The organism is Streptomyces sp. NPDC001513 (assembly GCF_042894695.1).
Taxonomy (GTDB): Bacteria; Actinomycetota; Actinomycetes; order Streptomycetales; family Streptomycetaceae; genus Streptomyces.
Map to the genome: position 1 here is coordinate 54,258 of NZ_JBIAVU010000005.1, position 54,067 is coordinate 108,324.

At 71.8% G+C, this 54,067-nt stretch carries 55 protein-coding genes, 1 tRNA gene and 1 pseudogene (2 of these 57 only partly in view); 27 read left to right on the forward strand and 30 right to left on the reverse strand.

The annotated features are described in order from the left end of the window. From ACFYZ4_RS12180 to ACFYZ4_RS12190, 3 genes are all read right to left on the reverse strand, one after another. On the reverse strand, window positions 1-823 hold the 5' portion of the coding sequence (locus ACFYZ4_RS12180; protein WP_384347534.1) for a PP2C family protein-serine/threonine phosphatase. The gene continues 587 nt to the left of window position 1, outside the view; only the first 823 of its 1,410 coding nucleotides appear in the window; it begins with the start codon at window positions 821-823; the stop codon falls past the left edge of the window. A gap of 333 nt (window positions 824-1,156) precedes the next feature. Beyond that, window positions 1,157-2,287 carry an NlpC/P60 family protein gene (locus tag ACFYZ4_RS12185; RefSeq protein WP_390783847.1) on the reverse strand — a complete coding sequence of 377 codons (1,131 nt, stop codon included), beginning with the start codon at window positions 2,285-2,287 and terminating at the stop codon, window positions 1,157-1,159. A 251-nt stretch (window positions 2,288-2,538) separates the two neighbouring features. Continuing rightward, window positions 2,539-3,372: a class I SAM-dependent methyltransferase gene (locus tag ACFYZ4_RS12190; protein WP_384347540.1), complete on the reverse strand. Its 834-nt coding sequence runs from the start codon at window positions 3,370-3,372 to the stop codon at window positions 2,539-2,541. Between the two features lie 337 nt (window positions 3,373-3,709). Here ACFYZ4_RS12190 and mshA point away from each other — a divergent pair, with 337 nt between their 5' ends. Both mshA and ACFYZ4_RS12200 read left to right on the forward strand, forming a co-directional pair. Beyond that, window positions 3,710-5,092: a D-inositol-3-phosphate glycosyltransferase gene (gene mshA / locus ACFYZ4_RS12195; protein ID WP_384347542.1), complete on the forward strand. Its 1,383-nt coding sequence runs from the start codon at window positions 3,710-3,712 to the stop codon at window positions 5,090-5,092. Then, entirely contained in the window at window positions 5,085-5,576 is a 492-nt protein-coding gene (locus tag ACFYZ4_RS12200) for a YbjN domain-containing protein (RefSeq protein ID WP_351296735.1), read from the forward strand. The genes mshA and ACFYZ4_RS12200 overlap by 8 nt, the downstream gene beginning before the upstream one ends. Before the next feature lie 82 nt (window positions 5,577-5,658). Here the strand turns inward: ACFYZ4_RS12200 and ACFYZ4_RS12205 are convergent, their stop codons facing one another. After that, window positions 5,659-6,975, reverse strand: coding sequence for an MDR family MFS transporter (locus ACFYZ4_RS12205; protein WP_384347545.1), 1,317 nt, complete (start codon window positions 6,973-6,975; stop codon window positions 5,659-5,661). Between the two features lie 152 nt (window positions 6,976-7,127). Between ACFYZ4_RS12205 and ACFYZ4_RS12210 the strand changes: the two genes are divergently transcribed. Next, the gene (locus ACFYZ4_RS12210; RefSeq protein WP_351300049.1) at window positions 7,128-7,886 is read left to right on the forward strand and encodes a phosphoglyceromutase; all 759 of its coding nucleotides are present in this window, start codon (window positions 7,128-7,130) and stop codon (window positions 7,884-7,886) included. 579 nt (window positions 7,887-8,465) lie between these two features. Here ACFYZ4_RS12210 and ACFYZ4_RS12215 read toward each other — a convergent pair. After that, a complete protein-coding gene (locus ACFYZ4_RS12215; RefSeq protein ID WP_390783848.1) occupies window positions 8,466-10,004 on the reverse strand; it encodes a PKD domain-containing protein in 1,539 nt (512 codons plus the stop codon). A 204-nt stretch (window positions 10,005-10,208) separates the two neighbouring features. Between ACFYZ4_RS12215 and ACFYZ4_RS12220 the strand changes: the two genes are divergently transcribed. Next, window positions 10,209-11,015, forward strand: coding sequence for an arylamine N-acetyltransferase (locus tag ACFYZ4_RS12220; RefSeq protein ID WP_351300040.1), 807 nt, complete (start codon window positions 10,209-10,211; stop codon window positions 11,013-11,015). Between the two features lie 79 nt (window positions 11,016-11,094). Here the strand turns inward: ACFYZ4_RS12220 and ACFYZ4_RS12225 are convergent, their stop codons facing one another. The 3 genes from ACFYZ4_RS12225 to phoU all read right to left on the reverse strand — a co-directional run bounded on the left by ACFYZ4_RS12225 (window position 11,095) and on the right by phoU (window position 12,702). Continuing rightward, window positions 11,095-11,577, reverse strand: a complete 483-nt coding sequence (locus ACFYZ4_RS12225) for a hypothetical protein (RefSeq protein WP_351300037.1) — start codon at window positions 11,575-11,577, stop codon at window positions 11,095-11,097. Between the two features lie 156 nt (window positions 11,578-11,733). Next, window positions 11,734-11,883 carry a hypothetical protein gene (locus ACFYZ4_RS12230; protein ID WP_167344738.1) on the reverse strand — a complete coding sequence of 50 codons (150 nt, stop codon included), beginning with the start codon at window positions 11,881-11,883 and terminating at the stop codon, window positions 11,734-11,736. Window positions 11,884-12,024: 141 nt separating this feature from the next. After that, window positions 12,025-12,702: a phosphate signaling complex protein PhoU gene (gene phoU / locus ACFYZ4_RS12235; RefSeq protein ID WP_351300034.1), complete on the reverse strand. Its 678-nt coding sequence runs from the start codon at window positions 12,700-12,702 to the stop codon at window positions 12,025-12,027. A 216-nt stretch (window positions 12,703-12,918) separates the two neighbouring features. Between phoU and ACFYZ4_RS12240 the strand changes: the two genes are divergently transcribed. After that, complete coding sequence (locus ACFYZ4_RS12240; protein WP_351300031.1) at window positions 12,919-14,118, forward strand: ATP-binding protein; 1,200 nt, start codon at window positions 12,919-12,921, stop codon at window positions 14,116-14,118. Between the two features lie 41 nt (window positions 14,119-14,159). After that, on the forward strand, window positions 14,160-14,840 hold the full coding sequence (locus ACFYZ4_RS12245; RefSeq protein WP_030387286.1) for a response regulator transcription factor: 681 nt from the start codon (window positions 14,160-14,162) through the stop codon (window positions 14,838-14,840). Window positions 14,841-14,955: 115 nt separating this feature from the next. On the opposite strand, the gene ACFYZ4_RS12250 is transcribed toward ACFYZ4_RS12245, so the two are convergent. Next, entirely contained in the window at window positions 14,956-15,636 is a 681-nt protein-coding gene (locus tag ACFYZ4_RS12250) for a DUF461 domain-containing protein (protein WP_351300028.1), read from the reverse strand. Window positions 15,637-16,250: 614 nt separating this feature from the next. Between ACFYZ4_RS12250 and ACFYZ4_RS12255 the strand changes: the two genes are divergently transcribed. The 6 genes from ACFYZ4_RS12255 (at window position 16,251) to ACFYZ4_RS12280 (ending at window position 22,511) form a co-directional block, all read left to right on the forward strand. Continuing rightward, window positions 16,251-16,733 carry a CarD family transcriptional regulator gene (locus tag ACFYZ4_RS12255; RefSeq protein ID WP_003953493.1) on the forward strand — a complete coding sequence of 161 codons (483 nt, stop codon included), beginning with the start codon at window positions 16,251-16,253 and terminating at the stop codon, window positions 16,731-16,733. Window positions 16,734-17,013: 280 nt separating this feature from the next. Then, on the forward strand, window positions 17,014-17,760 hold the full coding sequence (ispD, locus tag ACFYZ4_RS12260) for a 2-C-methyl-D-erythritol 4-phosphate cytidylyltransferase (RefSeq protein ID WP_351300025.1): 747 nt from the start codon (window positions 17,014-17,016) through the stop codon (window positions 17,758-17,760). Further along, on the forward strand, window positions 17,750-18,271 hold the full coding sequence (ispF, locus tag ACFYZ4_RS12265; RefSeq protein WP_365482709.1) for a 2-C-methyl-D-erythritol 2,4-cyclodiphosphate synthase: 522 nt from the start codon (window positions 17,750-17,752) through the stop codon (window positions 18,269-18,271). Before ispD ends, ispF begins: the two co-directional genes overlap by 11 nt. A gap of 93 nt (window positions 18,272-18,364) precedes the next feature. After that, window positions 18,365-19,765, forward strand: coding sequence for a cysteine--tRNA ligase (gene cysS, locus ACFYZ4_RS12270; protein WP_351300019.1), 1,401 nt, complete (start codon window positions 18,365-18,367; stop codon window positions 19,763-19,765). Window positions 19,766-19,860: 95 nt separating this feature from the next. Beyond that, window positions 19,861-20,832, forward strand: coding sequence for a 23S rRNA (guanosine(2251)-2'-O)-methyltransferase RlmB (gene rlmB / locus ACFYZ4_RS12275; RefSeq protein WP_351300016.1), 972 nt, complete (start codon window positions 19,861-19,863; stop codon window positions 20,830-20,832). 149 nt (window positions 20,833-20,981) lie between these two features. Continuing rightward, entirely contained in the window at window positions 20,982-22,511 is a 1,530-nt protein-coding gene (locus tag ACFYZ4_RS12280; protein ID WP_351300013.1) for a DoxX family membrane protein, read from the forward strand. 146 nt (window positions 22,512-22,657) lie between these two features. On the opposite strand, the gene ACFYZ4_RS12285 is transcribed toward ACFYZ4_RS12280, so the two are convergent. The 4 genes from ACFYZ4_RS12285 to ACFYZ4_RS12300 form a co-directional block, all read right to left on the reverse strand. Further along, the gene (locus ACFYZ4_RS12285; protein ID WP_351300010.1) at window positions 22,658-23,461 is read right to left on the reverse strand and encodes a nucleotidyltransferase family protein; all 804 of its coding nucleotides are present in this window, start codon (window positions 23,459-23,461) and stop codon (window positions 22,658-22,660) included. Between the two features lie 28 nt (window positions 23,462-23,489). After that, the gene (locus tag ACFYZ4_RS12290; protein ID WP_351300007.1) at window positions 23,490-23,903 is read right to left on the reverse strand and encodes a hypothetical protein; all 414 of its coding nucleotides are present in this window, start codon (window positions 23,901-23,903) and stop codon (window positions 23,490-23,492) included. A gap of 227 nt (window positions 23,904-24,130) precedes the next feature. After that, entirely contained in the window at window positions 24,131-25,219 is a 1,089-nt protein-coding gene (locus ACFYZ4_RS12295) for a sn-glycerol-3-phosphate ABC transporter ATP-binding protein UgpC (RefSeq protein ID WP_351300004.1), read from the reverse strand. A gap of 184 nt (window positions 25,220-25,403) precedes the next feature. Further along, window positions 25,404-26,138, reverse strand: a complete 735-nt coding sequence (locus ACFYZ4_RS12300) for a helix-turn-helix domain-containing protein (protein ID WP_351300001.1) — start codon at window positions 26,136-26,138, stop codon at window positions 25,404-25,406. 244 nt (window positions 26,139-26,382) lie between these two features. Between ACFYZ4_RS12300 and ACFYZ4_RS12305 the strand changes: the two genes are divergently transcribed. The 4 genes from ACFYZ4_RS12305 to ACFYZ4_RS12320 all read left to right on the forward strand — a co-directional run bounded on the left by ACFYZ4_RS12305 (window position 26,383) and on the right by ACFYZ4_RS12320 (window position 29,009). Further along, window positions 26,383-27,054 carry a DUF4097 family beta strand repeat-containing protein gene (locus tag ACFYZ4_RS12305; protein ID WP_390783849.1) on the forward strand — a complete coding sequence of 224 codons (672 nt, stop codon included), beginning with the start codon at window positions 26,383-26,385 and terminating at the stop codon, window positions 27,052-27,054. A 26-nt stretch (window positions 27,055-27,080) separates the two neighbouring features. After that, complete coding sequence (locus tag ACFYZ4_RS12310; RefSeq protein ID WP_390783850.1) at window positions 27,081-28,079, forward strand: ATP-binding cassette domain-containing protein; 999 nt, start codon at window positions 27,081-27,083, stop codon at window positions 28,077-28,079. Further along, window positions 28,076-28,861: an ABC transporter permease gene (locus tag ACFYZ4_RS12315; RefSeq protein ID WP_351292838.1), complete on the forward strand. Its 786-nt coding sequence runs from the start codon at window positions 28,076-28,078 to the stop codon at window positions 28,859-28,861. The genes ACFYZ4_RS12310 and ACFYZ4_RS12315 overlap by 4 nt, the downstream gene beginning before the upstream one ends. Before the next feature lie 74 nt (window positions 28,862-28,935). Next, window positions 28,936-29,009 (forward strand) — tRNA-Thr (locus ACFYZ4_RS12320). Between the two features lie 101 nt (window positions 29,010-29,110). Here ACFYZ4_RS12320 and ACFYZ4_RS12325 read toward each other — a convergent pair. Further along, window positions 29,111-30,493, reverse strand: a complete 1,383-nt coding sequence (locus ACFYZ4_RS12325; protein ID WP_390783851.1) for an NAD(P)/FAD-dependent oxidoreductase — start codon at window positions 30,491-30,493, stop codon at window positions 29,111-29,113. Between the two features lie 353 nt (window positions 30,494-30,846). Here ACFYZ4_RS12325 and ACFYZ4_RS12330 point away from each other — a divergent pair, with 353 nt between their 5' ends. Beyond that, window positions 30,847-31,746 (forward strand): aminoglycoside phosphotransferase family protein, encoded by a 900-nt coding sequence (locus tag ACFYZ4_RS12330; protein ID WP_390783852.1) that lies wholly within the window; start codon window positions 30,847-30,849, stop codon window positions 31,744-31,746. 41 nt (window positions 31,747-31,787) lie between these two features. Then, window positions 31,788-32,273: a GNAT family N-acetyltransferase gene (locus ACFYZ4_RS12335; RefSeq protein WP_390783853.1), complete on the forward strand. Its 486-nt coding sequence runs from the start codon at window positions 31,788-31,790 to the stop codon at window positions 32,271-32,273. A 43-nt stretch (window positions 32,274-32,316) separates the two neighbouring features. On the opposite strand, the gene ACFYZ4_RS12340 is transcribed toward ACFYZ4_RS12335, so the two are convergent. The 6 genes from ACFYZ4_RS12340 to ACFYZ4_RS12365 form a co-directional block, all read right to left on the reverse strand. Further along, a complete protein-coding gene (locus tag ACFYZ4_RS12340) occupies window positions 32,317-33,498 on the reverse strand; it encodes a methyltransferase domain-containing protein (RefSeq protein ID WP_390783854.1) in 1,182 nt (393 codons plus the stop codon). Beyond that, on the reverse strand, window positions 33,495-33,641 hold the full coding sequence (locus ACFYZ4_RS12345; RefSeq protein ID WP_390783855.1) for a hypothetical protein: 147 nt from the start codon (window positions 33,639-33,641) through the stop codon (window positions 33,495-33,497). Before ACFYZ4_RS12345 ends, ACFYZ4_RS12340 begins: the two co-directional genes overlap by 4 nt. A gap of 525 nt (window positions 33,642-34,166) precedes the next feature. Continuing rightward, window positions 34,167-34,370, reverse strand: a complete 204-nt coding sequence (locus tag ACFYZ4_RS12350) for a hypothetical protein (protein ID WP_390783856.1) — start codon at window positions 34,368-34,370, stop codon at window positions 34,167-34,169. Window positions 34,371-34,457: 87 nt separating this feature from the next. Beyond that, window positions 34,458-35,300 carry a helix-turn-helix domain-containing protein gene (locus tag ACFYZ4_RS12355; RefSeq protein WP_390783857.1) on the reverse strand — a complete coding sequence of 281 codons (843 nt, stop codon included), beginning with the start codon at window positions 35,298-35,300 and terminating at the stop codon, window positions 34,458-34,460. Next, the gene (locus ACFYZ4_RS12360; RefSeq protein ID WP_390783858.1) at window positions 35,297-36,049 is read right to left on the reverse strand and encodes a DUF6879 family protein; all 753 of its coding nucleotides are present in this window, start codon (window positions 36,047-36,049) and stop codon (window positions 35,297-35,299) included. The genes ACFYZ4_RS12355 and ACFYZ4_RS12360 overlap by 4 nt, the downstream gene beginning before the upstream one ends. A gap of 182 nt (window positions 36,050-36,231) precedes the next feature. Then, a complete protein-coding gene (locus tag ACFYZ4_RS12365; protein WP_390783859.1) occupies window positions 36,232-36,717 on the reverse strand; it encodes a hypothetical protein in 486 nt (161 codons plus the stop codon). 113 nt (window positions 36,718-36,830) lie between these two features. On the opposite strand from ACFYZ4_RS12365, the gene ACFYZ4_RS12370 reads away from it, so the two are divergent. Both ACFYZ4_RS12370 and ACFYZ4_RS12375 read left to right on the forward strand, forming a co-directional pair. Continuing rightward, a complete protein-coding gene (locus ACFYZ4_RS12370; protein WP_390783860.1) occupies window positions 36,831-37,295 on the forward strand; it encodes a hypothetical protein in 465 nt (154 codons plus the stop codon). Window positions 37,296-37,320: 25 nt separating this feature from the next. Beyond that, window positions 37,321-37,440 (forward strand): annotated as a pseudogene (locus ACFYZ4_RS12375) (GNAT family N-acetyltransferase); the annotation flags it as partial. Window positions 37,441-37,947: 507 nt separating this feature from the next. Here the strand turns inward: ACFYZ4_RS12375 and ACFYZ4_RS12380 are convergent. Continuing rightward, the gene (locus ACFYZ4_RS12380) at window positions 37,948-38,940 is read right to left on the reverse strand and encodes a zinc-binding dehydrogenase (RefSeq protein ID WP_390784012.1); all 993 of its coding nucleotides are present in this window, start codon (window positions 38,938-38,940) and stop codon (window positions 37,948-37,950) included. 95 nt (window positions 38,941-39,035) lie between these two features. Between ACFYZ4_RS12380 and ACFYZ4_RS12385 the strand changes: the two genes are divergently transcribed. Beyond that, the gene (locus ACFYZ4_RS12385; protein WP_390783861.1) at window positions 39,036-39,737 is read left to right on the forward strand and encodes a pentapeptide repeat-containing protein; all 702 of its coding nucleotides are present in this window, start codon (window positions 39,036-39,038) and stop codon (window positions 39,735-39,737) included. A 210-nt stretch (window positions 39,738-39,947) separates the two neighbouring features. Here ACFYZ4_RS12385 and ACFYZ4_RS12390 read toward each other — a convergent pair whose 3' ends face one another. Genes ACFYZ4_RS12390 through ACFYZ4_RS12400 form a run of 3 tightly spaced genes read right to left on the reverse strand, consistent with a single transcriptional unit; the run spans window position 39,948 to window position 42,276 of the window. After that, window positions 39,948-40,451, reverse strand: coding sequence for a hypothetical protein (locus tag ACFYZ4_RS12390; protein WP_351292842.1), 504 nt, complete (start codon window positions 40,449-40,451; stop codon window positions 39,948-39,950). 44 nt (window positions 40,452-40,495) lie between these two features. Further along, complete coding sequence (locus ACFYZ4_RS12395) at window positions 40,496-41,116, reverse strand: response regulator transcription factor (RefSeq protein ID WP_351292826.1); 621 nt, start codon at window positions 41,114-41,116, stop codon at window positions 40,496-40,498. After that, window positions 41,113-42,276: a sensor histidine kinase gene (locus tag ACFYZ4_RS12400; RefSeq protein WP_390783862.1), complete on the reverse strand. Its 1,164-nt coding sequence runs from the start codon at window positions 42,274-42,276 to the stop codon at window positions 41,113-41,115. The genes ACFYZ4_RS12395 and ACFYZ4_RS12400 overlap by 4 nt, the downstream gene beginning before the upstream one ends. Before the next feature lie 363 nt (window positions 42,277-42,639). Between ACFYZ4_RS12400 and ACFYZ4_RS12405 the strand changes: the two genes are divergently transcribed. Further along, window positions 42,640-43,209, forward strand: a complete 570-nt coding sequence (locus ACFYZ4_RS12405; protein ID WP_351292822.1) for a heme-binding protein — start codon at window positions 42,640-42,642, stop codon at window positions 43,207-43,209. A 32-nt stretch (window positions 43,210-43,241) separates the two neighbouring features. Beyond that, a complete protein-coding gene (locus tag ACFYZ4_RS12410) occupies window positions 43,242-44,690 on the forward strand; it encodes a M1 family metallopeptidase (protein ID WP_390783863.1) in 1,449 nt (482 codons plus the stop codon). 14 nt (window positions 44,691-44,704) lie between these two features. Here the strand turns inward: ACFYZ4_RS12410 and ACFYZ4_RS12415 are convergent, their stop codons facing one another. Next, window positions 44,705-45,229, reverse strand: a complete 525-nt coding sequence (locus tag ACFYZ4_RS12415; protein WP_351292818.1) for a GNAT family N-acetyltransferase — start codon at window positions 45,227-45,229, stop codon at window positions 44,705-44,707. A gap of 100 nt (window positions 45,230-45,329) precedes the next feature. Next, complete coding sequence (locus ACFYZ4_RS12420) at window positions 45,330-45,905, reverse strand: TerD family protein (RefSeq protein ID WP_351292816.1); 576 nt, start codon at window positions 45,903-45,905, stop codon at window positions 45,330-45,332. Window positions 45,906-46,047: 142 nt separating this feature from the next. Between ACFYZ4_RS12420 and arfB the strand changes: the two genes are divergently transcribed. Next, the gene (arfB, locus tag ACFYZ4_RS12425; protein WP_351292814.1) at window positions 46,048-46,473 is read left to right on the forward strand and encodes an alternative ribosome rescue aminoacyl-tRNA hydrolase ArfB; all 426 of its coding nucleotides are present in this window, start codon (window positions 46,048-46,050) and stop codon (window positions 46,471-46,473) included. A gap of 115 nt (window positions 46,474-46,588) precedes the next feature. Here the strand turns inward: arfB and ACFYZ4_RS12430 are convergent, their stop codons facing one another. Further along, window positions 46,589-47,161: a flavin reductase family protein gene (locus tag ACFYZ4_RS12430; RefSeq protein WP_384351727.1), complete on the reverse strand. Its 573-nt coding sequence runs from the start codon at window positions 47,159-47,161 to the stop codon at window positions 46,589-46,591. A 302-nt stretch (window positions 47,162-47,463) separates the two neighbouring features. On the opposite strand from ACFYZ4_RS12430, the gene cdgB reads away from it, so the two are divergent. Continuing rightward, on the forward strand, window positions 47,464-49,209 hold the full coding sequence (gene cdgB, locus ACFYZ4_RS12435; protein WP_351292810.1) for a diguanylate cyclase CdgB: 1,746 nt from the start codon (window positions 47,464-47,466) through the stop codon (window positions 49,207-49,209). 68 nt (window positions 49,210-49,277) lie between these two features. Next, on the forward strand, window positions 49,278-50,300 hold the full coding sequence (locus tag ACFYZ4_RS12440) for a CBM35 domain-containing protein (protein ID WP_384351730.1): 1,023 nt from the start codon (window positions 49,278-49,280) through the stop codon (window positions 50,298-50,300). Window positions 50,301-50,315: 15 nt separating this feature from the next. On the opposite strand, the gene ACFYZ4_RS12445 is transcribed toward ACFYZ4_RS12440, so the two are convergent. The 3 genes from ACFYZ4_RS12445 to ACFYZ4_RS12455 form a co-directional block, all read right to left on the reverse strand. Further along, the gene (locus ACFYZ4_RS12445) at window positions 50,316-51,236 is read right to left on the reverse strand and encodes a 1-phosphofructokinase family hexose kinase (RefSeq protein WP_351595741.1); all 921 of its coding nucleotides are present in this window, start codon (window positions 51,234-51,236) and stop codon (window positions 50,316-50,318) included. 99 nt (window positions 51,237-51,335) lie between these two features. Continuing rightward, complete coding sequence (gene nagA, locus ACFYZ4_RS12450; RefSeq protein WP_390783864.1) at window positions 51,336-52,499, reverse strand: N-acetylglucosamine-6-phosphate deacetylase; 1,164 nt, start codon at window positions 52,497-52,499, stop codon at window positions 51,336-51,338. Next, window positions 52,499-53,431 (reverse strand): ROK family protein, encoded by a 933-nt coding sequence (locus tag ACFYZ4_RS12455; RefSeq protein ID WP_351292840.1) that lies wholly within the window; start codon window positions 53,429-53,431, stop codon window positions 52,499-52,501. Before ACFYZ4_RS12455 ends, nagA begins: the two co-directional genes overlap by 1 nt. 176 nt (window positions 53,432-53,607) lie before the next feature. Here ACFYZ4_RS12455 and ACFYZ4_RS12460 point away from each other — a divergent pair, with 176 nt between their 5' ends. Further along, window positions 53,608-54,067, forward strand: the 5' end (the start) of a protein-coding gene (locus ACFYZ4_RS12460) for an extracellular solute-binding protein (RefSeq protein ID WP_351292800.1). It continues 842 nt past the right edge of the window; only the first 460 of its 1,302 coding nucleotides appear in the window; it begins with the start codon at window positions 53,608-53,610; the stop codon falls past the right edge of the window.

Here is a 54,067-nt window from a genome sequence, read left to right on the forward strand (position 1 = left end):
CGGTGCCGTCGGGGGTGCGGACGGTGTCGTAGAAGTCGCCGCCGAGGAGGGCCCGGCTGCGGCCGGGGCGGTAGCGGGCGGCGAAGCGGAGGTCGGAGCCCTCCAGAAGCGGCGTGGGGAGCAGTCCGCGTTCCAGGCGGGCGTTCTCCTGGGCGCGCAGTTTCGATTCTGCAAGTTTGTACTGGGCGATGTCGGCCCGTTTTCTCTCCACGGCGTAGCGGATGGCGCGGCTCAGCAGCCGGCCGTCCAGCTCGTCCCGGAAGAGGAAGTCCTGGGCACCGACGCGGACGGCCTCGGCGGCGCGCTCGGCGTCGTCCTCGCCGGTGAGGACGAGGACGGCGTGCCGGGGCGCGATGCGCAGCACCTGGCGCAGGGCGGCGAGCTGGTCCACGGCGGTGGCCGTGCCGGCGCCGGCGGCCGCGGCTCCCGGTACGGCCGGTACGGCCGCTACAGCCGGTACTCCGGCCATGCGGGCGCTGGCGTCCGGGAGGGACAGGTCGAGGAGGATGCAGTGCACGTCGGGGGTGAGCAGCCGCTCGGCCTCGGTGAGGTTGCGGGCGGTGCGGAGCCGGATGCGGTGGCCGTCGGCGTCGAGGATCTCGGGGACGGTGAGACCGCCGGCCGGGTCGTCCTCGATGACCAGGAGGGTCAGCGGGATCGTGTGAGGGGTCGCCTGCGGAGTTGCTTGCGGGGTCGCCTGCGGAGTCGCTTGCGCGACGGCGGTGGCAGTGCCAGTGGCGGCGGGCGGTGCGGCAGTGTGCAGAACGGCCTGACCGCCCTCCGTGGCCGGGGTGTCCCTCTGCCGCGGTACGGGTACGGACATCGTCTCCGGTTCCTTCCCTCCCCCCGAGGGTGCGCTCGTCCGCAGACCCTAGCGGTCCCGGCCCGGCGAGCGGAATGCCGTTCTGCGTCGGGGCCTCCGGCATATGCCGTTATCGCGGGGGAAAAACGGCCTCACTGATGACAAAGGTCACGGTGGGGCCGCTGTCCGTCCCGTCTAGCGAGACGTCTTCCCCGCCTCCGTGGTTGCCTCGGCGCGCATATCCAGCCCGTCCGGCGTTTGAGGACCGGGGTCCGGGGCGGAGCCCCGGTCTCCCGGCCCGGCCGCACGAGCGTCGCCGGGGCCGGCGAGAACAGTCCGGCTCCCCGCCAGGGGCTACGCGTCGGGGCGGACCACTGCCTTGATCGGCATGGAGCCCGCGCCCGCCATCGTCACGTTGCGGCCGGGGCGCGGGGCGTGGACCATCGCGCCGTCGCCGACGTACATGCCGACGTGGGTCGCGTCGTCGAAGTAGATGATCAGGTCGCCCGGGCGCATGTCCTTGAGCGCGACCTTCGGCAGCAGCCGCAGCTGCTCCTGCGAGGTGCGCGGGATGCCCCGGCCCGCCGCCAGCCAGGCCTGCGAGGTCAGCCCGGAGCAGTCGAACGAGCTCGGGCCCTCGGCGCCCCACTCGTACGGCTTGCCCATCTGCGCGGTGGCGAACTGCACGGCCCGCTTGCCGGCGTCCGTCGCCTTGCCGTTGACGTCCTTCATCGCGCCCGTCGACAGCCACGCCGTCTGCGCCTTGTACTGGGCTTCCTGCTCCAGCTGGATCAGCCGGGCCTTCTCCTCGGCCTCCAGCTTGCTCTCCAGCTCCTCCGCCGCCTTGATCTTCTCCTGGATCTGCTTCTTCGAGTCCTCCTGCTTGATCCGGTTGGCCTCCAGCGTCTTCCAGCGGTCACTCGCCTCCTGGGCGTACCGCTGCAACTCGCTCTGGGTCCGGCTCAGTTCGGAGAGGAGATCCGAGGCGGCCTTTTCGCCCTGGCGCAGCCGGCCCGCCCCGTCGAGGAACTGGCCCGGGCTGTCGCTCAGGGCCAGCTGCGCGCCCGGCGGCAGGCCGCCCGAACGGTACTGGGCGCGGGCGGCCGCGCCCGCACGGCTCTTGAGGGTGGTGATCCGCTCCTGGCCGGCGACGACCAGGTTGGCGATCTCGACGATCTTTTCCGACTGGGCCTTGGTCTCGGCCTCGGCGAGGTTGTAGGCGTCCGTGGCGGTGCCCGCCTGCCGGTACAGCTCGTCGATTTCCTTGCGGACCTGTTCGAGGGACTTGCCGCCCGGTCCGGGCAGCGGAGCGGCGGGATCCCGGGGCGAGGCCGGTGGGGTGGGTGCGGTGGGCGCGCCAGGCGTGGCGGGAGCGCTCGGCGCCGCGTACGCCATGCCCGTCGCGAGACCGGGCGCCGTCAGTATCGCCATCGCGCACAACAGCACGAGCGAGCTTGCGCCTCGTCGTCGCTTTACGGTCCCCATGGTCCCCCCAGGCACCCGTGTCAGACCTCGTATCAGATCTGACTATTCATCAGTAACTTCCCACTGCCATCGGGATGGTGCCACGAGTCGATGAATTCCGACACCCTTGTGGATGTCTTTCCGATCTTGTCCGCCCCAACGGACGCCGTGCCCCTGCCCCTCACGGATCAACGCCCCACCCGCACCCCCGGTTCCCCACCCGTATCCCCGGTTCCTCACCCCGTGCCCCCGGCTCCCCACCGGCACCGCTGTCACCCCACCGGGCGCAACGCCTCCCAGCGCACCGTCAGTTCCCCCTGCCGCCACCGCCCCGGCCCGTCCGCGAGCGGCCAGTCGACGGCCAGCGCCCGCGCCGTGCGGATCCAGCGCTGCCGCGCCCCGTACGAGGCGTACGGGGCCGCCGCCGCCCACGCCCGGTCGAAGTCGCGCAGGAACGCGTGCACCGGCTCGCCCGGCACGTTCCGGTGGATCAGCGCCTTCGGCAGCCGCTCCGCCAGGTCCGAGGGGCGCTCCAGGGAGCCCAGCCGGGTCGCGAACGTCACCGTGCGCGCCCCCTCCGGACCGAGTGCGACCCACACGTGCCGCCGCCCGATCTCGTCGCAGGTCCCCTCCACCAGCAGCCCGTCCGGCGCCAGCCGCGCGCACAGCCGCGCCCACACCTCCGCGACCTGCTCCTCGTCGTACTGGCGCAGCACGTTCGCCGCGCGAATCAGCGCGGGACGCGCCCCGCCGTCCAGCGGCACCTCGAAGCCGCCGTGCCGGAAGCTCAGCCCCTCCCGCTCGTACGGCTTCGCCCCCGCCACCCGCGCCGGCTCGATCTCGATGCCGACCACCCGCACCCGCGGCGCCGCCTCCCGCAGCCGCGCCAGCAGCTCCACCGCCGTCCACGGCGCGGCCCCGTAGCCGAGGTCGACCGCGACCGGGGCCTCCGCGCGGCGCAGCGCGGCCCCGTGCGTGGCAGCGATCCAGCGGTCCATCCGGCGCAACCGGTTGGGATTCGTCGTCCCGCGCGTCACCGAGCCCACGGGGCGGCCAGGGGCACGACCGGGCGCGCGGCTGGTGGGCGGGGTGGTGCGGGAGGCCATGAGCCGAGGGTAAGCGGAGCGCCCGCGTCGCATGAAAATCCGGCGGTGCCCCGAGAAAAACGGGGAAACCGCAAGGAAAACCGGAGACCCCGGAATGCGGGGGACGGCCATCCGGGTTGCACTCCTTGCAGGGCGCCTCCCGCGCCCTCGCAGGCATGCCATCCAGTCATGCCGCCACAGGCACCGCCGGGCTGCCCCACCAGGCCGTCCGGCTGCCCCGCCAGGCTGCCCCACCGGGCCGTCAGGCTGCCCCACCAGGCCGTCAGGCCGCCCGTCATGCCGTCCGAGCGTTTCGCGCATCCCGTCCGAGCCGTCCGAGCCGAGAGGAACTGCTCCCTTGAGCCAGTACGTGTCCCGCCTCGGCGGCAGCCTCAGCGGCCGCCTCGCCGCCGCCCGTGCCACCCGCCACGAGCCGCCGCGACTGCGCCTGCCCGCCGTGGGCCACCACCGCAAGCCGCGCCGCGTGGCCATGCTCAGCGTGCACACCTCACCGTTGCACCAGCCCGGCACGGGCGACGCCGGCGGCATGAACGTCTACATCGTCGAGCTGGCCAAGCGCCTCGCCGCGATCAACATCGAGGTCGAGATCTTCACCCGGGCCACCACCGGCGGGCTGCCGCCCGTGGTCGAGCTGGCCCCCGGGGTCCTCGTACGGCACGTGGACGCGGGCCCGTACGAAGGCCTCGCCAAGGAGGAGCTCCCGGCCCAGCTGTGCGCCTTCACCCACGGCGTGATGCAGGCCTGGGCCGGCCACCGACCCGGCTACTACGACCTGGTCCACTCCCACTACTGGCTCTCCGGCCACGTGGGCTGGCTCGCCGCCGAACGCTGGGGCGTGCCCCTCGTCCACGCCATGCACACCATGGCCAAGGTCAAGAACGCGGCGCTGGCCGAGGGCGACACCCCCGAACCCGCCGCCCGCGTCATCGGCGAGACCCAGATCGTGGCCGCCGCCGACCGCCTCATCGCGAACACCGCCGAGGAGGCCGACGAACTCGTCCGGCACTACGAGGCCGACCCCGGCAAGGTCGCCGTCGTCCACCCCGGCGTGAACCTCGACCGCTTCACGGTCGGCGACGGCCGGGCCGCCGCCCGCGCCCGCCTCGGTCTGCCGCAGGACGCCGTCATCCCGCTCTTCGCCGGGCGGATCCAGCCGCTGAAGGCCCCCGACATCCTGCTGCGCGCCGTCGCCGTCATGGTCGACCAGGACCCCTCGCTGCGCCGCCGCCTCTTCGTCCCCGTCGTCGGCGGCCCCAGCGGCAGCGGCCTCGCCAAGCCGGAGGGCCTGCAGAAGCTCGCCGCGAAGCTCGGCATCGCCGACCTCGTGCACTTCCACCCGCCGGTGGCGCAGGACGGCCTCGCCGACTGGTTCCGGGCGGCGTCCGTGCTGGTCATGCCCTCGTACAGCGAATCGTTCGGGCTCGTCGCGATCGAGGCCCAGGCCGCCGGTACGCCGGTGCTCGCGGCCGCGGTCGGCGGCCTGCCCGTCGCCGTCAACGACGGGGTCACCGGCATCCTCGTACCCGGTCACGACCCGGCGGACTACGCGCGGCAGCTGCGGCGCTTCGTGGACGAGCCCGGGCTCGCGGACCGGATGGGCGCCGAGGCGGCGCGGCACGCGCAGTTCTTCGGCTGGGACACCGCGGCGAGCGGTACGGCCGACGTCTACACGGCGGCCATGCATGATCACCGCCGTCGCGTACGCTCCCACCATGGCTGACGCTGACACCGCCGGGATCATCGAAGCGACCCTGACCGGCGCGGAACTGAGCTGGGAGAGCCCCTCCCCGGGCACGTACGTCGTCCAGCTCCCCGGCACCCGCAAGCTGAGCACCACCTGCTCGCTCCGGGTCGGAAAGCACTCCCTCTCGGTGAACGCCTTCGTGATTCGCCACCCCGACGAGAACGAGGCGGGCGTCCACCGCTGGCTGCTGGAGCGCAACCTCAAGCTGTTCGGGATGGCGTACGCGGTGGACCGCCTCGGCGACGTCTACCTGACGGCCCGGCTCCCGCTGTCGGTCGTCACCGCCGAGGAACTGGACCGCCTCCTCGGCACGGTCCTGGAGGCGGCGGACGGCTCCTTCAACACCCTGCTGGAGCTGGGCTTCGCGAGCGCGATCCGCCGCGAGTACGAGTGGCGCGTCTCCCGCGGCGAACCGACCTTCAACCTCGACGCCTTCAAACACCTGACGCAGCCGTCGTAACCGGGCTCCGCCGCACATTCAGCCCCTCCGGCGTTTTGAGGAGCGGGGTCTGGGGCGGAGCCCCAGCAGCGGCGCAGCCGCGTTACGCCTCGGCCGGGGCCGGGGCCGGCTTGGACACCGGTGCGGGAGCACCACCGGCCACGGCCACGCCCACGGCCGCGCCCGTACCCGCGTCACCCTCGGAGAGCCCCCGCATCAGCAGCCAGTACCCCGCCGCCGCCACCGTCCCCAGCACACCCGTGGCCCCCCACAGCCAGTCGGCCCCGTACCGGTCGATCACGAAGCCCGCCATCAGCGGCGCCACCAGCGAGGCCACCGCCCACGACAGGTTGTAGACGCCCTGGTAGCGGCCGCGCCCGTGCGCCGGCGACAGCCGCACGACCAGGCTCATCTGGGTCGGCGAGTTCACGATCTCCGCCAGAGTCCACACGCACACCGTCAGCGCGTACGCCCACAGGGGCCCGGCGAAGGCCGTCAGCGCGAACCCGTACCCGGCCAGCAGGGCCGAGATCACCAGCAGCTTCTGCGGGTCGTGCCGTTCGATGAAGGCCGTGACCGGGATCTGCAGCAGTACGATCAGCGCCCCGTTCACGGCGAGGACCAGCCCGTAGTCACCGGGGGAGAACCCGGCGCCGCCCATCGCGACGGGCAGGCCGACCGAGCCCTGCGTGAAGATCAGCGAGATCAGGAACGACAGCCCGACCACGCCCATGAACCGCCCGTCCCGCAGCACGCTCCCGAGCCCGATCGCCGGCGCCTCCCCGCTGGCCGCCTTGCCCGCGGCGCCGGACGAGGGCCCGTCTCCCGGGCGGGACTCGGGCAGCTTCACGTACACGAGCACCGCGCACGTCAGCGTGAGCGCCGCCTCGCCCAGGAATCCGGCCAGGTAGCTGTACTCCGCGATGACGCCCGCCGCCGTCGCGCTGATGGCGAAGCCGAGGTTGATGGCCCAGTAGTTGAGCGCGAAGGCCCGTACGCGGTCCTCCGGGCGGACGATGTCCGCCATCATCGCCGCGACCGCCGGCCGGGACGCGTTCGAGGTCATGCCGACGAGCAGGGCCACCGCCGCGATCGCCGCCGGGTGCTCCATGAAGCCGAGCAGCGCCACCGAGAACGCGGTCGAGGCCTGGGCCGCCAGCAGCGTGGGGCGCCGCCCCAGCCGGTCGGTCATCACGCCCGCGACGAGCGAGGAGACGACACCGCCGAGCCCGTGGAGGGCGACCACCAGTCCCGCGAAGGAGGCCGAGTAGCCCCGGTCCAGGGTCAGGTACAAGGTCATGAAGGTGGCGACGAAGGCCCCGAGCCGGTTGATCAGCGTGCTCGTCCAGAGCCACCAGAACGCGCGGGGCAGACCCGAGACGCTCTCCCGGGCGGCCCGTCTCAGACTGGCAGCGGACATAAGGATTTCCCCCCGGAGACGTAAGTGCCACTTGAGCAGAGTGCACATTACGATCGGCAGGCCCCCGGGCGCCACTCGATTGACGCGCGAGGTCAATCGGAGGACCCTGCCTCGCGCGCGAGCGCCCCCGCCCGTCCATTAGGCTCGTACGCATGGCCGACGCACCGTACAAGCTGATCCTCCTCCGCCACGGCGAGAGCGACTGGAACGCGAAGAACCTGTTCACCGGCTGGGTGGACGTCAACCTCACCGAGAAGGGCGAGAAGGAGGCGGTCCGCGGCGGTGAGCTGCTGAAGGACGCCGGCCTGCTGCCCGATGTCCTGCACACCTCCCTCCAGAAGCGCGCCATCCGCACCGCGCAGCTCGCGCTCGAGGCCGCGGACCGCCACTGGATCCCGGTGCACCGCTCCTGGCGCCTGAACGAGCGCCACTACGGTGCGCTCCAGGGCAAGGACAAGGCGCAGACCCTCGCGGAGTTCGGCGAGGAGCAGTTCATGCTGTGGCGCCGCTCGTACGACACCCCGCCGCCGGTCCTCGAGGACGGTACGGAGTTCTCGCAGTCCGAGGACCCGCGCTACGCGTCGATCCCGAACGAGCTGCGCCCGCGCACCGAGTGCCTCAAGGACGTCGTCGAGCGCATGCTGCCGTACTGGTACGACGGCATCGTCCCGGACCTGCTGGCCGGCCGCACGGTCCTGGTCGCCGCGCACGGCAACTCCCTGCGCGGTCTGGTCAAGCACCTCGACGGCATCTCCGACGCCGACATCACGGGCCTGAACATCCCGACCGGCATCCCGCTCGTCTACGAGCTGGACGCCGACTTCAAGCCCCTCAAGCCGGGCGGCACCTACCTCGACCCGGACGCGGCCGCGGCCGCCATCGAGGCCGTCAAGAACCAGGGCAAGAAGTAACCCTGTAGCCCCAAAGAGCCCCTCACCTGCCGGTTCTCGGCGGGTGAGGGGCTTTGCTGCGCGCGGGAATGTGGTTGCCGGTCTTTCCCGACGGCTGGGCCATTGAGTTCGTGCGACGGTCCAGCTGGATCGGGTTGCTGGAGAACCTTGAGTCGTTGCCCTGGAAGTCGCCACACTCAGTGCAGGTGCTGGTTCACGACGAGGAGGACGAGTGCTTCGGCCTGTGGATGATCCACGACGGCCGACTCGTCGAGATACCTCTGCCGCGTACCCGCCGGGCGTTCTGGCCGAACCGTTCCACGGGTGAGGTTCATCCGGACGCCCCCGGGATCCTCATCCGCACAGACGGACCGGGCGGCTGGCCTGAAGGAGGCTGAGCGTGACGGAGCGGGGTTCCTGTCGCGCACCCGCCGCCGGCTGGTCGGCCCTGGTCTCCCATCTCGGCGTTGGGGATCAGGGGACCGTCCGTTAACGGCCCCTGGGCCGGTGCCGGGCCGTCTGTGGCCGTGAACGGATGACCGCGGCTGCCCGCGAGCTGGCCCCTGACCTGCGCGTGCGGTGCGGGTCAGGGGCTTTTGGTTACTCGTTGTCGTAGTAGCCGAAGATGTCGACGATCAGGTCGGCGCGGTCCCAGCCCTGGTTCCAGAAGTCGACGATGCTGTTGGCATCGGCATCCGCCTGAACCAGGTTGGCGACGGTCTTGCCCGCCGTCCAGTTCAGGGTGGAGGACTGCGGGCGCGCCGGGCTGCCGGCGGTTCCGTTGGCGTAGTCGCCGGTGGAGTTGTGGTCCGGTGCGACCGAGAGGAAGCCCGCGCCGCGGGTGTTGGTGACCGTGGTGTTCAGCACCCAGGCCTCCTGCTCCACCGAGAAGGCCTGCCAGAGGTACCCGCGCGTGGGCCACGGCCCCTTGGACCAGCTCTCGCGCGTGTCGATCTGCCGGACGGGCGCGACCGGCACGTAGGCGCCGTTGCTCGCGGTGCTGTACGTGCCGACCAGGTCCACGATGACGTCGGACGGGGCCCAGGCGCCGTTGCGGACGGTGATCTCGCCGTCCTTGTTGACCGGCACGATCACCGAGTTGGCTACCGTCTGCCCGGCGGTGAAGTTCACGTTCGACGTGGTCGGCGCCGCCGCCCCGGCCGGGTGGACGGTCAGGTGACCGGCCTCCTGCGGGTTGGTCGCGGTCACGTTCAGCGCGACGGCGGTGGCGCCCGGCTGGGCCACCTTGACGGTGAAGGACCCCTGGCCGGCGACCGCGCCGAGTCGCGTGCCGGTCCCGGAGCGGGTGTCGACGACCCGGGTCGGCGCCTGCGCGACGTAGCCGCTCGCTTCCTGCCGGCCGAAGTAGCCGGTGACGTCCGCGAGCAGATCGACCCCCTCCCAGCCGCCGTTGTACAGCTCGACGTAGCCGTCGGCGCCGACCTGCGCGATCACCAGGTTCGGGACGGACTGACCGGCCTCGAAGTTGATGTTCGATGCGGTCGGCCGCGTGCCGCCGGAGGCGAAGACGCTGACGTGCCCGCCACTGGTGGTATTCGTGGCGGTCACGTTGAGCGCGACGGCGGTGACCCCGGCGGGGATGCCGCCGTTCCCCGCGACCTTCAGACGGGTGGAGGAGTACCCCTTGACCTTGCCCTTGACGGCGCCCGTGCCGCTGCGGGTGTCCAGCAGGCGGGTGGGACCGTACGGGGTGAACTCCGAGCCCGCAGTCGTGACCCGGACCTCCTTGGTCTCCTGCGTCCCGAGTGCCGGATCGACGACGGTGGCCTTGATCGTGTACTCGCCGAGCTCCTTGTACGTGTGATTGGCCCGCGTTTCCCAAGCGCCGGCGGCCGTCACCGTTTCCGTGGTCCCGTCACCCCAGTCGATGGTGGTGTCCAGCGGCGGTGCGGACCGGGCCAGCCGGACCGTCAGCTCGAAGCTGTGCGCCGTCGACATCCGGGCGCTCAGGGAGAGACCCAGCTGCGGGCCGGCGGTGGCGCCGCTGGTGAAGGTCTCGAACCCTGCCGCCAGACCCTTGGCCGGGCCGGCGGCGGGTGCCCCCGCCGGCTGCGCGGCGGGCTTGACCGGATCAGCGGCCTGAGCCGTGCCGGGGATGAAACCGATGCTTGCCGCCACGATGGCGGCAGCGGACATTACGAGTCGGCGATTGCGCACCGAACCCCCCATTTTTTAGCTTTTGAACGTGCTCAGCGTGAGCTCGCACAGCCTACCGAGCAGCGCGCGGGTGATCACCCGGCCATCGGGCCGGGCGGGGCCGACGGGGGGCCTAGGTCCAATGGCGCATGGCGTGCGGGGCCGGGGGTGGGGAGAGTGGCGGGCATGGAACCTCTCGACCCCGCCCGTACCGATGCCTACCTGCGCCGCCTGGGAGCGGCGCGGCCCGCCCGGCCCACGGCCGGCTCGCTGCGCGAGCTGCACCTGGGCCACCTGCGGGCCGTGCCGTTCGAGAACCTGTCGATCCACCTCGGCGAGGACCTCGTGCTCACCCGGGACGCCGTCTTCGACAAGATCGTGACCGCCGGGCGCGGTGGGATCTGCTACGAACTGAACGCCGGGTTCGCCGAGTTGCTGGGCGCCCTCGGTCACCGGGTGGAGCTCCTCCAGGCCCGGGTGTACGGGAAGGACGGCGCGCTCGGCGTCCCGTACGACCACCTGGCGCTGCGCGTCGACGGGCGCTGGCTCGCGGACGTGGGCTTCGGCGACCACACCGCGTATCCGCTGGACCTGGACGAGCCGGGGGAGCAGAAGGACCCGGCCGGGGTGTTCCTGGTCCGGCCGGCCCCGGATGCGGATGCGGATGCGGACGGGGACCTCGAGGTGCTGCACGACGGCGTGCCCGTGTACCGGCTGGAGACCCGCCCGCGCGCGCTCGCCGACTTCCTGACGGGCGCCTGGTGGCACTGCACCAGCCCGGAGTCCGGCTTCACCAAGGGCCCGGTCTGCTCCCGGCTCACCGCGGACGGCGGCCGGATCACCCTGCGGGACCACACCCTCATCACCACCGCGGCGGACGGCGACCGTACGGAGGAGGAGCTGGCGACCGAGGACGAGGTACGGGCCGCCTACCGCACCTGGTTCGGCATCGTGCTCGACCGGCTGCCCGTGCCGCTCCACCCCCGGCCCTGAGCCGATCCCCCACCCGTGAGCGCCGGGCCACACCGGCGGCCCGGAACGGCTGGGTGACGAGCCGCGTCCGGGCAAGCGCCTAGTCGGGGTAGGTCTCGAAGGTGACGACGGCGGCGGCCTCGCCGTCCCAGGTGACGTCGACCTCCACCGCGTCGATCCCGCCGTTCCCGAAGTTGGGGGCCTTCGGGTAGCCGAGGTTGAGGTGGAGTCCGTTCCGGACCTCGAACACCCCGCGCGGGTCCTGCTGGGAGGGGAACCGTTCCTTGGGGTGGGAGTCGAGCCAGCCCCGGACCTCCGAGCGCGGCATGCGGAACGTCCCCGACCACTGGCTTTCGAAGACGATGTCGCTCTTCTCGACGCACGCCTGCGCGTCCGCGCCCGCCGGGAGGGTCCAGCCCATCGCCTTCATGGCCTTCGCGCACGCGGCCGGCTTCGCCCCGGTCTTGCCCGCGCCGTCCAGTACGTGGAGGACGTACCCGGCCAGGGCCACCATCGGCAGGACGACCGTGAGCCCCCCGAGGGCGATCAGCCACTTCGTCAGCGGTCGCATCTGCTGTCCCATCGCACCGTTCCCCAAGATCTATTCGAACGTGTTCAGAATCCAGGACGCGGAGGGGCGCGGGACGGTTCCCCGCCGAGCGGGCGCACGCAAGAAGGGCCCCGGCCGAGGGAACTCGGACGGGGCCCTTCGTGTGCGTCGAGCCGGTGACGGCTGCGGTCAGCCGCCGCACTGGCAGGGGGCGCCGGACTGGCAGCCGCAGCCGCAGCCCGAGCCGCAGCCGCATGCGGCGAGCAGCGGGAGGCGCAGGGGCTCCGGCCTCGGCGGCTGCTCCTGCTCCGGGGTGATGGGGACGGGGGAATCGGGCATGGTTCCTCCTCGCAGGCGGTGTACAGGGAGTCGTACGGCCTTCGCCTCATTCATGCCCAGTGCCACCGGCGCGTCAACGGCGCATTGGGGCTCGCAGCGCTCGCAGCGCTCGCCGGCTTGCCGTGCCGCCGCGCCCCGGTGTCAGACGCCCTCGACCTGCGTCGGCTGCTGGAGGTCGTCCGCGTGCTCACCCGTCACCAGGTAGACGACGCGCTTGGCCACCGACACCGCGTGGTCCGCGAAGCGCTCGTAGTAGCGGCCCAGCAGCGTCACGTCCACCGCCGTCTCGATGCCGTGCTTCCAGCGGTCGTCCATCAGGTGCTGGAACAGCGTGCGGTGCAGCTGGTCCATCTCGTCGTCGTCCTGCTCCAGCTGGAGGGCGAGGTCGACGTCCTTCGTGATGATCACCTCGGCGGCCTTCGCCATCAGGCGCTGCGCCAGCTGACCCATCTCCAGGATGGTGGCGTGCAGGTCCCGCGGGACCGCCGTGTCCGGGAAGCGCAGCCGGGCGAGCTTCGCCACGTGCTGGGCCAGGTCACCGCTGCGCTCCAGGTCGGCGCTCATGCGCAGCGAGGTCACCACGATGCGCAGGTCGGTGGCGACGGGCTGCTGGCGGGCCAGCAGGGCGATGGCGCGGGCCTCCAGGTCGTGCTGGAGGTCGTCGACCTTCTGGTCGGCGGCGATGACGCTCTCGGCGAGCTTCAGGTCGGCGTCGAGCATGGACGTCGTGGCCCGCCCGATCGCGGAACCGACGAGCCGGGCCATCTCGACCAGGCTTTCTCCGATCGAGTCCAGTTCCTCGTGGTACGCGTCGCGCATGTCTCGTGTCCCTCTCTCGACCTACTACTGCTGTACTGCCCGGGGCGGGCCGGGGCGGCCTTTGGCCCCACGTTGACACGGTGAGCCGCAAACGCGTCCGACTCCGGCATCACAAGTGAATCAACCCCGTCGCCAGGGTGAACTCTGGGCGACGACTGTTCGAGCTGCCACCCGAACGGCTGTGGAAGTGTCGTCGGGCCTGCTTAACCTGGATCCATGGACGTGAACGCGGCGGTCGCCGCAGCTGCAGCGATCGCCGGTCTTTGCACCGGTGTGATCGCGATGCTGGCGTTCCGCTGGAGCGAGCGCGACCAGGCCCGCCCCACCCGGAGCTCCATGCGCCCCGACATCAACGCGGTGCTCCCGCCCGGCGTGGACACGGTCCTCTCCGTGCTCCGCTCCTCCGCCGTCGTACTGGACGAGGGCGACGCGGTCGTCAAGGCCAGCTCGGCGGCGTACGCCCTCGGCCTGGTCCGCGGCGGCAAGCTCGCCGTCGAGCCCATGCTCCACATGGCCCGTGACACCCGGCGCGACGGGGAGATACGCCAGGTGGAGCTGGACCTGCCCCGGCGCGGCACCGGCCGCGGCGAGGCCCTCGCCGTCTCGGCGCGCGTGGCCCCGCTCGGCTCCCGCCTGGTGCTCCTCCTGGTCGAGGACCTCACCGAGGCCCGCCGCATCGAGGCCGTACGCCGCGACTTCGTGGCCAACGTGTCGCACGAGCTGAAGACCCCGGTCGGGGCGATCTCGCTGCTGTCCGAGGCCGTCATGGACGCCTCGGACGACCCCGAGGCGGTCAGCCGCTTCGCCGGCCGCATGCAGATCGAGGCCACCCGCCTGATCAACCTCGTGCAGGAGCTCATCGACCTCTCCCGGGTACAGAACGACGACCCGCTGGAGGACGCCGAGCCCGTACGCGTGGACACGCTCGTGGCCGAGGCCATCGACCGCTGCCGCCACACGGCGTCCTCCAAGCAGATCACCATGGCCGCGGGCGGCACCGCCGACCTGCGGGTATGGGGCAACCGGGGACAGCTCGCGGCCGCCCTCGGAAACCTGGTCGAGAACGCCGTCAACTACAGCCCCGCCCGCACCCGCGTCGGCATAGCCGGCCGCAGGGTGGCGGCACCTGGGGGAGACTTGATCGAGATCGCCGTGACCGACCAGGGCATCGGCATCCCGGAAAAGGACCGCGAGCGCATCTTCGAGCGCTTCTACCGCGTGGACCCGGCCCGCTCCCGTGCCACGGGAGGAACGGGCCTCGGCCTTGCGATCGTGAAGCACGTGGCGGCCTCGCACGGCGGGGAGGTGTCGGTATGGAGCTCGGAGGGCCAGGGCTCCACGTTCACCCTGCGACTCCCCGAAGCGGCCGCGCCGGCCCCGGCGCAGACCCCCCACACCCACTCCACCCCTGCCTGAACCAGAACCGCACCAGCCATTCCTGCCCCGGAGGTCCTTCCGTGACCCGAGTGCTCGTCGTCGAGGATGAGGAATCCTTCAGCGACGCCCTGTCGTACATGCTCCGCAAGGAGGGCTTCGAGGTCGCCATCGCCGCGACCGGGCCCGATGGGCTGGACGAGTTCGAGCGCAACGGCGCCGACCTCGTCCTCCTCGACCTGATGCTTCCCGGCCTGCCCGGCACGGAGGTCTGCCGGCAGCTGCGCGGCCGTTCCAACGTTCCCGTGATCATGGTGACCGCCAAGGACAGCGAGATCGACAAGGTCGTCGGGCTGGAGATAGGAGCAGACGACTACGTCACCAAGCCCTTCTCCTCGCGGGAGCTGGTCGCCCGCATCCGCGCGGTCCTGCGCCGCCGCGGCGAGCCGGAGGAGGTCACCCCGGCGGCCCTGGAGGCCGGGCCCGTACGGATGGACGTCGACCGCCACGTGGTCACCGTCGCCGGCGGCAAGGTGGACCTCCCGCTGAAGGAGTTCGACCTGCTGGAGATGCTGCTGCGCAACGCGGGCCGCGTACTGACCCGCATGCAGCTGATCGACCGGGTCTGGGGCGCCGACTACGTCGGTGACACCAAGACCCTCGACGTCCACGTCAAGCGCCTGCGCGCCAAGATCGAGCCGGACCCGGGCGCGCCGCGCTACCTGGTGACGGTCCGCGGCCTCGGCTACAAGTTCGAGCCGTAAGCCGCACCCCGCCGCCGCGCGCGGCGGTGTGCGTACGGGAAGGGCCCCCAGCCGCTGGTGCGGATGGGGGCCCTTCCCGTTGGTGTACGTGTACGGCGCTACGCCGCCCTCGGGGTCAGTGGCCCGCGCTGTGCGAGGGAGAACCCGACGGCGTGCCGGCGGCGCTGCCCGAGGGGGAGCCGGACGGGCTGCCGGACGGGGTGGCACCGGACGGGGAGCCCGACGGGGAGCCGGAGGGGGTGCCGGACGGGGAGCCGCCGGCGGCCGGGGTGGCGGCCGGGGCCACGGTCGGGCCGTAGGGCGCGTACATGCCGGTGGCCGGGACCACGAAGGCCTCCAGCTCGACGCCGCCCGTGCTGCTCAGCTGGAAGACGACCTTCTGCACTTCGCCGTCCCGGACGGTCGCGGCCCCGTCCTCGATCACGGCGGAGGCGTTGCCCTTGCCGCCGATCACCACGGAGCCGAGGGCGGGCACGGTGACCTTGCCGGAGCCCTCGGCGGCCTTCAGCGTGACCTTGCCCTTGCCACCCGGGAGGGTGATGCCGTCAAGGGTCTGCGCCTTGGTGCCGTTGTTGAAGAGCGTCGCCGAAACGACCGCGGGGCCCTTCTCGCCCTTCTGGCCCTGGGTGATCACCAGTGCGTTCTGGACCTCGATCTCGCCCTTGGTGGCGGCGGCGTTGTCCGGCTTGATCTGGAGGGTCTGCGCGTCCTGGCCCGCACCGCATGCGGCCAGCGAGGCGATCGAGAACACGACGGCGGTGGCGGCGAGGGCGCCGCGTCGAAGGCTGCGGCTCACGGCGGCGGCATCTCCTTGGACGAACGGAAGGGGCGGGTGGGCGCTCGGAACGGCCGAGGTAAAGCCGCTCTAAGGGTGTGTCAGCGGGCTTAGGTTACCGAGCCGCCGCCCCGCCCCCGCACCCGACCCTCCGCAGCGCAGCCGCCACCCCGCGGGCGCCCCGCGATCTTGCATTCCGCCCGCCCTTCCGCCCGCCCTTCCGGCCGCTCTTCGCCGCGCCGATCATGTGGCCCTCGCATATCGTGCGCCGGGTGCCCGGTGATCAATTTCCCGGATTCCCCCGAACACCACTTCGTGATCAATTCGGGATTGGGCCGGAACCCGCTGCGCAGGGGCGGCCGCCAGTCGAACGGAGTAGTTCGGTTTCCCGACTCCGAAACCGGCAAAACGGGACGTACATCACACGGATGGGTGTGTGGGGCAGGTGTAGCGTGGCCCTTTCCCCTGGTCCGCGCAGCGCCCCCGACCTGCGAATACCCCCTTCCGCAAGCCCTTCGCAGCACGTTCCTGTTGGTGTTGTCAAGCCCCGAGATGTGCCCTGACCTGCGAAAACGCCATTCATAACAGTCAGTTCTCGTGTTACCCTGGATAGCCACGGAAGGGGTACCTGTCACATGACGTTCAAGGTTGGCGACACCGTGGTCTATCCCCATCACGGGGCCGCGCTGATCGAGGCCATTGAGACTCGTCAGATCAAAGGCGTGGACAAGACCTACTTGGTGCTCAAGGTCGCCCAGGGCGACCTGACGGTTCGTGTGCCTGCGGACAATGCGGAGTTCGTCGGCGTTCGCGACGTAGTCGGCCAGGACGGGCTGGACCGGGTCTTCGAGGTGCTCCGCGCACCGTATGCAGAAGAGCCGACGAACTGGTCCCGGCGCTACAAGGCAAATCTGGAGAAGCTCGCTTCTGGCGATGTCATCAAGGTCGCCGAAGTGGTGCGTGACCTGTGGCGTCGTGAGCGTGAGCGCGGGCTTTCCGCGGGTGAGAAGCGCATGCTCGCGAAGGCACGCCAGATCCTGGTGAGCGAGCTCGCGCTCGCTGAGAACACGAACGAGGACAAGGCCGAGGCCCTCCTCGACGAGGTGCTCGCGTCCTGACGCGAGGCATCCCGTGCACAGCCTCTGTGCACAGTCTGCCGCGGTGCCCGATGACAAGGTCTCTCCTCCACGAGGGACCTGTTGCCGGGCGCTGCGGCATGTCTGTATCCGTACGTATCCGTACTCTTCTGCACTACCTCACCGCCACCGACTCGATGGCGTGCCGGGCCCGGGCAGCCTGCTCGACCGGTCGTCACGGAAGGGGCGAGGGCGTCGCACCCGGCACCCTTCAGGCCATACCCATGTCGGCCGAAGTCACAAACCTGGCTCGGAGCTACTGATGTCTGACGTAACGCGCCCCCACCGCACCGCCGCGGTGATCCCGGCCGCCGGCCGCGGGGTACGCCTCGGGCCCGGTGCCCCCAAGGCCCTGCGGGCCCTCGGCGGCACCCCGATGCTCGTCCACGCCGTCCGCGCGATGGCCCGCTCCCGCGCGGTCTCCCTGGTCGTGGTCGTCGCCCCGCCCGCCGAGACCGCCGAGGTGCGCCTCCTGCTGGGCGAGCACGCGCTGCCCGAGCGGACCGAGCTCCTCGTCGTCCCCGGCGGCGAGACCCGCCAGGAGTCGGTGCGCGCCGGCCTGGACGCGCTGCCGCAGGACATCACCTCCGTCCTCATCCACGACGCGGCCCGCCCGCTCGTCCCCGTTGACACCGTGGACGCCGTCGTCGAGGCCGTACGCGACGGAGCCCCCGCCGTGGTGCCCGCGCTGCCCCTGGCCGACACCGTCAAGGAGGTCGAGCCCGGCAAGCCCGGCGAGGCCGAGCCGGTGCTCGCCACGCCCGAGCGGGCCCGGCTGCGCGCCGTGCAGACCCCGCAGGGCTTCGACCTCGCCACCCTGCTGCGCGCGCACGCCGCGATCGCCGTCGACGGCGAGGGGGCCACCGACGACGCTGGCATGGTGGAACGGCTCGGCGTCACGGTCGTGGTGATCCCCGGCCACGAGGAGGCCTTCAAGGTCACCCGCCCGCTCGACCTGGTCCTCGCCGAGGCCGTACTCGCCCGCAGGAGGGCCACCGATGCTTTCTAGTCCGCAGAGCCCGCAGAGCCCGCAGGCCCCGCTGATCCCGCTCGTCGGCATCGGCACCGACGTGCACGCCTTCGAGACCGGCCGCGAGCTGTGGTGCGCCGGCCTGCTCTGGGAAGGCGAGGACGGTCTCGCCGGCCACTCCGACGGCGACGTCGCCGCGCACGCCGCCTGCGACGCCCTCTTCTCCGCCGCCGGCGTCGGCGACCTCGGCGCCCACTTCGGCACCTCCCGCCCCGAGTGGTCCGGCGCCGCCGGCGTCACCCTCCTGGCGGAGGCCGCCCGCATCGTCCGCGCCGAGGGCTTCGAGATCGGCAACATCGCCATCCAGGTGATCGGCGTGCGCCCGAAGATCGGCAAGCGGCGCGAAGAGGCGCAGAAGGCGCTCGCCGCCGCGGCCGGCGCCCCCGTCTCCGTATCCGGCACCACCACCGACGGACTGGGCCTCACCGGCCGGGCCGAAGGGCTCGCCGCCATCGCCACCGCCCTCGTGTACCGGACGAACCGGGCCTGAACACCTGGAGCAACGGCACTTCTTCCACAACAAAGGTGCCCCGCGTCCCCAAAGGGCGCGGGGCACTGCTACAGGCCCACTACCCTGGATGCCGTGACTATTCGCCTGTACGACACCAGCGCCCGGCAGATCCGCGACTTCACCCCGCTCACCGCGGGCTGTGTCTCGATCTACCTGTGCGGCGCCACGGTGCAGGCCGCCCCGCACATCGGGCACATCCGGTCGGGCCTCAACTTCGACATGATGCGCCGCTGGTTCGAGTACCGGGGCTACGAGGTCACCTTCATCCGCAACGTCACGGACATCGACGACAAGATCATCGCGAAGTCCGCCGAGCAGCGCCGCCCGTGGTGGTCCATCGGCTACGAGAACGAGCGCGCCTTCAACGACGGCTACAGCGCCCTCGGCTGCCTCCCGCCCACCTACGAGCCCCGCGCTACCGGCCACGTCACCGAGATGGTCGAGATGATGCGCGGCCTCATCGAGCGCGGTCACGCCTACGAGTCCGAGGGCAACGTCTACTTCGACGTGAAGTCGTACGCCGACTACCTCTCGCTCTCCCGCCAGGAGCTGGACAACATCCGCCAGCCGGAGAGCACCGGCGAGACCGGCAAGCGCGACGCCCGTGACTTCGCCATGTGGAAGTCCGTCAAGCCCGGCGAGCCCTCCTGGGAGACCCCGTGGGGCCGCGGCCGCCCGGGCTGGCACCTGGAATGCTCCGCCATGGCGCACAAGTACCTCGGCGAGGCCTTCGACATCCACGGCGGCGGGCTCGACCTGATCTTCCCGCACCACGAGAACGAGATCGCCCAGGCCAAGGCCTTCGGCGACGAGTTCGCGAACTACTGGGTCCACAACGCCTGGGTCACCATGTCCGGCGAGAAGATGTCCAAGTCCCTCGGGAACTCGGTCCTCGTCTCCGAGATGGTCAAGCAGTGGCGCCCGATCGTCCTGCGCTACTACCTCGGCACCCCGCACTACCGGTCGATGATCGAGTACAGCGAGGAGGCACTGCGCGAGGCCGAGTCGGCCTTCGCCCGGATCGAGGGCTTCTACCAGCGCGTCATCGAGAAGGCGGGCGGCCCCGTCGAGGCCGCGGCCGAGGTCCCGCCCGCGTTCGCCGAGGCCATGGACGACGACCTGGGCGTCCCGCAGGCGCTCGCCATCGTCCACACCACCGTCCGTCAGGGCAACAGCGCGCTCGCCGCCGACGACAAGGACGCGGCCATCGCGCGCCTGTCCGAGGTGCGGGCCATGCTGGGCGTCCTCGGTCTGGACCCGCTCGACCCGCACTGGGCCGGCGAGGCCGACCGCGGGGAAGACCTCCACGGCGCCGTCGACACCCTGGTGCGCCTCGTCCTCGAACAGCGTGAGTCCGCGCGGTCCCGCAAGGACTGGGCGACCGCCGACGCCATCCGCGACCAGCTCCAGCAGTCCGGTCTGGTCATCGAGGACAGCCCCACCGGCCCGCGCTGGACGCTCGGCCCCCGCTGAGGCCGGCCGGCTGAGCTTGGTGTGCCGCCCGGCGCTCCGGGCGGCACACTCTTCATACGTACATACCGCAGCACCAACGAAAACAGGTAGAAGTCATGGCCGGGAACAGCCAGCGCAGGAACCGCCGCACGTCCAACAAGAAGGGCGCGACGGTCGGCAGCGGTGGCCAGCGGCGCAAGGGACTGGAAGGCAAGGGCCCCACGCCCAAGGCCGAGGACCGCAAGAAGCACAAGGCCAACCGCATCAGCAACGCCATGGCCCGCCAGGCCGCCAAGCGCCGCCCGGCCCCCCGCCGCGGCGGCCCCAAGGGCACCAGCGAGATGGTCGTCGGCCGCAACCCGGTCTTCGAGGCGCTGCGCGACGGCGTGCCCGCCACGACGCTCTACGTCCAGCAGTTCATCGACAACGACGAGCGCGTCCGCGAGGCCCTCCAGCTCGCCGCCGAGCGCGGCAACATCAACCTGATGGAAGCCCCGCGCCCCGAGCTCGACCGCATGACCAACGGGCTCAACCACCAGGGCATGGTGCTCCAGGTCCCGCCGTACGAGTACGCGCACCCCGAGGACCTCACCGCGGCCGCCTACGACGACGGCGACGACCCGCTGATCGTGGCCCTCGACGGCGTCACCGACCCGCGCAACCTCGGCGCGATCGTCCGTTCCGTCTCCGCCTTCGGCGGCCACGGCGTGGTCATCCCCGAGCGCCGCGCCGCCGGCATGACCGCCGGCGCCTGGAAGACCTCCGCCGGCACCGCCGCCCGCACCCCGGTCTCCCGCGTCACCAACCTGACCCGCGCCCTCCAGGACTACAAGAAGGCCGGCATCACCATCGTCGGCCTCGCGGCCGAGGGCGAGCACACGGTCACCGACCTGGAGGCGCTCGGTGGCCCGGTCGTCATCGTCGTCGGCTCCGAGGGCAAGGGCCTCGGCCGTCTCGTCGGCGAGAACTGCGACTACCTGGTGCGCATCCCGATGCCGGGCGGCGCCGAGTCCCTCAACGCCGGTGTCGCCGCGGGCGTCGTGCTCTACGAGGCGGCCCGCCGCCGCGCGGACCGCGGTCGCGTCTGATCCGCGGATCGCTTGATCCACTTGGCTCACGGAATGTGACCCGTGAGCGTGTCACCCCGCCCGTTTCGGGCGGGGTGGCTTGATCTTGACGGGTCTCGGACACATCCCTGTCGTCAAGGCAGTGTCCTAAACACTGATCACTCGGTTAGATGAGTGTGGACACCAGAACGTCAGGGTTCGACGACCAGCCCGCGCTGAGCATGGTCAAGGTGCCGTGCGATCCCGCACAGGTCATCGTCAACCACGCCAGCTTCCGCGTGCGGCTCGCACCGAGCCCGAGCGCGCGTTCCAAGCCCGCCAAGGCCCCCGGCCGCGCGCCCGTCCTGGGCGGTGCCGTGGTGGCGGCCGCCGGGGCCACCCGCCGCCGTGCCCCCGTGGTGTGGAGCGGCAAGTCCGACGCGGGCGACGCCGCGGCCATGGGCGGACTGCTCCAGGCCGTACGCGAGGCCGGGCGCGGCCACGACGGGTACGACGGCGGCGAGTACGACGGCGGAGCCACCCAGGTCATCCCGCGCATCGACCTCGCCCACGACCTCGCCGAGGACACCCTCGCCACGCCGACCGTCATCGGCCAGCGCAGCTACGGGGACCCCACCGAGACGCGCCCGCTGGCCGCCGTACGGGACCTGCCCCACCAGGAGCCGCCCGGCTCCGGACCCGGGCCGGACGCGCGGCGGCCGGCCGCCGACAACCGGGGACAGGCCTCGTACTACCCGGGCCGCCGGATGAACCTCGGCGTCGTGCTGCTCCCGCTGCGCGTCTTCCTCGGCTTCATCTCCATCTACGCCGGCATGGGCAAGCTGTGCGACCCCGTCTACTTCGACGGCGGCGAGCGCGGCTCCATGGTCACCTGGCTGCACACGCTCACCCCGTGGGCCCTCGCCGAGCCGCTGCGCGACTTCGCCCTCGCGCACCCGGTCGGCGCGGGCCTGAGCGTGGCCTTCCTCCAGGTCATCGTCGGCGTGCTGACGGTGTTCGGCCTGTGGCAGCGGTTCGCCGCCTGCTTCGGGGCGCTCCTGTCCGCCGCGCTGCTGATGACGGTGAGCTGGAAGACCGTCCCCGCCTACGACGCGCCCGACATCATCTACCTCGCCGCCTGGAGCCCGCTGATCATCGCGGGCGCCCCGGTCTACTCCCTCGACGGACGCCTCGCGGGCGAGGCCTGGCGCACCCTCGGGCCGCGCTCGGAGATCTGGCGGCTGCGGCGGCGGGTCCTGCGCCGCGGAACCATCATGGCCACCATCGTCTGCGGACTCACCCTGCTCGTCGGCTCGCTCCTCGGCGGCGCCGTCCGCTCCACGACCGTCGTCACCGTCCCCGGGCCCGGGCAGGCCCCGACCAACTACCTGCCGGGCCGGCCGCTGCCGAAGACCCCGGCCAGGCAGCAGCCCGCCGCGCAGCCGACGACCAAGGCGGCCACCCCCTCGGCGTCCGCCACTCCCACCGAGCCCGCCGCGAAGTCCGGCAAGAGCGCCTCGGGCGCCCCCAGCCGGGAGACGGCCGGGACGGGATCCCAGTCGCCGACCGCGACCCGGGGCACCACCGGCAAGCAGCAGACCCCGCGCAGCACCCCCCGCCAGTCCACCTCGCCCAGGCAGCCGTCCTCCTCGGGCAGCTCGAACGGCGGGGGCGGGACTCCGACGAAGCAGCCCGGCCTGATCGGCGGTCTCATCGGCTGATCCCCACCGACGGGGAGCGGTACGAGGACCGGGGCCCGGCGCGCGCGAGCGTGCCGGGCCCCTTCGCATGCGCCGGGCGACGCGCGCAGCGCCGTACGGGGGTGGGGGGGCGGGGCGAGGCCGGGTGCCGAGGGCCGTGAGGGGGCTCAGGAGCCCGCCTGCGCCGCCAACTCCCTTGCGGCCTCGGTCAGGTCCTTCGCGGTGTCGATGGCCCGCCAGTAGGCCCCCTGGGGCAGCGGGAAGCCGGCCAGCCGCCGTTCGCGCGCCAGGCGCGGGAAGGTGGTCCGCTCGTGGTCCCCGAAGTCCGGGAGCAGCGCGGCGAATTCGGGTCCGAAGACGTACACGCCGGCATTGACCGGGTACGGCGAGGGCGGAGCCTCGATGAAGTCCAGTACCTGCCCGAACTCGTTGGTCTCCACGACCCCCCAAGGGATCCGCGGCCGGGCCAGCGCCAGCGTCGCCACGGCGCCGCGTTCGGCGTGGAAGGCCGCCATCTCGCGCAGCGAGAACCGGGTCCAGATGTCGCCGTTCGTCGCGTACCAGGCCTCGTCCGGGTGCGGGAGGTGGCGTGCGGCGTACTTGAGGCCACCGCCGCGGCCCAGCGGCTCCTCCTCGACCACCGTGGTCACGCGCAGCGGCAACCGGGCCCCGGCCAGCCACTCCTGGAGGACCCCGGCGAGGTGCCCGCAGGAGATCACCGCGTCCGTGACGCCCTCGGCGGCCAGCCAGGCCAGCTGGTGCCCGATGATCGGCACCCCCGTCCCGGGGATCTCGACCATCGGCTTGGGGCGGTCGTCCGTGTACGGACGCAGCCGCGAACCCTGGCCGCCCGCCAGGACGACGGCCTGGGTGGGGGCGGCGGGGAACGCGGCTGCGGAGGAAGCGGAGGGAACGGGTGGAGCGGATGGAGTGGGTGGAGCGGATGGTGCGGATCGGTGGTCGTCGGTCATGGCGGCCAGCGTAGGGACGCGAGGTGCGTCAGCCCATGGAGGCGACGCCGGTGGCGTACGAGGTGTCGCACACGGGTCGGGCGAACGACTGGGCCTTCGTGGGGCCGTACGCGTCGACGGCGGCCCGTCCCAGTGCCCGGGCGATCCCCACGCAGTGCTCGGCGAGCGACGGCCGCCGGTTCACCTCCTGCTGGAGGTGCGTGAGGACGTCGTCCGGCGCCTGGCCCTGCTGCAGATCGCCGACGAGCTGCTCGCGCAGCACCTCGTGCGCGGCGCGCGGCTTCGCCGGGGCGGAGACGCCCTCGGCGGAGGCGGTCAGGATCTGGGAGGAGGACGTGTCCGCCCAGGGGACCATGGTGACCGCGAGGGTCCCGGACAGGACGAGGACGACGGGCAGGACCAGGGCGAGGGATCGGCCGATACGGCGGGCAGTGTGGGTCACGAGGGCGAGAGTAGCGCTCGGTGAAGATTTGGCGACATTTAGTCACCCTGTCGAGGGACGGTTCGACGTGGCTTTTCGAATTGCGGGTTGACGGAGGGGGCCGAATGGCCCGGTCTGCCGGAGTTGGGCAACGCACGGCGGAGGGGCGCCCCTTGACGGAACGCCCCTCGGTCAAGCCGTGTTGCGGAGTCGGCCGCTCGGTCGGAGAGCCGCTCGGTCGGAGCCGCTCAGCCGGAGAGCCGCTCGCCGGAGGAGGTCGAGAACACGTGGATCTCGTCGGCCCGCGGCACCACGTGCAGGCTGGAGCCCTTCTCGGGCACCTGGCGGCCGTTGACGCGGACCACGAGGTCCTGCGCACCCTTCTCCCCCGGGGTGGAGCCGTACACGTAGCCGTCGGCGCCGAGTTCCTCGACGACGTTCACGTCGATGGTCAGGCCGCCGGTCTCGGCGAGGTCGAAGTGCTCGGGGCGCACGCCGACCGTGACGGTGCGGTCGCCCGCGTCGGCCGCGGCGGACAGCGCCTCGCGGGACACCGGGACGACGCTGTCGCCGAACTTCACGCCGCCGTCGGTGATCGGGACCTCGACCAGGTTCATGGCCGGGGAGCCGATGAAGCCGGCCACGAAGAGGTTCGCGGGACGGTCGTACATGTTGCGCGGGGTGTCGACCTGCTGGAGCAGCCCGTCCTTCAGGACGGCCACGCGGTCGCCCATCGTCATGGCCTCGACCTGGTCGTGGGTGACGTAGACGGTGGTGATGCCGAGGCGGCGCTGGAGGCCGGCGATCTGCGTACGGGTGGACACGCGGAGCTTGGCGTCCAGGTTCGACAGCGGCTCGTCCATCAGGAACACCTGCGGCTGGCGGACGATCGCGCGGCCCATCGCGACGCGCTGGCGCTGACCGCCGGAGAGCGCCTTGGGCTTGCGGTCGAGGTAGGGGCGCAGGTCGAGGATGTCGGCCGCCTCCTCCACCTTCTTGCGGATGGTGCCCTTGTCCACGCCGGCGATCTTGAGCGCGAAGCCCATGTTGTCGGCGACGGACATGTGCGGGTAGAGCGCGTAGTTCTGGAACACCATCGCGATGTCCCGGTCCTTGGGCGGCAGGTGCGTGACGTCGCGGTCACCGATGCGGATGGAGCCGCCGTTGACGTCCTCCAGGCCGGCGAGCATGCGCAGCGAGGTGGACTTGCCGCAGCCGGAAGGGCCGACGAGGACGAGGAACTCGCCGTCCTCGATCTCCAGCTCCAGCTGGTCGACGGCGGGCTTGTCGCCGCCGGGGTACAGCCGGGTCGCCTTGTCGAAAGTGACAGAAGCCATGGTGATGAATCCCTTCTACCGGCAGGAACGTGCCGGACGATCCGAGTGGAAGGAAGAATGGGTCTAGTCCAGTAGCACCGGACTCCGCCCGACGCTACCTGCCGCGACGCCGTCTGTCAGCACCCGGGGGCGGGGGATCGGTGGACGGGGGATCGGCGGGCGGGCCCCCGGCCCCGGGCCCGGCTCAGGTGGTGGTGTCCGAGGGCGGTGCGGGTTTCGTGTGGAGGATCTCGCGGGCCTGGTCCGCGGCGCGGGCGATGCTCTCGGCGATGAAGTCGACGTAGCGGGCGATGTTCTCCAGGCGGGTGGCGGCCGGCGTGCCGGGGCCGAGGACGCTGACGCCCTGGCGTGCGGTCTCGGCGAGCAGGGCGTTGGCGCGGGCGCCGGCGATCGTCGACTGGTACATGACGTCGTCGTCGACGACGTAGCGCTCGCGGCGGCGTTCGTCGCGTTCCCGGCGGATGAGGCCCTGGCTTTCGAGGAACGTGATCGCCTTGGAGATGGACGCCGGGCTGACGTCGAGGCGCTGGACGAGTTCGGACGCGGTGAGGCTGCCCGCGTCGGTCGTGTAGAGGGACGCGAGCACCCGGGACGTCATCGTGGGCAGGCCCTGCGCGGTGAAGAGGGTGGTGAACGTCTCCTCGTACGCGCGCACGGCCTCGGCGTCGCGTCCGTGGGCCTGCTCGGGCGCCTGAGATCCCCGGGGTGCGGGCTGCCTGCGCCGGTGGGCGCGGCGTTCGGTGGCGCGGTGGGCCAGCTCCGCGCGGTAGGTGGCGGGGCCGCCGTTGCGCATCACCTCGCGGGTGACCGTCGAGGTGGGGCGGTCGAGGCGTCTGGCGATCTCCGCGTAGGCGAGGTCGTCGGCCAGCCCCAGCGCGATCTGCTGGCGTTCCTGCTGGGTGAGTCTGCCTCCCGGCATCGCGGTCTCCTTCGTGGTGCGGTGTCGCTCCAGCATAGCGTTCACTCTTCATTCATTGCAACGTGGTGAGTGGGGTTTGTTGCATTGAAATCAAAGCCATTGCAATGAAATACCTGCCGTGAGCTGCATTGATTGGATCGGTGCGCAACGAGTGCGTTGCCAGATCTGTGAATGCAACGTAGCTTTTCGTTCATCAGAAACGGCGGGCCGACAGGGAGCCCGCCACTGGAGAAAGAGAAGAACGATGCAGAAGTTCGCCACCGCCGCGCCCGTCTCCGCCGTCCTGGACATCGCCGCGGGCCGCATCCGCCTCATCGCCGCCGACCGCGCCGACACCACCGTCGAGGTCCTGCCCGCCAACGCCTCCAAGGGGCGCGACGTGAAGGCGGCCGAGCAGACCACCGTCGAATACGCCGACGGCATCCTGCGGATCAAGACCCCCGAGGGGAAGAACCAGATCCTCGGCCCCTCCGGGTCCGTCGAGGTCACCGTGCAGCTGCCCGCCGGCTCCCGCGTCGAGGCCAAGGCGGCCAGCGCCGAGTTCCGCGGCGTCGGACGCCTCGGAGACGTCGCCTTCGAGGGCGCCCAGGCCACCGTCAAGCTCGACGAGACCGCCGCCGCCCGCCTGACGCTGATGGCCGGCGACGTCACCGTCGGACGCCTCGGCGGCCCCGCACAGATCAGCACCCAGAAGGGCGACATCACCATCGCCGAAGCCGTCCACGGCACCGTCGACCTGCGCACCCAGGCCGGCGACCTGACCATCGGCGCCGCCCGCGGAGTCTCCGCAACCCTCGACGCCGGCACCACCCACGGCCGCATCAACAACACACTCCGGAACACCGACGGCGCCACCGCCGCCCTCACCATCCACGCCACCACCGCCTACGGCGACATCACCGCCCGCAGCAACTGACCCGCAGACCCTGAGGAGCTTCCATCATGACCAACCTGGCCATCGCGGCGAACGGGCTGCGCAAGTCGTACGGCGACAAGGTCGTGCTCGACGGAGTCGACCTGACCGTCCCCGAGGGAACGGTCTTCTCCCTGCTCGGTCCGAACGGCGCGGGCAAGACGACCGCCGTGAAGATCCTCTCCACCCTCGTCGGCGCCGGTCCGGGCACCGGTGAGGTCCACGTCGGCGGCCACGATCTGGCCGCCGCCCCGCAGGCGGTGCGGGCGGCGATCGGTGTCACCGGGCAGTTCTCCGCGGTGGACGGGCTGATCACCGGCGAGGAGAACATGCTCCTGATGGCGGACCTGCACCACCTGTCCAAGCGCGAGGGACGGCGGGTCATGGCCGAGCTGCTGGAGCGCTTCGACCTCGTCGAGGCCGCGAAGAAGCCCGCCTCCACCTACTCCGGCGGCATGAAGCGCCGCCTGGACATCGCGATGACGCTGGTCGGCAGCCCGCGGATCATCTTCCTCGACGAGCCGACCACCGGCCTCGACCCGCGCTCCCGGCACAACATGTGGCAGATCATCCGCGAACTCGTCACCGGCGGCGTCACCGTCTTCCTCACCACCCAGTACCTGGAAGAGGCCGACGAACTCGCCGACCGCATCGCCGTCCTCAACAACGGCAAGATCGTCGCCGAAGGCACCGCCGAGGAACTCAAACGACTCATCCCCGGCGGACACGTCCGCCTGCGCTTCGCCGACCCGGCCGCCCACCGCGCCGCCGCCCTCGCCCTCCCCGACACCACCCGGGACGACGAGGCCCTGTCCCTCCAGATCCCCAGCGACGGCAGCCAGCGCGAACTGCGCACCCTCCTCGACCGCCTGGACACCGCCGGCATCGAAGCCGACGAACTGACCGTCCACACCCCCGACCTCGACGACGTCTTCTTCGCCCTCACCGGCAGCACCCACACCGCCGGCGCCCACACCATCCCCAACCAGCCCAGCCAGCCCAACCAGGCCAAGGAGAACCTCCGATGAGCTCCCTCACCCTCGCCCTCCGCGACTCCACCACCATGCTGCGCCGCAACCTGCTCCACGCCCGGCGCTACCCGTCGCTCACGCTGAACCTGCTGCTGACGCCGATCATGCTGCTGCTCCTCTTCGTCTACATCTTCGGCGACGTGATGAGCGCCGGCCTCGGCGGCGCGGACCGGTCCGCGTACATCGCGTACGTCGTCCCTGGCATCCTGCTGATGACCGTCGGCGGCACCGTCGTCGGGACCGCGGTGTCCGTCTCCAACGACATGACCGAGGGGATCATCGCCCGCTTCCGTACCATGGCGATCCACCGCGGGTCGGTGCTCATCGGGCACGTCGTCGGCAGCGTGCTCCAGTGCGTGATGAGCGTGATCTTCGTCGGCGCCGTCGCCGTGGCCATCGGCTTCCGCTCCACCGACGCCACGGCCCTGGAGTGGCTGGCGGCGCTCGGGCTGCTCGTGCTCTTCGCCACGGCGCTCACCTGGATCGCCGTCGGCATGGGCCTGATCAGCCCGAACGCCGAGGCCGCCAGCAACAACGCGATGCCGATGATCCTGCTGCCGCTCCTCTCCAGCGCGTTCGTCCCGGTGGACGCGATGCCGGGCTGGTTCCAGCCGATCGCCGAGTACCAGCCCTTCACGCCCGTCATCGAGACCCTGCGCGGCCTGCTGCTCGGCAGCGAGATCGGGCACAACGGATGGCTCGCGGTGCTGTGGTGCCTGGGGCTCGCGGTGCTCGGCTACTTCTGGTCCGCCGCCAAGTTCAACCGCGACCCGAAGTAACCGGTCGGGTGACGTCCACAGCTTTCAATCTGATGGCCCGGGGAAGAGCGGTCTGTGTAGAGTGATGGCGGCTTGCCTCCTTAGCTCAGCTGGCCAGAGCACCGCTCTTGTAAAGCGGGGGTCGTCGGTTCGAACCCGACAGGGGGCTCCGTACCCGAAGGCCCCGGACCTGCTTGGTCCGGGGCCTTCGGCATGCCCTGGGCGCGGGCGGCGGGCGCCGGTGCGGCCCGGTTCGGCCCGGCCCGGGCTTCAGTGGCGGCCGGAGATGCGGTCCGCCAGGCGGGCCAGGGGGGTTGTCGTGGGCCGGTGGGTGGCCGTCTCGCGGCGGTCGGCCTCGCGGTAGGCGGCGTAGAGGGCCTGCACGCCGAGCCAGCGGAAGGGCTCCGGCTCCCAGCGGCGGACCTTGTGGCCCACCCAGGGGAGGGCGGTGAGGTCGGTGGACTCGCCCAGGACCAGGTCGCGCAGGGTGCGGGCGGCGAGGTTGGCGGTGGCGACGCCCGAGCCGACGTAACCGCCGGCCCAGCCCAGGCCCGTGGTGCGGTCCAGGGTGACGGTGGCGCACCAGTCGCGGGGCACGCCGAGGACGCCGGACCAGGCGTGCGTGATCTCCGTACCCGTCAGCTGCGGGAAGAAGGAGAAGAGGAGGGCGCTCAGGGCCTCGATCGTGGCGGGCTGGGTGCGGCCGTCGTTGTCGGTGCGGGAGCCGAAGCGGTACGGGACCCCGCGGCCGCCGATCGCGATGCGGTCGTCGGCGGTGCGCTGGGCGTACATGTACGCGTGGGCCATGTCGCCGAGGACCGGGAAGTCCGACCAGCCCAGTTGGGCCCAGGTCTCGGCGGGCAGCGGGGCGGTGACGATCATCGAGGAGTTCATCGGGAGCCACGAGCGCTTCTGGCCCTTGAGCGCGGCGGTGAAGCCCTCGGTGCAGCGCAGGACGTACGGGGCGCGGACGGTGCCGTACGGGGTGACGGCGCGGCGGGCGGCGATCTCGGTGACGGGGGTCGACTCGTGGATGACGACGCCGAGGCGTTCGCAGGCGGCGGCGAGGCCCTTGACCAGCTTGAGGGGGTGGATGCGGGCGCCGTGCGGGCTCCAGCTGGAGCCGACGGCGTCGGCGATGTTGATGCGGCGGTGGGTCTCGGTGGCGTCGAACAGTTCGCGGTCGCTCTCGCCGAAGGAGAGTTCGGCGGCGTGGAAGGCCTTGAGCCGGCCGAGCTGGGCGGGGGTGCGGGCGACTTCGAGGACGCCGCCGCGGTGGACGTCGGCGTCGATGCCTTCCTTGGCGGTGACGTCGATGACCTCGGTGACCGTCTCGTTCATGGCGTTCTGGAGGCGGCGGGCGGCGTCGTGGCCGTGGAGCGCGGCGTAGCGGTCGCGGCCGGCGATGCCGTTGTAGAGCCAGCCGCCGTTGCGGCCGGAGGCGCCGTAGCCGCAGAACTTCTGTTCCAGGACGGTGATGTGCAGGTCGGGGGCGGCCTGCTTGAGGTAGTAGGCGGTCCACAGGCCGGTGTAGCCGCCGCCGACGATGACGACGTCGGCGGTGGAGTCGGCGGTGAGGGGGGCGCGGGGTGGGGTGGCCGCGGTGCCGGGGTCGGTCGCGTACCAGAAGGAAATACCGCCGTTGATCGTCATGGGGGAGTTGGTACACCCGGTTCCGGTGGGGCGTCCAGGGGCCGGTTGTCGTGTGTTGGGGCGGGTTTCCAGGCCGGATGGCCGATGTGGGAGGGGTGGCGGGGGCCGTAGGGTGGTGGAGGTTTGTCATGTTTCCGGGTGAGAGGTTCGGTTGATGACGGGCGGCATACGCAGGACAGGGCGCGCGCGGCGGATCGTCACGGGGGTCGCGGCGGCGGTGCTGTCGGTCGGGGCGGTGGCCGGCTGCGGGGCGGGAGCGAGGGGGCCGTCGCGGAGGCCTTCGCGCGGACGCTGAAGGGCGCGGGGATCGGCTAGCCCGACTTGTTCGGATCTCGTGGGGCTACCTTCGGATCATGGTGGACTTCGCGGAGATTCCGGACGGCTTGGTCGAGGCGCAGCTCAGGTTCAACGGTGACGAGGGACGGGAGTTCATCGCGGCTCTGCCGGGGCGGGCCGCGCGGTTCCTGGAGCGGTGGGAGCTGCGGTGCACCGGGCCGGCCATGCACGGGGTGACGGCGTTGGTGCTGCCGGTGGAGCGGGCCGACGGGAGTGCGGCCGTACTGAAGCTGGTCGCGCTGGACGAGGAGAGCGCGGGGGAGCCGGTCGCGCTGCGCGCGTGGGGTGGGCGGGGCTGCGTACGGCTCCTGGAGCACGACGCGGAGACGGGCACCCTGCTGCTGGAGCGGCTGGACGAGCGGCGGCACCTGTCGGCGCTCGCGCGGCGGGACGCACGGCGGGCGGTGGGGGTGGTCGGGGAGCTGCTGGCGCAGCTGACGGCGGTGCCCGCGCCGGCCGGGCTGCGCGGGCTGGGCGAGATCGCGGCGCGGATGCTGGAGGACGTACCGCGGGTGGTCGGGCGGCTCGCGGACGCGCGGGAGCGGCGGCTGCTGCGGGACTGCGCGGCGGCGTTGGCGGAGGTCGCGGGCGAGCCGGGGGACCGGCTGCTGCACTGGGACCTGCACTACGACAACGTCCTGGCGGGCGGCCGCGAGCCGTGGCTGGCGATCGACCCGAAGCCGCTGGCGGGGGATCCGGGCTTCGACCTGCTGCCGGCGATCGTCAACAACTTCCGTGCGCAGGAGGTGCGGTGGCGGTTCGACCTGCTGGCGGAGGCGGTGGGACCGGACCGCGAGCGGGCCCGGGCGTGGACGCTGGGGCGGGTGCTGCAGAACTGCCTGTGGGACCTGGAGGACGGCGAAGAGCACCTGGACGAGCAGCAGTTGACGGTCGCGGAGGTACTGCGGGGTCGGTGACGTGGGGCGTCGTCCGCCGTGACGGCGCCTAGGCTGCGGGCATGATCCGTAACGCCGAAGTCGCCGATGTGCCCGTCATCCACGCGATGATCCGCGAGCTCGCGGAGTACGAGAAGGTGCCGCACGAGGCGCGGGCGACCGAGGAGCAGCTGCGGGAGGCGCTGTTCGGGGACCGCCCGGCGGTGTTCGCGCACATCGCGGAGACGGACGACGGCGAGGCGGTCGGCTTCTCGGTGTGGTTCCTGTCCTTCTCCACCTGGCGCGGGGTGCACGGGATCTACCTGGAGGACCTGTACGTACGCCCGGGCGTGCGCGGCGGCGGCCACGGCAAGGCGCTGCTGGCGGAGCTGGCCCGCACGTGCGTGGAGCGCGGCTACGAGCGGCTGGAGTGGTCGGTCCTGAAGTGGAACGCCCCGACGATCGCCTTCTACGAGGCCTTGGGCGCGCGCCCGCAGGAGGAGTGGTCGGTCTACCGCCTGACGGACGGACCCCTGGCCGACCTGGGCTCACCGGCCGCCACCCGCTGAGCGCGCCGCCCCCTGCGTTGGCCGCCGGGGTCCGGCCGCCCGGCTACCCGACGGCGGGGACCGGGTGCTCCGGGGAGTCGAGCCAGGCCCAGGGGGTTCCGTCGGGGCGCATGGTGAGGCCGAACCGCTCGAACCCCGGCTGCCCCTGGCCGTTCCACCAGGCGTACGCGGCCCTGAGTTCGTCCCACAGCTCCCGCGGCCCGGACTGGTACACCTCGAACTCCTCCGCGCCGGGCACGAAGTCCACGGATGCCCAGGAGGTGACCTCGGTGTCCCGGAGCCAGAGCGTGTAGCTCCCGTCGTCGTACTGCTCCGGGTAGGGGAACATCCCTTGTGTCTGGAGTCCGATGGCGAACATGGGGAGCCAGCCGGCCACGGCCTCCGGGGGCAGGGAAGTGGTCGTCCGGCGGCCGTCGGCGGGCCAGGGCCTTCCGCCCAGGTACTCCTTCACGTGTGTCCGGTAGGCGCGTTGCTGCCGCAGTCGCATGAAGGCGGAGGAGCCGACGAACGGGCCGGACGCCCCTCCGTCCTCCTCGACGGTCAGGCGGACCACGGCCTCCCCGCCGTACTCCGTGGCGTAAGGGGAGACGATGATCCCGCCGGGTCGGGTCTGCCGGACGATGTCCGCCGGGATCTCCCGGAGGGAGGCCGTGATCAGTACCCGGTCGTACGGGGCGCAGGCCGGCCAGCCCTGGGAGCCGTCTCCGACGACGGCCACCGGGTTGTACCCGGCGGTGTCCAGGCGGGTTCGGGCCGTGGCCGCGTTCTCCGGGTCGAACTCGATGGTGGTGACGTTCTCCGAGCCGACCCGTTCGGAGAGCAGAGCCGCGTTCCAGCCCGTACCGGTCCCCACCTCCAGGACCTTGGAGTCCGGCTGGACGTCCAGGGCGGCCAGCATGGAGAACACCATGGAGGGTTGGGAGTTGCTGCACGTGGGGACCTTGCCCCGGCCGGGCCCCGGGTGGTTGCCGTCGTCCCACTGGGTGGTCAGGGAGGTATCCGAGTAGACCGCGCGGAACCAGCCCTCAGGGTCGGTCCGGCGGTCGATGCTCGCCACCGGTCCGCCGTCGGCCGGTCCGACTCCGGGCCAGATCACATCCGGGACGAACGACTCCCGGAGCACGGCTTGATAAGTGGAGAGCCAGTCGGAGGTCAGGGCCCCGGAGTCCATGAGCCGGGAGGCCAACCCCTGGGGGCCGGCCTCCGTCGTGGCGCGTTCGGTCACTTGGTGCCGCTGCCCTTCGTGTCGCTGTGGCCGGAGTCCTGGCCCTCCGAGCCACCTCCGCCGTGACCGGCGCCCGACTGGCCGTCGTCCTGCTGGCCTCCGCCCTGGCCCGAGCCGCTGCCTCCGCCGTGCTGTCCGCCCATGAACGTGCTCCTTCTCGTGAGGGATGAGTGGTGCTGTGGGCCGCCCCGGCTGATCGGTGGATCGGTCACCGGGGCGGAGTCTGTGGGGTGCGGTCAGTCGGACCCTGGGGTGAGGGCCCTGGGGTGAGGGCCCTGGGAGTGCGGTCCGGCCGGGCCTGCATCTGCCGTTCTCCGGCCTCTGCCAGAAACTCCAGAAGGGGACTTCCCGGAGTCAGGTGGCGGGAGAGTTGGGCGGTCCATTCGCTCCGTTCCCGAAGGTCACGGAGCTGGGCCGCTATGTCGTCCCAGGACTCTGGCATCGGTCCCGGCGGGGCGCTCACTGCGCCGTCTCCTGACTCCGCCGGTTTGCTTCGGCCACCCTGGCATTCAGCCGCTGGGTACTCCCGGTTGCCGGGCGGTACTCGGGACACACCGGTCGGCCGCACTCGCACGGACGCCACTTCAAGGCGTTGCCGGGACTCAGGTCTGGGCCCTCGAACCGTGCCCAACCGGGTTCCGTACCGTCCGGATGGCTGTCGCGTGCGCTCATCCGGTCCCCCGCTTCAGGACCTGCGTCAGTTTCATGGCGACGTCGGGGCGGACACTGCCCAGTCTCACCAGCCCCGGGCCGGGCGGTGCCGGGTCGATGCCCAGCGAGGGGAGAACGATTCCGGCGGCCATCAGCGATTCGCGCAGCGACTCCACGACCGCGCTCGGGGTCACTGTCTCCAGTTCGTGCGAGCTGTCCATGAGAGGGACGCTAGGGCCGGGTACCAGGCGCTCTGGGGGCTGATTCGCCGGGATTCTCGGGCTGAGTCGTGATCTTCCGACGGATTCTCAGGAGATGTCGAGAGCGCGCCGGGCGCGGGCGATCACACGGTGGGCGTCGGCGCCGTAGACCGCGGAATCGGAGAGTGCCTGCCAGACCTTCCGGTACACGCCGACGCTGTCCGCGTCGTCCAGCCAGAGTTCCGCGTGCCAGTCCTCCGCGATCACCAGGCGGTCGTCGTACAGCCAGAACCCGTTGGCCGGCGGGATCTTCAGGGAGGCGCCGAACGGGACGATGCCCAGGGAGACGGTGTCCAGCCCGAGGACGCCCGCCAGGCGGTCGAGCTGGGCGGCCAGCACGGGAGGAGGGCACACGAGTGCCCGGAGCGCGGCCTCCCACATCACGATGTGGAACGTGCGCCCCGGCTCGTACAGCATCTCCTGCCGCTTCACGCGGGCTCGTACGGCTCCCTCGGTGTCCCGTACGGACTGGTGGAGGTCGGCGTAGCGGGTGAAGACGTGGCGGGCGTACTCGGCGGTCTGGAGCATGCCCACGACCGTGGAGCCCTGCCAGACGTGGAACGTCCTCGTGCGTTCGTACTCGGCCGTGAGCGTGTCCTGGACCGGCTTGTGGCCCGCGGCGAGCTGTCTGCGCCACGCGCGGGACCGGGACTCCAGGCTCCGGAGCCGGGTGATCAGCTCCTCCGCCGCCTGCGGATGGCCGGTGGCGTCCGCCCACGCCAGCAGGTCGTCCGCCGTCGCGGTTTGGCGTCCGGTCTCCAACTTGCTGATCTTGGACTGGGTCCAGCCGAGCAGGACCGCCAACTGGCGGCCGGTGAGCCGCCGATCGGTGCGCAGCTCGCGCAGCCGCGCACCGAGGGCGACTCGTGCTTGTTGGAAGTCGGTGCTCACTCGGCGGACGGCACCTGGTCCGCGAAGGTCTCGTACGGGACGGCGTGGTGCCACGCGGCGTCCCGGACCTGGCAGGCGCGGGCCACCTCGACGGGGTCCGTGACCAGTTCGACGCTGGTCATCCGGTCGTCGTCATCGAAGTGGAGCCGGGCGATGACCCGGGAGTCGAAGAGCCAGAAGTCCCCGTCGGGGAGTTGGAGCCGCTCGGCCTCGGAGCGCCACAGGTTGCGGATGTCTTCGCCCACCGCGCTGTTGCGGCGGGCGTTGTCGAGCAGGTAGCGCTGACCGGGGGTGGGCGGGTTGTCGGCGATCCGCACCCGCTCGAAGCGCTTGCCCAGGGCGGACTGTTCGCGCCGGGACACGCACCAGGGGTCGTCCAGGTCCCAGCCGGCGTCCTCGCCCCGAATGAACCGCTGGTAGGTCCCGGTCTCCTCGTCCGACTGGTAGCGGCGCCGGGTCTCCAGGCGCCAAGCCGTGTGCGCGAAGGTCCGGAACATCCCGGCGAACTCCTCGAAGCCGATCAGCACGGGCGTCCTTTCCGCGTCCCGGGGCGCGAAGTCGGCCAGGAGTGCGCGCGGGACGACCACGAACCCCTCCCCATCCTTGACGTTCCGGAGCTGCGCCACGTCCTGGGGGTCGGTCACCGCGTCGCCCTGGACCAGAACCTCCCCGGTGTCCAGGTCCTCGTACAGGGTCGGGCATCCGTCGTTGCCGGAGTTGGTACCGATGAATCGGAGTCGCCGTGCCATGGCCGTTCCCCCTCCCACCAGCGGACAAGTCCCGACCAGGATGGGGCGGACGCATCTTCCCTGTCCTGCGTGATTCGCAATGATTCTCAGGACCGACGCAAAAAGGCCCCCTGCTACGAGGTCTCAAGGGTGTGGATGCTCCGGTCAGTGGACGGATGGACACCGGCCACTGGCCGAATGGTTCAGGTCCCCGAGCGCAAGCCGAGGACGCTGTGCAGTACGACTCCAGGAAGTGCATCGTTGCTGGAGGACGTCGGGGTGGTCGGTTCCACCAGCCGAGTTCGTAGCTCGGTAGCGTCCTCACCCAGCACGATCGCGCTGAGTACCAACTCCAGCGTCAGTGCGTTCCGCATGTCCGATGTGCCGCCGTAGCGCTCCGGATCGGATTCGACCATGGCGCCGGCGATCGCCCACCCTCCGCCCTCGGCGGGAACGAATGCTGCTTCGAAGATCTCGAAACCGGTCCAACTGCGGTGCAGAAAGACCACGTTGTCTTCCGTGAAGACATCCCACTTCTCATCCATGTCCGCTGATCGGTAACCGAGTTGTATGCGCTCCCACTGGTCATCCGTCCACTTCCGGGTCGGCAGGACAGACATCGGGCGGGGGACAGAGAGAGGCGTGAGGTCGTGGAACGACGACCTGGTCACACGTGCGTCAGCGGGCATGGCCAGATCGTACGGACCCTCCGGTTGGCGGGACCAGACGGTCTGGGGCGACGTGCGAATACCAGGTTCGTGTCACTGAAGCGTGCGAAGCATGTGGAGGCAGGTGAGATCGCATGATGGGGAAAGAGGCCCGGGCCGAGTGGTGGGAGCGGCTGCCCGTGGGGATTCGCAATGAGATCGACGGATACGTCCTTCAGGACGCCATGCTCGCAGCGGTCCGCGTCGTCGTAGACGTCGGCCTTGTCCGTGATGACGTGGGAGTTGGTACGGCTCAGCTCATCGTCGGCGACCGCTACGCACGCCACGGTGACAGGATCGCCCGCACTCCGGAGAGTCCCCTCGATCTGGAGTCCTTGGCCTACCGCGCCGGCGGAGCCGCTGGTCGCATCGTCGCGATCGAAGCGATCTGGGACGGCGACACGGTCCACGACTGGTTCGTGCGGTTGTTGGCCATCACTGCCGACCCCGTGGAAGAGCATGCGTTGGCCACGGTTTCGGGAGTCCAGACACACCCGATGACGAAGCTCCGCGCAGGGAGCCTGCCACGCCCACTGAACCCGCCTAGTCGAGAGGGCTAGTCCCTTGGTGACGCGGTGATGCGGCCTGAAGTGGAACGCCCCGACGATCGCCTTCTACGAGGCCTTGGGCGCGCGCCCGCAGGAGGAGTGGGACGTGTACCGCCTGACGGACGGACCCCTGGCCGGCCTGGGTGGGGCGGAGTAGGCCGCCTGGGATCGGGGGGAGCTGTGCGACGGCCGGGACCGGGTGCTGCGGGGAGTCGCCCCGCAGCTCTCGGGGCACCGGGCGAAGGCGGCTGGGAGGGTGCGCGGGACGGCCGCGAACCTCTCACCTGGCCTTGTTGTCCAGTACGGCCCTTCAGCGCCTGATGGGTGTGGCACCGGTGGCTTTTTGCGATGCCCCCGACCTATTGCACATAGTCCGTTTGGGCTATCTTCGGATAGTCATAACTGGCGTAGTGTGTAGTCAAGTTGAGGCGTTGCGCAGCAGATCGGCAAGGAACCGTCCCATTGGCTGGTTGACCTCCCCGGAGCGTGCCGTGTCCGAGACCAAGACGCAGAAACCGTTTCTGGAACTCCGTGCGGGAGGTTTCCACCTCGTGATCCAGAGGGCGCCCGTGCGGCTGATGAGCGCGTTGGTCGCTCTCGGATGCTCGGGATTCACCGCGTGGTGGACGACCCGCTGAGCGCGCCGCGGCGGAGCGGGGGTTGGTCAGGGTTCCAGGATGAGCTTGCCTGTGGTGGCGCGGGATTCCAGGGCGTGGTGGGCGGTGGCGGCTTTGGCGAGGGGGTAGCGGGTGAGGGCCGGGCGGAGGCGGCCGGTGGCGGCTTCGGTGAGGGCGCGGGTTTCCAGGACGCGCAGCGGGTCGGGGGCGCCGACCTGCTGGAGCATGGCCGGGCCGAGGACGCCGCGGGTGGTGATGGAGCGGGCGGCGAGGTCGGCGCGTTCGGCGTCGGTGAGGTCGAGGGGGCCGGCGGACCAGCCGAAGACGAGGTGGCGGGCGCCGGGGGCGAGCAGGCCGAGGGCGGTGCGGGCGGTGTCGCCGCCGACCGAGTCGAAGAGGACGGTGGCGCCGCCGGGGTGGTGGGCGCGTACGGCGTCGGCCCAGCCGGCGGCGGTGTAGTCGAGGGCGAGGTGGGCGCCGTTGGCGGCGGCCAGGGCGGTCTTGGCGGGCCCGCCGGCGAGGGCGATGACGGTGGCGCCGACGCTGCGGGCGTACTGGACGAGCAGGGTGCCGATGCCTCCGGCGGCGGCGGGGATCAGGGCGACGGAGTCCGGGCCCAGGTCGGCGAACTGGAGGATCCCGAGGGTGGTGCGGCCGGTGCCGATCATGGCGACGGCCTCGGCGGGGTCGAGGGTGTCGGGTACGGGGTGCAGGCGGTCGGCGTCGGCAACGGCGTACTCGGCGTAGCCGCCGGGGGCGAAGCCGAGGTGGACGACGACGGTGCGGCCGAGCCAGGCGGGGTCGGTGCCGGGGCCGAGGGCGTCGACGGTGCCGGCGACCTCGCGGCCGGGGATGGTGGGGAGCTCGGGGAGCGGGGCGGGCGGGCCCTGGATGCCGCGGCGGAGGCTGGTGTCGAGGAGGTGGACACCGGCGGCGGCGACGGCGATGCGGACCTGGCCGGGCGCGGGGACGGGGATGTCCGTGCGCTCGTAGGAGAGGTTCTCGGCGGGGCCGAAGGCGTGGAGGCGGATGGCTCGCATGGTGGGCATGACGACCACGGTGCGACCTCGAGCGGGGTTGAGGTCAAGGGCGGGCGTTGGCGGCGGTTGTCAGTGGGCTGGGTCACGATGGGGGGATGGTGCGCACAGGACAGCAGGGGCAGGGGCAGGGACAGGGGCAGCGGCAGACGGTGAAGGCGGCGCGGCGGCCGGAGCTGCGGCTGCCGGAGCTGGTGGCGTGGGCAGGGGGCGGGCTGGAGCCGGACGGGGACTACGACGGGCTGGAGTTCGCGGACCTGGATCTGGCGGGGCAGGAGGGGATCGGCGCCCGGTTCATGGACTGCGCGGTGCGGCGCTGTGCGCTGGACGAGGCGGGGCTGGCGAAGGCGCGGTTCCTGGACTCGGTGCTGGAGGGGGTCCGGGGGGTGGGGACGGACCTGTCCGGGGCCTCGTTGCGGGACGTGGAGCTGGTGGACGCCCGGCTGGGCGGGGTGCAGATGCACGGGGCCGTGCTGGAGCGGGTGGTGGTCCGCGGGGGGAAGATCGACTACCTGAACCTGCGGAAGGCGCGGCTCAAGGACGTGGTCTTCGAGGGGTGCGTGCTCGTGGAGCCGGACTTCGCGGGGGCGGTGCTGGAGCGGGTGGAGTTCCGGGACTGCGCGCTGCGCGGGGTGGACTTCAGTGGCGTACGGCTGCAGGACGTGGACCTGCGGGAGGCCACGGAGCTGGGGATCGCGCGGGGTGTGGACGCCTTGGCCGGGGCGGTGATCAGCCCGGCGCAGCTGTTCGACCTGGCCCCGGCGCTTGCTTCCCAGCTGGGGGTGCGGGTGTTGGGGTGACCCTGGGGGGATCGGCTCGATGCCGGGTGCGGGGCCGGTGCGTGGGTGCTGCCGCCGTGCCCCTGCGCCTCAAACGCAGGCGGGGCTGAAAGACCTGGGGCGCTGCCCCAGACCCCGCGCCTCAAACGCCGGCGGGGCTGAAGGGGGCCGGCGGGGCTGGAGAGGCCAGCGAGGAGGGAGGGGGCTGGAGGGGGCGACTGGGGGAGTGGGTCAGGCTGGGACGCGGGGGAATTTGGACTGGAGGGTCCAGATGGCGGGGTTGTCGGCTAGGCCGTCGTGCATGTCGATGAGGTCCGCGACCAGGTCGTGCAGGAAGTCGCGGGCCTCGCGGCGCAGCAGGCGGTGGCTGAAGGTCAGCGGGGCTTCCTCGGCCGGCATCCAGTCGGCCTCCACGTCGACCCAGCCGAAGCGGCGCTCGAAGAGCATCCGGTCCGTGGACTCCGTGAAGTCGAGTTCGGCGTGCTGGCGGTTGGCCGAGCGGTTGCCGCGGGGGTCCTGGTCGAGCTGTTCGACGATGTCGCACAGCGCCCAGGCGAAGTCCAGTACGGGAACCCATCCCCAGGCTGTGGACACTTCCCGGTCCGCGTTGGTGTCGGCGAGGTAGACGTCCCCGCAGAACAGGTCGTGGCGCAGGGAGCGGACGTCCGCAGAGCGGTAGTCGGTCTGCGGAGGGTCGGGGAAGCGCCGGGAGAGGGAGTAGCCGATGTCGAGCACGTAGCCGATGGTGTCACGCGCGCCGCGGCCGCTCACCTCCGGTGTCAGGGCAACAGGCGCTGTTCCTTCGCCACCGAGACCGCGCCCGCGCGGGTGTCGACGCCGAGCTTGTCGTAGATGCGGCCCAGGTGGGTCTTGACCGTGGCTTCGCTGATGAACAGGGCGCGGGCGATGTCGCGGTTGCCGAGGCCGCGGGCCAGCTGGCCGAGGATGTCCAGTTCGCGGTCGGTCAGGGTGGGGCGGGTGCCGCGCATGTGGGCCATCACACGGCTGGCGACGGGCGCGGACAGGGTGGTGCGGCCCTGGGCGGCCGAGTGGATGGCGGCGAAGAGCTCCTCCGGGCGTTCGGCCTTGAGGAGGTAGCCGGTGGCGCCCGCGCCGATCGCCCGGGTGATGTCCGCGTCCGTGTCGTAGGTGGTGAGGACCAGGACGTGTGGGGGCTGGGGGAGCGCGGTGATGCGGCGGGTGGCTTCGACCCCGTCGATGCCCTCGCCGAGTTGGAGGTCCATCAGCACCACGTCGGGGTGGAGCTTCGCGGCGAGGGCGACCGCCTCCTCGCCGCTGCCCGCCTCGCCGAGGACCTCGATGTCCGGCTCGCTGCCGAGGAGGGCGAGCAGGCCGGCGCGGACCACCACGTGGTCGTCGCAGAGGAGGATCGTCGTCATGGGGCCGGCTCCAGGGGGATGGCCGCGGAGAGGACGGTGCCCTCGCCCGGCGCGGATTCGATCGTGAGGGTGCCGCCGAGCTGGCGGACGCGGGCCCGCATCGCGGGGAGGCCGTGGCCGCGCTCGGCGGCGTCGGTACGGGGCTCGGCGAATCCGTGGCCGTCGTCGGCGATGTCCAGGACCACCTGGTCCCCGAGGAAGCTGAGCGTGAGTGCGGCCGTGCGGGCGCCGGAGTGTTCGCGGACGTTGGCCAGCGCGCCCTGGGCTATGCGCAGCAGGGCGGACTGGACGCGGTCCGGGAGCGGGGCGGGGGTGCCTTCGAGGTGGAAGCGGACCTCGATGTCCGGGCCGGCGTCCAGGGCGCGCAGCGCCTCGGCGAGTCCGGCGCCGTCGGCGAGCTCGGACGGGGCCAGGTCGTGGACGAGCCGGCGGGCCTCGGCGAGTCCGTGTGCGGCGATGCCGGTGGCGGTACGGACGTGCGCGCGGGCGGTGGCCGGGTCGGAGTCCCAGGTGCGGTCGGCGGCCTGGAGCAGCATCTGCTGACTGGACAGGTTCTGGGCGAGGGTGTCGTGGATCTCCATGGACAGCCGCTGCCGTTCGGCGAGGGTGCCTTCGCGGCGTTCGGTGGCGGCCAGTTCCCGGCGGGTGCGGATCAGGTCGTCGATCAGTGTCCGCTGGGCCTGGGCCTGGCGTTCCATGTGGACGAAGACGGCGGTGGCGAGGGCGGCGACCGCGGGCGGGGCCAGGAGCAGGTTGGGGTCGAAGGACTTGGACAGCTTCAGCTGGGCGATCACCACGAAGCCGGTGAGGAGGGCGACCAGGACGACGGCGGCGCGGGGCGGGAGGGTGCGCAGGGCGGTGAAGAAGAGCGGTACGGCGCACCAGGCGAAGCTCGGCGCGAGGACGACCAGGACCACCCAGGTGGTGACGACCAGCCCGAGCCAGAGGAGTCGGCGGGCGGTGGGGGCGGCGCCGAGGGCGGGGCCGAGTACGTAGAGCAGGGCCAGGGTGATGCTGAGGGCGATGATCCACGGGGTGCGGGGTTCGCCGGGGTGGCGCAGGAGGAAGCGGAGGAGGGAGGCGCCGAGGAGGAGGAAGAAGGCGGTGTGGGCGACGGTGGCCAGCGTGCGGGTGTCGTCGCGCGGCGGGGCGGGTGTCACTGGGTGCTCCTCGGTCGGGGCATGCGTCCGTTGTCGGGTGCGGCGCCGCCGCCGGGGCTCCGCCCCGGGCCCCGCGCCTCAAACGCCGGCGGGGCTGGGTTGTGCTGGGCGAGGCTGGATGGTGCCGGGCGGGGCTGCAAGCGCGGGGGTCTGGCCAGGAGATACCGGGGTGGAGGCGGGGCGCATCGGCCGATTGGATGACCCTTGCGTCAACCGGTGCGGTGGGTGGCGGGAGCCGGTACGGGGACGGGGTGGCGGGGGGTTCGGGGACAGGCTTGGAGCAGTGAAGGAGCCGGTCCGACCGGCCCGGACCGAACCGATGCCGTCACCGTGTCACCGTGTCACCGTTCTCAAGGAGCAGAGATGAACACCCGCACTCGCGTTCTCACCGGTACCGCCCTCGCCGTCGCCCTGGGCGCCGGTGCCTTCGGTGCCGTGAGCGCCAGCGCCACCCCTGCCGCCGACGCCGCCCCGGCCGCCGCCTCCGCCGCCGTCGCCGGCAAGAAGGACGGCCCGAGCGACAAGAACTTCACCACGACCACCCACCTCACCGTCGACGCCGCCACCCGCGCCGCCCAGGCCGCGCTGCAGGCCGCGCAGGCCGAGAACCAGAAGGTCACGGTCGCGGTGGTGGACCGCAACGGCAACACCATCGTCACCCTGCGCGGCGACGGCGCCGGCCCGCAGTCCTACGAGTCGGCGCAGCGCAAGGCCTTCACCGCCGTGTCCTGGAACGCCCCGACCTCGGTGCTCGTGGGCCGCCTCGCCCAGACCCCGAACCTGAAGGACATCCCCGGCACCCTCTTCCTCGGCGGCGGCACCCCGGTGCAGGCGAACGGCGCGCCCGTCGCGGGCATCGGTGTGGCCGGCGCCCCGAGCGGTGACCTGGACGAGAAGTTCGCCAAGGCCGGTGTCGACGCCCTGGGCAAGTAGTCCGTACGGGCAGCCCGCCTAGGATCGAGTGCGTGGAACACCGCGCACTCCTCCGTCTCGCCGCCCCTGCCGTCGTCTCCCTCCTCGCCCTCACCACGGCGTGTACGGGAGGCGCGGTGCAGGGGCGGCCGGGCGCGTCGGGCCTGCGCGACCCGTACTTCCCCAAGGCCGGCAACGGCGGCTACCAGGTCGACCACTACGCGCTGGACCTGGACTACGACCCCGCCGACGGGGAGCTGCACGGTACGGCCGTCATCACCGCCCGCGCCGAGCAGGGCCTCAGCTCCTTCAACCTCGACCTCAGCGGTCTGAAGGTCGAGGGCGTGACCGTGCAGGGCGTCGGCGCCCGGTACAACCGGGCCGGCAACGAGCTGACCGTGCGCCCGGCCGAGGACCTGAAGAAGGGTGAGGTCTTCCGTACGGAGGTCGAGTACGGCGGCAAGCCGAAGACCCTCACGGACGCGGACGGCGCCAAGGAGGGGTGGATCACCACCGAGGACGGCGGGGACGGACGGGGCAGCGCGCGGGCGCGGGCCGGTGCGGTCGGTGTCGGTGAGCCGGTCGGGTCGATGACCTGGTTCCCGGGCAACCACCACCCCAGTGACAAGGCCACCTACGACATCACCCTCACCGTTCCGCGGGGCTACGAAGCCGTGTCGAACGGCGAGTTGGCCTCCCGCACCGAGGACGCGGACGGGCGGACCGTCTTCGCGTGGCACAGTCCGGAGCCGATGGCGAGCTATCTGGCCACCGCCGTCGTCGGCCCGTACAAGGTGACGACGGGGCGGACGCCGTCGGGGACCGGCCTCTACAACGCCGTGGCGCCCGGCGAGGCGGCCGCGAGCGCGGGTGCGCTCGCGCGGCTGCCGGAGATGGTGGACTGGGGCACCGGCCGGTTCGGCCCGTACCCCTTCGGCACGGCGGGCGCGGTCGTGCTCCCGGCGGGCACCCTCGGGTACGCGCTGGAGACCCAGACGAAGCCCGTGTTCTCCGGTGCGCCGGAGAGCGAGGAGCTCGTCCTGCACGAGCTCGCCCACCAGTGGTTCGGCAACTCGGTGTCGCCGAAGTCCTGGAAGGACATGTGGCTCAACGAGGGCTTCGCGACCTACGCCGAGTGGCTGTGGGCCGAGGACCACGGCGGGCCCACCGCCCAGCAGCACTTCGAGGCGTTCCTGGCCGGTGACACGGCCGTGGACGAGGAGGCCGACTCCGACTGGGACGCCTTCCCGCCGGCCTCCCCGCCCGGGCCCGATCAGATCTCGGACGAGCCGGTGTACTACCGCGGCGCGATGGTCCTGCACCGGATCCGCCAGGAGGTGGGCGACGAGAAGTTCTTCGCCCTGGTGCGCGGTTGGGCCGCGGACCACCGGCACGGGAACGCGAGTACGGCCGACTTCACCGCCTACGCGCAGGAGAAGACGGGGCGCGACCTGAAGAAGGTCTGGGACGTCTGGCTGTACGGCGAGGGCCGCCCCAAGTAGCCGGCCGGCTGGGCCTACGGGGCTTCGAGCGGCTTGCGCAGCACCGTGCAGGGGCGGCCGAGCTCGCGGTCCTCGGCCCGGCGCAGTTCCGCGTACCCCTGGGACTGCCAGAAGGCGAGGGCCCTGGGGTTGTTGTCCAGTACGGCGATCTGCACGCCGGTGCGTCCGGCGGCGCGGAAGCGGTCCTCGACGAGGGTGGCGACGGCGCGGCCGTATCCCTCGCGGTGCGCGGTGGCGTCGATGAGCAGCAGGCCGATCCACGGGTCGGTGCCGGCGGCGGCCGGGTCCGGATGGTGGGCCAGCGTGGCGGCCAGGCCGACGAGGCGGCCGGCGGAACGGGCGAGGAGGACCTCGGCGCCGTCATGGGCGAGTTCGTCGGCGAGGGCGGCCGCGACCTGTTCGACGGTGATGCGGTCCGGGTCGGGGAAGTCGCCGCTGAGTTCGAAGAACGCGTGGTTCGTCGAGTAGAGGGCGGCGATCTCGGTGAGGACCGGGCCGGGGAGGGCGCCGTCGACGGGGACGAGCGGTTGCAGGATCACCTGTCGAACGGTAGCGAAGCCCCCTCCCCGGACGGCCGGGAGGGGGCTTCACCAGCGCTGAAGCCCTACTTGGCCCTACTTGGCGCTACTCGGCCGTACGTCAGACGTTGACGCCGAAGTCCTGCGCGATGCCGGTGAGGCCGGAGGCGTAGCCCTGGCCGACCGCGCGGAACTTCCACTCCGCGCCGCTGCGGTAGAGCTCGCCGAAGACCATGGCGGTCTCGGTCGCCGCGTCCTCGGAGAGGTCGTAGCGGGCGATCTCGGTGCCGCCGGCCTGGTTCACGACGCGGATGTACGCGTTGCGGACCTGGCCGAAGTTCTGGCTGCGGGCCTCGGCGTCGTAGATGGAGACGGGGAAGACGATCTTGTCCACGTCGGCCGGCAGGCCGGCGAGGTTGACGTTGATCGCCTCGTCGTCGCCCGAGCCCTCGCCGGTGCGGTTGTCACCGGTGTGGACGATGGTCTGGTCCGGGGTGGACTTGTTGTTGAAGAAGACGAAGTGACCGTCGGAGACGACCTTGCCGGTCGGGTTGACCGCGATGGCCGAAGCGTCGAGGTCGAAGTCGACACCGGTCGTCGTACGGACGTCCCAGCCGAGGCCGACCGTGACGGCAGCAAGGCCGGGGGCCTCCTTCGTGAGCGAGACGTTGCCGCCCTTGGACAGGCTGACAGCCATGGGTTTGTCCCTTTCCTCATCCAACATGCACGTACAGGCGGTCAAACTACCGCTGCCCCCTATAACGCGACGAGAGGCCTGTCGGGTTCCCGCCGTGAAATCTGAGTGACGCAGGCGGGGGCGGGCACGGATCATAGGGGGCATGCCTGGTCCTTATGTCATCCGCGGTTCGGTCGTGCTCCCCGAGGGCGAGCTCGCCTGGCGCTTCTCGCGGTCCTCAGGGCCCGGCGGGCAGCACGTGAACACCTCCGACTCGCGGGTGGAGCTGATGTTCGACCTGGCGGCGACGAACGCGCTGCCGGACGTGTGGAAGGAGCGGGCGCTGGAGCGGCTGGCGTCCCGCCTGGTGGGCGGGGTGGTGACCGTACGGGCCTCCGAGCACCGCTCGCAGTTCCGCAACCGGGAGATGGCGCTGGTGCGGCTGGCTTCGCTGCTGGCGGAGGCGACGGCTCCGCCGCCGAGGCAGCGGCGGGCGACGAAGATCCCGCGAGGGATCAACGAGCGGCGCCTGCGGGAGAAGAAGGCGCGGGCCGAGACCAAGCGGGGGCGGACCGGGCGCGACTGGTAGCCGCCGGGCGGCCCAGGCCGAAAGAACGGGGCTCCGCCCCGGACCCCGCGCCTCAAACGCCGGCGAGGCTGGATTGTGAGGCGGGGCTGGAGTGTGCGGCCGGGCCGGATTCCGGCTACTGGCCGTTCAGGTGCCTGTAGCGGCCGCGGAAGTACGTCAGGGGTTGTTGGTCCGGGGACGGGAGGGATGCCGTCAGGACGCGGCCGATGACCAGGGTGTGGTCGCCCGCCTCGACGCGGTTCTCGGTGCGGCACTCCAGGGTGGCCAGGGCGCCGGTCAGCAGCGGGGCGCCGGAGGCCTCGCCGCGTACGTACGCCAGGTCCGCGAAGAGCAGGCGGTCGCTGATGCGGCCCTTCATCGCGAAGCGGCCCGCGACCTGGAGCTGGTGGTCGGCGAGGACCGAGACGGCCCAGAGGGGCTGTTCCGCGAGCAGGTCGTCCATCCGGGAGCCCTCGCGCAGGCTCACCAGGACCAGCGGCGGGTCCAGGGACACGGACATGAAGGCGGTCGCCGTCATGCCGACGTCCTCGCCGCGCGGGCCGTCCGCCGTCAGGGGGGTCTCGTGTGCGGTGATCAGGCACACGCCCGCCGCCAGCCGGGACATCGCGGCTCGGAACTCGTCATTGCTCACTCCCTCAGCATGCGGGTTTCCGTGGGACGGGCGGGGCACGGGGGTCGTCTTCAGCACGCTGAAACGCTAATCTCGCCCTCCCGCGCCACACATCGGGCCCTGGTCCGAGTCGCGCCCCCGCCCCTTGGCCTAGGCCCCGGCGTATCGTTTGCTCTCGGGAATGTGGGGGAGCGCTCCCAGTCGGCACGAGCCTCTCCACGTACCGTTATTCATCTCATGTGACTTGAGTCACAGAGAGCAAGATTTGTTGACCCTGTGTACCTGCCGCACAGCTCACTGTGATTCAGTGGACGGGACACCGCAACGAAACGCCGATGACAAACCTGGAGTTGCTGTCGAGGTCTCGGGGAGAGCGAGCAATGGAGACCGAGTCGGAGCCGTACGTCCGTCTTGCGACCCTGCGGCAGCTGCACCGGGTGGTGGCCGATCTCAATACGGCCAGGAGCCTGGCGGACACTCTGCAGACCGTCGTGGACGGCATCGTCGTGGGCCTCGGTTACGAACTCGCCTGTGTCAACCTCGTACGTCCTGACGGCGATCTGGTCGTCGCCGCCTTCGCCGGAGACCCCGCCGCCGAGGCGCTCATCACCGGCCGCGTCGGCTCCCGCGCCTCCTGGGAACGCCGCCTGACGATGGGTGAGAACTGGGACGGGCTCCGGTTCATCCCGCACACCGAGGGCTGGATCCTCATGGAGGACGACGTCCCCCAGTGGCACACGGACGGCCCCGATCCGCGCTTCGAGGACGAGTGGCACCCCGAGGACCGGCTCTACGCCCCCATGTACGCGTCCGGCGGGGAACTTCTGGGTGTCATTTCGGTGGACAGACCGCGCAACGGGCGGCGCCCCGGCGCGTGGGGGCGCGAAGCACTCCAGATGTACGCCTTCCAGGCCGCGATTGCGATCAGCAATGCAAGGCTCCGCGCGAACATGCAGCGGGCCCTGGTCCGGCTGGAGCGTGAACAGCAGGCGCTGCGCGCCAGTGAGGAGTCCTTCCGGCAGGCCTTCGAGTACGCGCCCAGCGGCATGGCCATCGCCGAGATGGGCGGGGACCAGCACGGCCGGCTGCTGCGGACCAACGACGCGTTGTGCCGGCTGCTCGGCCGGCCGGCCTCCGTACTGCGCCGCTACTCCTTCTCCGACCTGGTCCACCCCGAGGACATCGGCACCCTGCTGCGGACCTCCGCCGAGGGCGGGCGCGCCGAGCTGCGCCTGGGCCGGCGCGACGGCACGTATGTATGGGTCTCGCTGCGCAACTCCGTCGTCGCCGACGCCGCCGACGGGCCGCGGTTCCTGCTGACCCACGTCGAGGACATCGAGGAGCGCAAGCGGCACGAGCTCCAGCTCGCCCACCGCGCCAGCCACGACTCGCTGACCGGCCTGCCCAACAGCGCCGAGCTGCGGTCCCGGCTCGGCGCCCGGCTGTGTCGCAGGCCACAGTCCGTGCGCGCCACCGCGGTCGAGGCCCTGGACGCGGCCTTCGAGGGGCGCGACGGACACGACGGGCGCCCGGTGCACGACGGCTACGAGGTCCGCGCGGAGGCGGGTGGTGCCGGTGAGCACGGCTTTCAGGCCGACGGACCCGACCGGTACACCGGGTCCGACCCCTTCGAGTTCCCCGGGGCGCCGGCCGCGACGCCGGCGGCGGACGGTCCGTACGACCACCACGTGCACACGGTGGCGCCCGCGACCGACATCGACGACGGGACGAAGGGGCTCGCGGTGCTCTTCTGCGACCTCGACGGCTTCAAGTCGATCAACGACAGGTTCGGGCACCACACGGGCGACGCGGTCCTGATCGAGGTCGCCCGGAGGCTCACGACGGGCGTCAGGGACGGTGACACCGTCGCTCGGCTGGGTGGTGACGAATTCGTCGTCCTCGCCGACGGCCTGGGTGCGGCGGACGCCGCCGATCTCGCCGTCCGGCTGCGCAACGCGATCATCCCGCCGATCCGGGTCGACGGCCGTGCGGTGCGGGTGGGAGCCAGTTTCGGCATCGGCTGGGCGAGCTGCGGGATGTCCGCGGACGAGGTGCTGCGCTCCGCCGACCAGCGGATGTACATCGAGAAGCGGTCGCGCTCCAAGGCGCACCGCAGGGCCGGCTGAGGCGATCTGTCACCCGTGGGCGCACGTGTTCGGGGTAGGCTCCCGGGGGTCGAAAGGAGTGACCTGCGATGACGACGCCCGCGAACAACGGCCCGCACGGTGGGGCGAACAAGCCCGAGGACGACGATCCGTTCGGCTACCTCTACGAGGACGGCCAGGCGGCCGGAGCCACACCGCCAGGTCAGGGCGGCGCATACGGCTACCCGGGGCCCGCGGCAGGTGGTCATTCCGGCGGGCAGCCCGGCGTTCCCCGCACCTCCCACCACCAGGTGCGGACGGTCGGCGAGCGCCGCAACGGCGGCCAGCGCGGTCAGGTCCCCGCGCAGCAGCCGCCCTACCAGGCCCAGTACCAGGCCCCGGAAGCGCTCCAGGCGGGCGGCTACGGGGTTCCGCAGCAGCCGCAGGCCCCGCAGCACCAGACCCAGACGATCGCGCACTCCGGCGGTCACGGCGGCGGCGCCGGCGGCGGCTCCAGCCGGCGCGGTCTGCTGATCGCCGCCATCGCGGTGGTCGGCGCGGTCGTGATCGGCATTGGCGCGGCCCTGGCCTTCGGTGACAAGGACAAGGACAAGAAGGACCAGGACCAGGCGAACGGCGGCCAGCAGTCGGCGGCCCCGCAGAACCCCTCGGCCGCGCCGCCGAGCGGCTCTCCCGCGCCCTCCCAGGCCCCGCTGCCCAAGGGCGAGGCGGCCGGCGCGGGCATGTCCATCACGGGCGGCGCGGCCCTGGAATCCACGATTCCGGGGGCGAAGAGCTCGGGCGGCCAGTACGTCGGCGGGTTCAACAAGCCCGGCGCGGCCGTGACGTGGACCCTGGACGTCCCCAAGGCCGGGAAGTACAAGTTCTTCGTGCGCTTCGGCATCCCGGGCGAGGACGCCAACGGCACCCTCACCGTCAACGGCAAGGCGAACGAGTCGCCGATCAGCATGCGCAACTTCGCCAAGTCGCCCAAGGGTGACTGGGAGAAGGGCTGGCAGACGACCTGGGGCCAGGTGAACCTCGACAAGGGCACCAACACGATCAAGCTGTCGTGTGAGACAGGCAACAGCTGCAACGTCAACATCGATCAGCTGTGGGTGGAGAACTTCTAGGACACGCCCCGGGCCTCAGCCGGCCGTCGTGACCTTCACCGACCCCCGTACCTCCTCGTAGGTGCGGGGGTCGAACTCTCCCGCCACCGGGGCGAGGACGGTGGCCGCCGAGAGGGCGACCGCGCGGGTGAGCCGCTCCTGCCAGTCCGCCCCCTCCACCAGGGCCGACAGCAGGCCGGCGACCGCGGAGTCGCCCGCTCCGGTGGGGTTGCCGGCCAGGGCGCGCGGCGGGGCGGCCTGCCAGGTGCCTTCGGCGGTGGCGGCCAGCAGGCCGTCCGGGCCCAGCGAGGTGACCACGGCGTGGGCGCCCCGGCGGCGGGCGTCGCGGGTGGCGGGCAGCGGGTCGCGGGATCCGGTGAGCTCGGCCAGCTCGGCGGCGTTCGGCTTGATGATCTCGGGCCGGGCGGCGACCCCGCGGCGCAGGGCCTCGCCGCCGGTGTCGAGGAGGACGGGGACCCCGGCCGCGCGGGCCGCCCGTACGAGGACCGCGTACGCGCCGACGGGCACGCCCGGCGGGAGGCTGCCGCACAGGGCCACGGCGCGGGCGCCGCGGACCAGGTCCCCGTACCGCGCGAGGAACCCGGACCATTCGGCGGAGGTGATCAGCGGCCCCGGTTCGTTGAACTGGGTGGTGTCGCCGGAGGACTCGTCGACCACGGCCAGGGTGCGGCGGCTGCCGTCCGCGCAGGGCACGAGCGCGTCCACCACCTGCGGGGTGCGCGCGAGCAGTTCGCGGACGGCGGAGCCGACCGTGCCGCCCGTGAAGCCCGTCGCCGTCACCTCGTGGCCGAGCGCGGCCAGGACGCGGGCGACGTTGATTCCCTTGCCGCCGGGGCGTTCGGTGACGGCGGCGACCCGGTGTGAGGCGTGCGGGAGCAGCCTCGGCACGCGGTACGTGACGTCGAGTGCGGTGTTGAGCGTCACGGTCAGGATCATGGGCACCCCCGGGTCTGTTGCTGCCGGGATCATGCCAAACCCGAGGCGGTCGGCCCAGTCCTCGGGCCGACCGCCTCGGTCCTTACAGCCGCTCGGCCGTCAGATCGCCGCCGCCGCGAGGGGGCTGACGACCCATTCGCCGCGCCGCATGACGCCCTTGATGTCGAAGGCGGCATCCAGGACGACGAGGTCCGCGTACTTGCCGGGCTCCAGCGAGCCGATCTCGTCGTACAGGCCGAGGAGCTTGGCCGGGTTGGCGGAGATCGCCTGGACCACGGACTCCACCGGCAGCTTGTCGAGGGTCACCGAGCGCTTGAAGGCGGTGTCCAGGGTCAGCGTGGAGCCGGCGATGGAGCCGCCCTCCACGAGCCGGGCCACGCCGTGCTTGACCTCGACCTCCAGCGGGCCGAGGTGGTAGGTCCCGTCGCCGAAGCCGGCGGCGTCCATCGCGTCGGTGATCAGCGCCACGCGGTGCGCGCCCGCGTGGTGGAAGGCCAGTTCGAGGGCCGCCGGGTGCAGGTGGGTGCCGTCGTTGATGAGCTCGACGGTGATCCGCTCGTCCTCCAGCAGCGCGGCGATCGGGCCGGGCTCGCGGTGCGCGAGGGGCGGCATCGCGTTGAAGAGGTGGGTGGCCACGGTCGCGCCCGCGTCGATGGCGGCGCGCGTCTGCTCGTACGTGGCGTCCGTGTGCCCGATCGCGGCGATCACCCCGTGCTCGGCCAGCAGTCGTACGGAGTCCAGGCCGCCCGGGAGTTCGGTGGCGAGGGTGAACATGCGGGCCGTGCCGTGCGCGGCGTCGATCAGCTTGCGGACCTCCGCCGGGTCGGGGTCGCGCAGCAGGTCCTCCTTGTGCGCGCCCTTGCGGCAGGGGTTGATGAACGGCCCCTCGAAGTGGATGCCGGCGATCTCGCCCTGCCGGGTGAGCTCGGCGAGCAGCCCGGCGCGGCGGGCCAGTTCGTCCAGGTCGCCGGTGACGGTGGAGGCGATCAGGGTGGTGGTGCCGTGCTCGCGGTGGGTGCGGACGCCCTTGAGGATCTCCTCGGCGGTGCCGGAGGTGAAGGAGGCGCCGCCGCCGCCGTGGTTGTGCATGTCCACGAAGCCGGGGACGAGCCAGTGCCCGGACAGGTCGACGGTCCGCGAGCCCTCGTGGGCGCTGCCGGCGATGCGGTCGCCGTCGATGATGACCCGGCCGTTGGCCACGGTTCCGGTGGGCAGCACCACCCTGGCGCCGGAGAGAACAGTGCTGCGCGCGCTTCCGGACATCAGGCAGGTACCTCCGTGGCGAGTAGATCCCAGGCGAGCAGCCCTGCGCCCAGGCATCCGGCGGTGTCCCCGAGGGCCGCCGGGACGATGTGGGGGAGCCGCTGGAACGTCACGCGCTCCTCCACGGCCGTCCGTAGTGGTGTGAACAAGGTTTCCCCCGCCTCGGCGAGCCCGCCACCGATGATCAGCGTGCGCGGGTCCAGCAGGGTGATCGCGGTGACCAGCCCGTCGGCGAGGGCGCCGACGGCGGCCAGCCAGACCTCCCGGGCGCGCGCGTCGCCGTCCTCGACGGCCTTGGCGCAGTCCGCGGCGTCGGCCTCCGGGTCGCCGGAGGCGGCCGCCCAGGCCCGGCTGACGGCGGAGGCGGAGGCGAGGGTCTCCAGGCAGCCGTACTGGCCGCAGCCGCAGGCGGGGCCGCCCGGGCGCACCACGATGTGCCCGATCTCGCCCGCGTAGCCGTGGGCGCCGGCCTCGATGCGGCCGGCGATGCCGATGGCTCCGGCGATGCCGGTGCCGAGGGGGACGAAGAGGAAGCGGTCGGCGCCGCGGCCGGCGCCGATGCGGCCCTCGGCGAGTCCGCCCGTGCGCACGTCGTGGCCGAGGGCCACCGGGATGCCGCCGAGTCTGGCGCTGAGCAGGGCGCGCATCGGTACGTCGCGCCAGCCCAGGTTCGCCGCGTAGACGGCGATCCCGTGGTCGGCGTCGACGATGCCGGGGACGGCGACGCCGGCGGCCGACGCGGGCCGCCCGAAGCGTTCGCGGCCGGTGTCGAGCAGCTCGGCGGCGAAGTCCTGGATCGTCTCGACGACGGCGTCGGGGCCCCGCTCGCGGCCGGTGGCACGGCGCGCTTCGTGGAGCAGGGTGCCGTCGTCGGCGACGAGGGCGGCCTTCATCCCGGTGCCGCCCACATCGAGGGCGATGACGTGTTTCACGGGTTTCACAGAGACAGTCTCGCGTGCTCGGCGTGGAAAGGTCTAGTCCATTGAGGGGGATTGTTGAGTGGCCATACAAAATCCGGACCCCGGCCGGGATCCCGATGTGGACGAGCCGCCAAAGTGGTGTAGACCTTACGTGGATCGTACGTACAACAAGGGGTGGATCGAGAACTGTGAAGGGCCGTTACCTGAGCCTGGCCGCGTCCGGCGCCGCGCTGTGCCTGACTGCCGTGACGCTGACGGGCTGCGGAGCCCTCGGCGGGCTCACCGGAGACAACGAGGTGACCCTGCGGGTCGTGGCGGCCGACTACGGGGACAATCCGCAGAACTCCTCGGCCGGGTACTGGAAGGGCCTCGCCGACGGCTTCGAGAAGGCCAACCCGGGCATCAAGGTCGAGGTCTCCGTCTACTCGTGGTCCGAGGTCGACGCCAAGGTCGCCGAGATGGTCAAGGCCGGCAAGGCCCCCGACATCGCCCAGATCGGCGCCTACGCCGACTACGCGGCCGCCGGCAAGCTGTACTCGGCGGCGGAGCTGGTCTCGGTGAAGACCGAGGCCGACTTCCTCGGCCCCCTCGCGGACGCGGGCAAGGTCAAGCAGGTCCAGTACGGCCTGCCCTTCGTCTCCAGCACCC

What these genes read in the sequence shown, in the direction of transcription:
- ACFYZ4_RS12300 (WP_351300001.1), bottom strand. Translation starts at nt 26,138, where the DNA reads ATGCCGGGAGGCAGACTCACCCAGCAGGAACGCCAGCAGATCGCGCTG.
- ACFYZ4_RS12380 (WP_390784012.1), bottom strand. Translation starts at nt 38,940, where the DNA reads ATGCGAGCCATCCGCCTCCACGCCTTCGGCCCCGCCGAGAACCTCTCC.
- ACFYZ4_RS12365 (WP_390783859.1), bottom strand. Translation starts at nt 36,717, where the DNA reads ATGCCCGCTGACGCACGTGTGACCAGGTCGTCGTTCCACGACCTCACG.
- ACFYZ4_RS12305 (WP_390783849.1), top strand. Translation starts at nt 26,383, where the DNA reads ATGCAGAAGTTCGCCACCGCCGCGCCCGTCTCCGCCGTCCTGGACATC.
- ACFYZ4_RS12315 (WP_351292838.1), top strand. Translation starts at nt 28,076, where the DNA reads ATGAGCTCCCTCACCCTCGCCCTCCGCGACTCCACCACCATGCTGCGC.
- rlmB (WP_351300016.1), top strand. Translation starts at nt 19,861, where the DNA reads ATGGCCGGGAACAGCCAGCGCAGGAACCGCCGCACGTCCAACAAGAAG.
- ACFYZ4_RS12200 (WP_351296735.1), top strand. Translation starts at nt 5,085, where the DNA reads ATGGCTGACGCTGACACCGCCGGGATCATCGAAGCGACCCTGACCGGC.
- cdgB (WP_351292810.1), top strand. Translation starts at nt 47,464, where the DNA reads ATGGAGACCGAGTCGGAGCCGTACGTCCGTCTTGCGACCCTGCGGCAG.
- ACFYZ4_RS12230 (WP_167344738.1), bottom strand. Translation starts at nt 11,883, where the DNA reads ATGCCCGATTCCCCCGTCCCCATCACCCCGGAGCAGGAGCAGCCGCCG.
- ACFYZ4_RS12405 (WP_351292822.1), top strand. Translation starts at nt 42,640, where the DNA reads ATGAACACCCGCACTCGCGTTCTCACCGGTACCGCCCTCGCCGTCGCC.
- ACFYZ4_RS12285 (WP_351300010.1), bottom strand. Translation starts at nt 23,461, where the DNA reads ATGACCGACGACCACCGATCCGCACCATCCGCTCCACCCACTCCATCC.
- ACFYZ4_RS12385 (WP_390783861.1), top strand. Translation starts at nt 39,036, where the DNA reads ATGGTGCGCACAGGACAGCAGGGGCAGGGGCAGGGACAGGGGCAGCGG.
- ACFYZ4_RS12345 (WP_390783855.1), bottom strand. Translation starts at nt 33,641, where the DNA reads ATGGGCGGACAGCACGGCGGAGGCAGCGGCTCGGGCCAGGGCGGAGGC.
- ispD (WP_351300025.1), top strand. Translation starts at nt 17,014, where the DNA reads ATGTCTGACGTAACGCGCCCCCACCGCACCGCCGCGGTGATCCCGGCC.
- ACFYZ4_RS12335 (WP_390783853.1), top strand. Translation starts at nt 31,788, where the DNA reads ATGATCCGTAACGCCGAAGTCGCCGATGTGCCCGTCATCCACGCGATG.
- ACFYZ4_RS12205 (WP_384347545.1), bottom strand. Translation starts at nt 6,975, where the DNA reads ATGTCCGCTGCCAGTCTGAGACGGGCCGCCCGGGAGAGCGTCTCGGGT.
- ACFYZ4_RS12225 (WP_351300037.1), bottom strand. Translation starts at nt 11,577, where the DNA reads ATGGGACAGCAGATGCGACCGCTGACGAAGTGGCTGATCGCCCTCGGG.
- ACFYZ4_RS12420 (WP_351292816.1), bottom strand. Translation starts at nt 45,905, where the DNA reads ATGGCTGTCAGCCTGTCCAAGGGCGGCAACGTCTCGCTCACGAAGGAG.
- ACFYZ4_RS12190 (WP_384347540.1), bottom strand. Translation starts at nt 3,372, where the DNA reads ATGGCCTCCCGCACCACCCCGCCCACCAGCCGCGCGCCCGGTCGTGCC.
- ACFYZ4_RS12330 (WP_390783852.1), top strand. Translation starts at nt 30,847, where the DNA reads ATGGTGGACTTCGCGGAGATTCCGGACGGCTTGGTCGAGGCGCAGCTC.
- ACFYZ4_RS12350 (WP_390783856.1), bottom strand. Translation starts at nt 34,370, where the DNA reads ATGGACAGCTCGCACGAACTGGAGACAGTGACCCCGAGCGCGGTCGTG.
- ACFYZ4_RS12240 (WP_351300031.1), top strand. Translation starts at nt 12,919, where the DNA reads ATGGACGTGAACGCGGCGGTCGCCGCAGCTGCAGCGATCGCCGGTCTT.
- ACFYZ4_RS12325 (WP_390783851.1), bottom strand. Translation starts at nt 30,493, where the DNA reads ATGACGATCAACGGCGGTATTTCCTTCTGGTACGCGACCGACCCCGGC.
- ACFYZ4_RS12210 (WP_351300049.1), top strand. Translation starts at nt 7,128, where the DNA reads ATGGCCGACGCACCGTACAAGCTGATCCTCCTCCGCCACGGCGAGAGC.
- ACFYZ4_RS12220 (WP_351300040.1), top strand. Translation starts at nt 10,209, where the DNA reads ATGGAACCTCTCGACCCCGCCCGTACCGATGCCTACCTGCGCCGCCTG.
- arfB (WP_351292814.1), top strand. Translation starts at nt 46,048, where the DNA reads ATGCCTGGTCCTTATGTCATCCGCGGTTCGGTCGTGCTCCCCGAGGGC.
- ACFYZ4_RS12295 (WP_351300004.1), bottom strand. Translation starts at nt 25,219, where the DNA reads ATGGCTTCTGTCACTTTCGACAAGGCGACCCGGCTGTACCCCGGCGGC.
- ACFYZ4_RS12440 (WP_384351730.1), top strand. Translation starts at nt 49,278, where the DNA reads ATGACGACGCCCGCGAACAACGGCCCGCACGGTGGGGCGAACAAGCCC.
- ACFYZ4_RS12255 (WP_003953493.1), top strand. Translation starts at nt 16,251, where the DNA reads ATGACGTTCAAGGTTGGCGACACCGTGGTCTATCCCCATCACGGGGCC.
- ACFYZ4_RS12370 (WP_390783860.1), top strand. Translation starts at nt 36,831, where the DNA reads ATGATGGGGAAAGAGGCCCGGGCCGAGTGGTGGGAGCGGCTGCCCGTG.
- nagA (WP_390783864.1), bottom strand. Translation starts at nt 52,499, where the DNA reads ATGTCCGGAAGCGCGCGCAGCACTGTTCTCTCCGGCGCCAGGGTGGTG.
- phoU (WP_351300034.1), bottom strand. Translation starts at nt 12,702, where the DNA reads ATGCGCGACGCGTACCACGAGGAACTGGACTCGATCGGAGAAAGCCTG.
- ispF (WP_365482709.1), top strand. Translation starts at nt 17,750, where the DNA reads ATGCTTTCTAGTCCGCAGAGCCCGCAGAGCCCGCAGGCCCCGCTGATC.
- ACFYZ4_RS12395 (WP_351292826.1), bottom strand. Translation starts at nt 41,116, where the DNA reads ATGACGACGATCCTCCTCTGCGACGACCACGTGGTGGTCCGCGCCGGC.
- ACFYZ4_RS12445 (WP_351595741.1), bottom strand. Translation starts at nt 51,236, where the DNA reads ATGATCCTGACCGTGACGCTCAACACCGCACTCGACGTCACGTACCGC.
- ACFYZ4_RS12360 (WP_390783858.1), bottom strand. Translation starts at nt 36,049, where the DNA reads ATGGCACGGCGACTCCGATTCATCGGTACCAACTCCGGCAACGACGGA.
- ACFYZ4_RS12310 (WP_390783850.1), top strand. Translation starts at nt 27,081, where the DNA reads ATGACCAACCTGGCCATCGCGGCGAACGGGCTGCGCAAGTCGTACGGC.
- ACFYZ4_RS12185 (WP_390783847.1), bottom strand. Translation starts at nt 2,287, where the DNA reads ATGGGGACCGTAAAGCGACGACGAGGCGCAAGCTCGCTCGTGCTGTTG.
- ACFYZ4_RS12280 (WP_351300013.1), top strand. Translation starts at nt 20,982, where the DNA reads ATGAGTGTGGACACCAGAACGTCAGGGTTCGACGACCAGCCCGCGCTG.